At 58.2% G+C, this 56360-nt stretch carries 59 protein-coding genes (1 of these 59 running past the window's edge); 16 read left to right on the top strand and 43 right to left on the bottom strand.

Features of this window, described 5'->3' with window-relative positions:
* The 10 genes from OCV66_RS07605 to OCV66_RS07560 all read right to left on the bottom strand — a co-directional run.
* On the bottom strand, positions 1-116 hold the beginning of the coding sequence (locus OCV66_RS07605; protein WP_262564140.1) for a phage tail protein. It extends 304 nt beyond the left edge of the window; only the first 116 of its 420 coding nucleotides appear in the window; the start codon lies at positions 114-116; the stop codon falls past the left edge of the window.
* A 37-nt stretch (positions 117-153) separates the two neighbouring features.
* Positions 154-639: a phage tail protein gene (locus OCV66_RS07600; RefSeq protein ID WP_147574056.1), complete on the bottom strand. Its 486-nt coding sequence runs from the start codon at positions 637-639 to the stop codon at positions 154-156.
* 20 nt (positions 640-659) lie between these two features.
* Positions 660-839: a DUF6760 family protein gene (locus OCV66_RS07595; protein ID WP_054326475.1), complete on the bottom strand. Its 180-nt coding sequence runs from the start codon at positions 837-839 to the stop codon at positions 660-662.
* 5 nt (positions 840-844) lie between these two features.
* Positions 845-1204, bottom strand: coding sequence for a hypothetical protein (locus tag OCV66_RS07590; protein ID WP_107631780.1), 360 nt, complete (start codon positions 1202-1204; stop codon positions 845-847).
* Between the two features lie 125 nt (positions 1205-1329).
* Entirely contained in the window at positions 1330-1809 is a 480-nt protein-coding gene (locus tag OCV66_RS07585) for a phage tail protein (RefSeq protein WP_054326473.1), read from the bottom strand.
* Between the two features lie 35 nt (positions 1810-1844).
* Positions 1845-3617, bottom strand: a complete 1773-nt coding sequence (locus OCV66_RS07580; protein WP_147574055.1) for a phage tail sheath subtilisin-like domain-containing protein — start codon at positions 3615-3617, stop codon at positions 1845-1847.
* Positions 3618-3783: 166 nt separating this feature from the next.
* Complete coding sequence (locus tag OCV66_RS07575) at positions 3784-4179, bottom strand: hypothetical protein (protein WP_107631778.1); 396 nt, start codon at positions 4177-4179, stop codon at positions 3784-3786.
* A complete protein-coding gene (locus OCV66_RS07570) occupies positions 4166-4585 on the bottom strand; it encodes a hypothetical protein (protein WP_054326471.1) in 420 nt (139 codons plus the stop codon). The genes OCV66_RS07575 and OCV66_RS07570 overlap by 14 nt, the downstream gene beginning before the upstream one ends.
* Positions 4572-5618, bottom strand: a complete 1047-nt coding sequence (locus OCV66_RS07565) for a hypothetical protein (protein ID WP_054326470.1) — start codon at positions 5616-5618, stop codon at positions 4572-4574. Before OCV66_RS07565 ends, OCV66_RS07570 begins: the two co-directional genes overlap by 14 nt.
* A gap of 24 nt (positions 5619-5642) precedes the next feature.
* Positions 5643-6005 (bottom strand): response regulator, encoded by a 363-nt coding sequence (locus OCV66_RS07560; RefSeq protein ID WP_107631776.1) that lies wholly within the window; start codon positions 6003-6005, stop codon positions 5643-5645.
* Positions 6006-6291: 286 nt separating this feature from the next.
* Here OCV66_RS07560 and OCV66_RS07555 point away from each other — a divergent pair, with 286 nt between their 5' ends.
* Together OCV66_RS07555 and OCV66_RS07550 are read left to right on the top strand one after the other, a co-directional pair.
* Positions 6292-9324, top strand: coding sequence for an eCIS core domain-containing protein (locus OCV66_RS07555; protein ID WP_262564133.1), 3033 nt, complete (start codon positions 6292-6294; stop codon positions 9322-9324).
* A gap of 91 nt (positions 9325-9415) precedes the next feature.
* On the top strand, positions 9416-9901 hold the full coding sequence (locus OCV66_RS07550) for a hypothetical protein (RefSeq protein WP_054326464.1): 486 nt from the start codon (positions 9416-9418) through the stop codon (positions 9899-9901).
* Positions 9902-9967: 66 nt separating this feature from the next.
* Here OCV66_RS07550 and OCV66_RS07545 read toward each other — a convergent pair whose 3' ends face one another.
* A complete protein-coding gene (locus OCV66_RS07545) occupies positions 9968-10711 on the bottom strand; it encodes a LytR/AlgR family response regulator transcription factor (RefSeq protein ID WP_147574053.1) in 744 nt (247 codons plus the stop codon).
* 1 nt (position 10712) lies between these two features.
* Positions 10713-11426: a LytR/AlgR family response regulator transcription factor gene (locus OCV66_RS07540; RefSeq protein WP_186949874.1), complete on the bottom strand. Its 714-nt coding sequence runs from the start codon at positions 11424-11426 to the stop codon at positions 10713-10715.
* 151 nt (positions 11427-11577) lie between these two features.
* Between OCV66_RS07540 and OCV66_RS07535 the strand changes: the two genes are divergently transcribed.
* From OCV66_RS07535 to OCV66_RS07505, 7 genes are all read left to right on the top strand, one after another.
* Positions 11578-12360 (top strand): response regulator, encoded by a 783-nt coding sequence (locus OCV66_RS07535; RefSeq protein ID WP_054326461.1) that lies wholly within the window; start codon positions 11578-11580, stop codon positions 12358-12360.
* 66 nt (positions 12361-12426) lie between these two features.
* Positions 12427-12873: a LytR/AlgR family response regulator transcription factor gene (locus OCV66_RS07530; protein ID WP_054326460.1), complete on the top strand. Its 447-nt coding sequence runs from the start codon at positions 12427-12429 to the stop codon at positions 12871-12873.
* Between the two features lie 32 nt (positions 12874-12905).
* Positions 12906-13211 (top strand): STAS domain-containing protein, encoded by a 306-nt coding sequence (locus OCV66_RS07525; protein ID WP_054326459.1) that lies wholly within the window; start codon positions 12906-12908, stop codon positions 13209-13211.
* A gap of 94 nt (positions 13212-13305) precedes the next feature.
* A complete protein-coding gene (locus OCV66_RS07520; RefSeq protein ID WP_147574052.1) occupies positions 13306-17571 on the top strand; it encodes a non-ribosomal peptide synthetase in 4266 nt (1421 codons plus the stop codon).
* 29 nt (positions 17572-17600) lie between these two features.
* Positions 17601-19076: a PP2C family protein-serine/threonine phosphatase gene (locus OCV66_RS07515; protein WP_054326456.1), complete on the top strand. Its 1476-nt coding sequence runs from the start codon at positions 17601-17603 to the stop codon at positions 19074-19076.
* A complete protein-coding gene (locus tag OCV66_RS07510; RefSeq protein WP_107631769.1) occupies positions 19073-19483 on the top strand; it encodes an ATP-binding protein in 411 nt (136 codons plus the stop codon). Before OCV66_RS07515 ends, OCV66_RS07510 begins: the two co-directional genes overlap by 4 nt.
* Before the next feature lie 157 nt (positions 19484-19640).
* On the top strand, positions 19641-21560 hold the full coding sequence (locus OCV66_RS07505; RefSeq protein WP_262564128.1) for a sensor histidine kinase: 1920 nt from the start codon (positions 19641-19643) through the stop codon (positions 21558-21560).
* Positions 21561-21625: 65 nt separating this feature from the next.
* Here OCV66_RS07505 and rbsK read toward each other — a convergent pair whose 3' ends face one another.
* The 16 genes from rbsK to OCV66_RS07425 form a co-directional block, all read right to left on the bottom strand.
* Entirely contained in the window at positions 21626-22642 is a 1017-nt protein-coding gene (gene rbsK, locus OCV66_RS07500) for a ribokinase (RefSeq protein WP_147574050.1), read from the bottom strand.
* A gap of 24 nt (positions 22643-22666) precedes the next feature.
* On the bottom strand, positions 22667-23674 hold the full coding sequence (locus OCV66_RS07495) for a Gfo/Idh/MocA family protein (protein ID WP_242977940.1): 1008 nt from the start codon (positions 23672-23674) through the stop codon (positions 22667-22669).
* 43 nt (positions 23675-23717) lie between these two features.
* Complete coding sequence (locus tag OCV66_RS07490; RefSeq protein WP_262564125.1) at positions 23718-24599, bottom strand: sugar phosphate isomerase/epimerase family protein; 882 nt, start codon at positions 24597-24599, stop codon at positions 23718-23720.
* Positions 24600-24613: 14 nt separating this feature from the next.
* Entirely contained in the window at positions 24614-25561 is a 948-nt protein-coding gene (locus OCV66_RS07485; RefSeq protein ID WP_147574049.1) for a Gfo/Idh/MocA family protein, read from the bottom strand.
* Complete coding sequence (locus OCV66_RS07480; RefSeq protein WP_262564123.1) at positions 25554-26471, bottom strand: dihydrodipicolinate synthase family protein; 918 nt, start codon at positions 26469-26471, stop codon at positions 25554-25556. Before OCV66_RS07480 ends, OCV66_RS07485 begins: the two co-directional genes overlap by 8 nt.
* Positions 26472-26578: 107 nt before the next feature.
* The gene (locus OCV66_RS07475; protein WP_054326450.1) at positions 26579-27346 is read right to left on the bottom strand and encodes a sugar phosphate isomerase/epimerase family protein; all 768 of its coding nucleotides are present in this window, start codon (positions 27344-27346) and stop codon (positions 26579-26581) included.
* 190 nt (positions 27347-27536) lie between these two features.
* Positions 27537-28571 (bottom strand): TRAP transporter substrate-binding protein, encoded by a 1035-nt coding sequence (locus OCV66_RS07470; RefSeq protein WP_054326449.1) that lies wholly within the window; start codon positions 28569-28571, stop codon positions 27537-27539.
* Positions 28572-28657: 86 nt separating this feature from the next.
* A complete protein-coding gene (locus OCV66_RS07465) occupies positions 28658-29974 on the bottom strand; it encodes a TRAP transporter large permease (protein WP_054326448.1) in 1317 nt (438 codons plus the stop codon).
* A gap of 15 nt (positions 29975-29989) precedes the next feature.
* The gene (locus tag OCV66_RS07460; RefSeq protein ID WP_107631763.1) at positions 29990-30484 is read right to left on the bottom strand and encodes a TRAP transporter small permease; all 495 of its coding nucleotides are present in this window, start codon (positions 30482-30484) and stop codon (positions 29990-29992) included.
* 27 nt (positions 30485-30511) lie between these two features.
* A complete protein-coding gene (locus tag OCV66_RS07455; protein ID WP_054326446.1) occupies positions 30512-31477 on the bottom strand; it encodes a sugar phosphate isomerase/epimerase family protein in 966 nt (321 codons plus the stop codon).
* A 36-nt stretch (positions 31478-31513) separates the two neighbouring features.
* The gene (locus OCV66_RS07450) at positions 31514-32614 is read right to left on the bottom strand and encodes a Gfo/Idh/MocA family protein (RefSeq protein ID WP_147574048.1); all 1101 of its coding nucleotides are present in this window, start codon (positions 32612-32614) and stop codon (positions 31514-31516) included.
* Positions 32615-32638: 24 nt separating this feature from the next.
* Positions 32639-33577, bottom strand: coding sequence for an ROK family protein (locus OCV66_RS07445; RefSeq protein WP_147574047.1), 939 nt, complete (start codon positions 33575-33577; stop codon positions 32639-32641).
* Positions 33578-33581: 4 nt separating this feature from the next.
* A complete protein-coding gene (locus OCV66_RS07440; RefSeq protein ID WP_054326444.1) occupies positions 33582-34148 on the bottom strand; it encodes an SIS domain-containing protein in 567 nt (188 codons plus the stop codon).
* 16 nt (positions 34149-34164) lie between these two features.
* Positions 34165-34608: a cupin domain-containing protein gene (locus OCV66_RS07435; protein WP_054326443.1), complete on the bottom strand. Its 444-nt coding sequence runs from the start codon at positions 34606-34608 to the stop codon at positions 34165-34167.
* 14 nt (positions 34609-34622) lie between these two features.
* A complete protein-coding gene (locus OCV66_RS07430; RefSeq protein ID WP_054326442.1) occupies positions 34623-35657 on the bottom strand; it encodes a zinc-dependent alcohol dehydrogenase in 1035 nt (344 codons plus the stop codon).
* A 17-nt stretch (positions 35658-35674) separates the two neighbouring features.
* On the bottom strand, positions 35675-36508 hold the full coding sequence (locus OCV66_RS07425; protein WP_054326441.1) for a sugar phosphate isomerase/epimerase family protein: 834 nt from the start codon (positions 36506-36508) through the stop codon (positions 35675-35677).
* Positions 36509-36908: 400 nt separating this feature from the next.
* Between OCV66_RS07425 and OCV66_RS07420 the strand changes: the two genes are divergently transcribed.
* Positions 36909-37820 (top strand): LysR family transcriptional regulator, encoded by a 912-nt coding sequence (locus tag OCV66_RS07420; RefSeq protein WP_107631760.1) that lies wholly within the window; start codon positions 36909-36911, stop codon positions 37818-37820.
* A gap of 98 nt (positions 37821-37918) precedes the next feature.
* Here the strand turns inward: OCV66_RS07420 and OCV66_RS07415 are convergent, their stop codons facing one another.
* The 5 genes from OCV66_RS07415 to OCV66_RS07395 form a co-directional block, all read right to left on the bottom strand.
* Positions 37919-39133 carry an FprA family A-type flavoprotein gene (locus tag OCV66_RS07415; RefSeq protein ID WP_054326439.1) on the bottom strand — a complete coding sequence of 405 codons (1215 nt, stop codon included), beginning with the start codon at positions 39131-39133 and terminating at the stop codon, positions 37919-37921.
* A 24-nt stretch (positions 39134-39157) separates the two neighbouring features.
* Positions 39158-41068: an acyl-CoA dehydrogenase family protein gene (locus OCV66_RS07410; RefSeq protein ID WP_147574046.1), complete on the bottom strand. Its 1911-nt coding sequence runs from the start codon at positions 41066-41068 to the stop codon at positions 39158-39160.
* Between the two features lie 478 nt (positions 41069-41546).
* Positions 41547-43289 carry an ABC transporter ATP-binding protein gene (locus OCV66_RS07405; protein WP_054326438.1) on the bottom strand — a complete coding sequence of 581 codons (1743 nt, stop codon included), beginning with the start codon at positions 43287-43289 and terminating at the stop codon, positions 41547-41549.
* Between the two features lies 1 nt (position 43290).
* Positions 43291-45093 (bottom strand): ABC transporter ATP-binding protein, encoded by a 1803-nt coding sequence (locus tag OCV66_RS07400; RefSeq protein WP_107631757.1) that lies wholly within the window; start codon positions 45091-45093, stop codon positions 43291-43293.
* A gap of 81 nt (positions 45094-45174) precedes the next feature.
* Positions 45175-45801, bottom strand: a complete 627-nt coding sequence (locus tag OCV66_RS07395; RefSeq protein WP_054326437.1) for a TetR/AcrR family transcriptional regulator — start codon at positions 45799-45801, stop codon at positions 45175-45177.
* Positions 45802-46012: 211 nt separating this feature from the next.
* Here OCV66_RS07395 and OCV66_RS07390 point away from each other — a divergent pair, with 211 nt between their 5' ends.
* The gene (locus tag OCV66_RS07390; protein WP_107631755.1) at positions 46013-46258 is read left to right on the top strand and encodes a heavy-metal-associated domain-containing protein; all 246 of its coding nucleotides are present in this window, start codon (positions 46013-46015) and stop codon (positions 46256-46258) included.
* Positions 46259-46463: 205 nt separating this feature from the next.
* On the opposite strand, the gene OCV66_RS07385 is transcribed toward OCV66_RS07390, so the two are convergent.
* Positions 46464-46817, bottom strand: coding sequence for a branched-chain amino acid transporter permease (locus OCV66_RS07385; protein WP_082396847.1), 354 nt, complete (start codon positions 46815-46817; stop codon positions 46464-46466).
* 138 nt (positions 46818-46955) lie between these two features.
* Here OCV66_RS07385 and OCV66_RS07380 point away from each other — a divergent pair, with 138 nt between their 5' ends.
* The 5 genes from OCV66_RS07380 to OCV66_RS07360 all read left to right on the top strand — a co-directional run bounded on the left by OCV66_RS07380 (position 46956) and on the right by OCV66_RS07360 (position 50461).
* Entirely contained in the window at positions 46956-47576 is a 621-nt protein-coding gene (locus OCV66_RS07380) for a P-loop NTPase family protein (RefSeq protein WP_054326436.1), read from the top strand.
* Positions 47569-48909: an FtsK/SpoIIIE domain-containing protein gene (locus tag OCV66_RS07375; protein WP_054326435.1), complete on the top strand. Its 1341-nt coding sequence runs from the start codon at positions 47569-47571 to the stop codon at positions 48907-48909. Before OCV66_RS07380 ends, OCV66_RS07375 begins: the two co-directional genes overlap by 8 nt.
* Positions 48910-49128, top strand: a complete 219-nt coding sequence (locus tag OCV66_RS07370; protein ID WP_054326434.1) for a helix-turn-helix domain-containing protein — start codon at positions 48910-48912, stop codon at positions 49126-49128.
* Between the two features lie 155 nt (positions 49129-49283).
* On the top strand, positions 49284-49631 hold the full coding sequence (locus OCV66_RS07365) for a hypothetical protein (protein ID WP_147574044.1): 348 nt from the start codon (positions 49284-49286) through the stop codon (positions 49629-49631).
* A gap of 41 nt (positions 49632-49672) precedes the next feature.
* Entirely contained in the window at positions 49673-50461 is a 789-nt protein-coding gene (locus OCV66_RS07360) for a tyrosine-type recombinase/integrase (protein WP_147574043.1), read from the top strand.
* Positions 50462-51315: 854 nt separating this feature from the next.
* Here OCV66_RS07360 and OCV66_RS07355 read toward each other — a convergent pair.
* The 9 genes from OCV66_RS07355 to OCV66_RS07315 form a co-directional block, all read right to left on the bottom strand.
* Positions 51316-51837, bottom strand: a complete 522-nt coding sequence (locus OCV66_RS07355) for an ImmA/IrrE family metallo-endopeptidase (RefSeq protein WP_147574042.1) — start codon at positions 51835-51837, stop codon at positions 51316-51318.
* Between the two features lie 12 nt (positions 51838-51849).
* A complete protein-coding gene (locus tag OCV66_RS07350) occupies positions 51850-52206 on the bottom strand; it encodes a helix-turn-helix domain-containing protein (RefSeq protein WP_147574041.1) in 357 nt (118 codons plus the stop codon).
* Between the two features lie 295 nt (positions 52207-52501).
* The gene (locus OCV66_RS07345; RefSeq protein ID WP_147574040.1) at positions 52502-53230 is read right to left on the bottom strand and encodes an N-acetylmuramoyl-L-alanine amidase; all 729 of its coding nucleotides are present in this window, start codon (positions 53228-53230) and stop codon (positions 52502-52504) included.
* A 413-nt stretch (positions 53231-53643) separates the two neighbouring features.
* Positions 53644-53913, bottom strand: coding sequence for a phage holin (locus tag OCV66_RS07340; protein ID WP_147574039.1), 270 nt, complete (start codon positions 53911-53913; stop codon positions 53644-53646).
* Positions 53891-54133: a hypothetical protein gene (locus tag OCV66_RS07335; protein WP_147574038.1), complete on the bottom strand. Its 243-nt coding sequence runs from the start codon at positions 54131-54133 to the stop codon at positions 53891-53893. Before OCV66_RS07335 ends, OCV66_RS07340 begins: the two co-directional genes overlap by 23 nt.
* A 43-nt stretch (positions 54134-54176) precedes the next feature.
* Positions 54177-54401, bottom strand: coding sequence for a hypothetical protein (locus OCV66_RS07330; protein WP_147574037.1), 225 nt, complete (start codon positions 54399-54401; stop codon positions 54177-54179).
* Positions 54402-54448: 47 nt separating this feature from the next.
* The gene (locus OCV66_RS07325) at positions 54449-54883 is read right to left on the bottom strand and encodes a hypothetical protein (RefSeq protein ID WP_147574036.1); all 435 of its coding nucleotides are present in this window, start codon (positions 54881-54883) and stop codon (positions 54449-54451) included.
* On the bottom strand, positions 54880-55113 hold the full coding sequence (locus OCV66_RS07320; protein WP_147574035.1) for a hypothetical protein: 234 nt from the start codon (positions 55111-55113) through the stop codon (positions 54880-54882). Before OCV66_RS07320 ends, OCV66_RS07325 begins: the two co-directional genes overlap by 4 nt.
* A partial coding sequence (locus tag OCV66_RS07315; RefSeq protein WP_407933173.1) for a glycine-rich domain-containing protein occupies positions 55110-56360 on the bottom strand: 1251 nt, incomplete at its 5' end. The genes OCV66_RS07320 and OCV66_RS07315, both read right to left, overlap by 4 nt.

Below are 56360 nucleotides of genomic sequence, written 5' to 3'. Positions count from 1 at the left end.
AAAATCTCATACTCGACCTCCATATCCAGGCCGGATACCGAGGTGAACTTCCCTTCCAGCACAGCGCCTGTACCAATCAGCATCACCTCAAAATAAGCGCCCGACAAATACGCCATGCCGCAGTACACCTCCTTGCTGGGCGGTTTGGTCATATCATCCCGACTGGGGTGGCTCGTGCGTGATGCGCTCCATGCCGGTGATGGCAAAGGTAAGGCTTTCCGAAAGCACCTCGCTGCGCCCGCCGTCCATCGGCGTCAGCTCGTAGCCGATGGGCAGCGCGTCCCTGAGCGACCAGGTCACGCCGCGGTTGCCCTTGTCGTCCAGCGCCACGATGTTGAGCGTGCGCCGCAGCCCCGCGCCCTTCGGCCCTGCCTCCGGCCCTGCGGCCGCGGAGAAAAGCCAGTCCAGAAAGTCGTTATCCCCCACCACGCCCTTGGTCAGCGTGACCGGCTCAAAGCGCGTCAGCACAGGGATATAGTCCTGCACGCCACGGTTGTCGTTACCCGAGCGCGCCTGCACGGTGTCAACCGTCATTTTCACGCCGGAAAAATGCGTGAACGCCGCCACGGCCACGCCGCCGCTCTCCACCTCCACCAGGAAGCGGAAAGCCTTAAAGGGTTCTTGATAGGTGATGCCCATCTTGCTTTCCCTCCCTGCTTTCAGCGGAATTCAAAGGTATTCTGCTCGGTATTACTGAGCTTTTTGTTCACAGCCGAGACCTCCCTGCACCACCGGCGGCGTTCCAGATGGTTCAGGCGCATGACCTCGTCTCGGGACCAGTGCAGGTAGTACGACAGGAACGTCATCTCCTGATATATGCGCTCCTGCGGGTACAGCACCAGTCCTAGCTCAACAAAAAATCCAGCGGCACCTCAACCGCTTGGTTGCAGTGCGGGCAGGTCACCTTGTAAACCGGCAGCTCGGACATATTGATGCGCTGGTACAGATCCTGCAGATAGGCGAGATCCATGGTGAACAGGTTCTCGATCACCCGCGTGTTGATGCTGCTGAGCGTACCCAGCCGCGTGATGACGCGCGAGAGCAGGATGATGGTTAGGTAGCCGGAATTCTGCTGCACGCGTGGGTCGCGCAGGGGCAGGATCTCGTCCGCCGCAGTCGCCAGGCGCATGGTGCCGCGCCGGTGTACGTCGCCGTTCTGGTCCACATAGCCGCGCGGCAGTTCAAACTCAAATTCAGTCTCCATGTAGCTTCTCCTTTCGCTTCAAAGGGGTCGGAAGTGCACGGGCGCTTGACGGGAAGCGGCCTCCCGTGCGCTTCCGGCCGCCCCGGCGGAAAGCCGGGGCGCAGGCCGAAAACAGAGCGCTGCTATCAGATCGTGGAGGGCTCGCCCGCTACGCCGCCCGGCGTGTGCTCGAGGCCCTCATGGCACAACTCGAGCGACTGGATGGCGACCTCGCCGCCCATGCCGTTCAGGTCGGGCACGGTGTAGCCCACCGGCCACGCGTTGATCAGGTTCCAGGACGGGCCGGGGTTGCCCGCGTCGTCGATCAGAGTGATAGTCACGTTGTGGCGTATCATGCCGGTCGGGGGCGCGGTGTTGGTCGGCGCGACCGCGTATACCCAGTCGAGGAAGTCGGAATCGTCGGACACGCCCCAGCGCAGGGTGACGTTGCCGAACTTGGTCAGGCCCGCGAGCTTGCGCGGGGTGTTGCGCAGGTCGTCGCCCTCGCGGTATTCGACCGCATCGACCGAGGAGCTCATGCCCGAAACCTCGGAAAAGCCCGCGCGGCTGATGCCGTCGATCTCGACCTGGTATCGGAATACTCTATATGGATAGTTGATTGCCATTTATGTTCGTCCTTTCTGCCAACAGTGGGCTTTATTTATTCGCCGGTCGCGGTCTTCTGCGTGATGCGGAAGATCACGAATTCAGCGGGCTTGACCGGCGCGATACCGATCTGGCAGATCAGGCGGCCGTTGTCGATATCATCCTGCGTCATGGTTGTCGGGCCGCACTCTACGAAGAACGCCTGCTCCGGACTGGAGCCGGCCAGCGCGCCGTCGCGCCAGCAGGTCGCAAGGAAGGTCTCGATCGTGCGGGTCACGCGGCTCCACAGCGTTTCGCTGTTGGGCTCGAATACCACCCAGTTGGTGTTCGCCTTGATCGACTCCTCGATGAAGATGAACAGGCGGCGCACGTTGAGGTACTTCCACAGCCCGTTCGAGCTGATCGTGCGCGCCCCCCATACGCGGATGCCCTGGCCGGGCAGCGCGCGGATCAGGTTGACACCGATCGGATTGAGGATATCCTGCTCACCCACGTTGTAATTGCAGGACAGGCCAGTGCAGCCGCGGACGACCTCGTTCGCAGGGGCCTTATGCACGCCGCGGCTGTTGTCGCTGCGGGCGTAGACGCCTGCCATCGCGCCGGAGGGCGGGAAGTAATCCGCGCGTTTGGCGCCCGCGTCAAACATCTGCAGCCATGGATGGTACATCGCTGCGTAGGTCGAGTCGTACATATCGCGGAAGGTAGCCACGTCGTTCGTCTTTTTCAGGTCCATCGGCACGTCGAGGATGGCAAAGCAGCTCTTGCGGTTCTCGCAGAAGCTGATCAGCGCCGCCTGTACCTCGGGCGCGGTCACGCCGGGGATCGCCAGCACGGATACCACGCCGTTCTCCTGGAACGCCTGCAGGCCGGTGCGGCGGCCCGGGCCGTCGTCCGCACCGATGTACGCGTCCGGTGTGACGCTCTGTACCGATCCGTCGCTGCCGCCCTGTAGGGTCAGCACCATTTCGTCCCCCGCGCCGCCGCATAGCTCATACGGCGTGATGCCGGCCGCCTTGGCTGGCACTGCGGACGCTTCCTTTTTCTCCTTGCCCTCTTCCTTGGCCGCCGGCGCGGGCGCCGCCGCCTTGACCGGCACGATCTCCACGCGGATCAGGTCGCTCTTGGCGGTCTTGACCGGCGCATAGTTAAGCGCCTCGGGCTTGAGGGACAGGTTTTCAAAGACCTCCACCGTATCGTCCAGGCGGGCGGTGATGGTGATTTCGCAGGTACGGATGTACTTGTCCGTGCCGACCTTGGTATCCGCCACGGCCAGCGCGCAAGGCGCGTCCAGGGTGACGACCCTGTCGAGCACGCTCTTGATGGTCGCGTAGGCGGCGGTCTTGCCGTCGAACAGTTCGACCACGTCTCCGGTATTGAACCCGTCCGCGTTCTTGAGCGTCAGGTCCGCACCGCTCGCCGCGAGCACCTGGGTCTTGGCCTTGCTGGAGGCCGCGACAGTCACGCGCATCTTTTCCGCCCAGGCGCCCGGGTTAGCCGCAGTGATGCGCAGCGCGCCGGTCGTCAGGGCAGCAGCTTTTGCGTCGCCCGGCACGGCGCGCATGATGTAGGCGCGCGCGCCGCCGTTCATGAAGAACTGCTCGACCGCATAAGGCAGATAGCGTGCGTCGCCATAGCCCGCCTTGCTCAGATAGCCGCCGTATATGCGCGTGTAGTCGGCAAAGCTGGTAACCAGCTGCGGCTGGCCGATCGTAGGGCCGCGCTCCGCCAGGCCGACAAAACCCGCCGTGCTGGTGCTGACGCCCTGCATCGGGGTCGCACCCGAGTCATACTCCTCCACATACACACCTGGGGATAAATATTCTGCCATGTTTTTGCTTCACGCCATTGTAGTTGGCTGGGGGCCGGTCGTGAAGCTCCCCTCCTTTCTAAATTGTACTGGGTCTGCTTCTATTATTTTCGCGGACGTTTGAGAAATAAACCAGGCCTCGGGTCGCCCGGTTTATTTCTCAAACCCGATCCCGCACAAAAAACGGTCAGCCGCGGCAGGCGTTCTGGAACGCGCCCCAATAGCGCGCCATCACCGCCGCGCTGTATTCGAGCGCCTCTGCCAGCCGCTCGCGCGCGCTGTAAGGGTCGCCCAAGTCGGCGCGGATGCGGAAAACCGGTGTTTCACCCTGCAGGAACATCGCGCCGCGCGTCAGCGCGCCGTTCGCTTCGCCACAGGCTTCGAGCGCCGCCGCCCATTCGCGCGCGGCCATAGGATAACGGCTGTAGATCAACACCTCGCCCCGCCTGCACCGGCAGGCAAGCTCCCACACCATCACGCCCTCGCGAAAACGGAAGCGCGTCCATACGCCGCTCTGCTCCCACGGCACGCCGCTGTCGCGCAGCAGCGCTTCCAGCAGCCTGCGGCATTCATCCTCCTGCAAAGGAGACACCTCCCTGTCCGGCCAGCCCGTCGGGCGCGGCCGGTGCGGCCTGCACCGCGGGCAGCGCCGCCCAGTCGGGTGGAGCGGACGCCGCGGCGGGCGCCGTTTTGATATCCTTGGGCGCTGTCCGCACCGCGTCGGGCGGCGGTAGCGCCGTGACCGGCTCGATCCGTCTGTCCTGTCCCGCCAGCAGGGCGAGCAGAGCGCTGTTGCCCATCTGTGCGGAGAGCGCCAGCACCATCGCGGCGGGCAGGCGCGTCAGCGGCACGCCTGCCTGCACGGCCTCCAGCGCGATTCGCAGAGTCTGCTGTTCGCTTTGCGCCGCGCGGCGGCGCTGCTTGTCCTCCCGCACCTGCTGGGAATGGTGCGCCGACGTTCTGGCGGCGTTCTGTTCATTCTGCTGCATGGCCGTCCTCCCCGTCCTGCGGTGGCCTGGGCGCGCTGCCGTTCGGCTGATCCGGTGGCTCGGGCGGCGTTTCGGCCTGTTCGACCGCCTGTACCAACTCGTCGGTAAAGCTGGGGGCTTCAAATAAGGTAAGGGCTTCGGTCGCGCGGTCCGCGATCAGCCGCAGCTTGTTGATAAATTCGTTGCGCATCTGTGCTTTTTTGCCGATCATCGCCTGCACGCGCACATAGGCGTTTTGCAATAACTGCCGCTCCCCGTCGTCGCCGCTCTCGCGCAGGCGGGCGCTGTACTGCCCTGCCAGCGCGCGTTCGCGGCTGTCGTCCAGGAACGGGTACATCCTGCGCAGCGCCTGTGCGCCGCCGCCCGCGCCCATATCGCTTTTTCCGGCCGCGAGGTCGGCCATGGATTCCACCATCTGCCGTGCGTCCGCGAGCGTATCGACCACCAAGCCGACCGCGCTGTCCGCAAAGCCGCGGTTGAACACCACGCTGTCCGGCCCGTGTCCGGGGATGACGCGCTGCTGCGAGCCGCCCTCGAACAGGCGGCGCTGCTGCTCCCTGACCGGCTGGGACTGCCCGACCGTACGCTTCAGGCAGGAAACCAGCATCATCTTGCCCGTCCCCGCCATCACCGCGCCGGCCAGCGTGCCGCGCTGGAACGCCGTTTCGGAAAAACGTCGCACCATGTCCTGGTTATCCGACCAGCGCATCTGATACAGGTCTTTAGCGTTGGTCGGGTTGGGCTTCTGCGCGTCCCGCACTGGTCCGGTTTGCTGTTCCGCCCACTGCGGCGGCTGCGCGGCCTGCTCCGTGCGGGTAAAACCGCCGGCGCTCTCCCCAGCCAGCGCCGCCGCGTGGCGGCGGCCAATCTCGTCAAAGGTCTGCCGGAAGTCTTCGGTAATATGGTACAGCGGGTCGCGGTGGGAGAAAAACTCGCTGCCCGCCGCCCAGGCGAGCTGGCGGCGCGTGTCTTTCTCCGTAACCGGCGGCACGGCCGCCTGCGCCTGCCTGCGTTTTACCCAAGCGTGCTGCAAGACCAGCCCTCCCCGTACTTTTCCTCAAAACCGTTCCAGCGCCAGGCGCATGCTGCGCGCCACGTGGCGGAACTCCACCGGCCGCAGGATAAAATCCGCAAAATGCAGGTGCAGCCCCTGTATGGCATACTGCGTGGTATCGTCCATCAGGATGATACGGCAGGCGCGGTCGCGTTCCTGCAGCGCGCGGGCGGCCAAAAAGCCCGTACTGCTGCCGAAACCGATATAGGCGATCTGTATTGCCCCAGGCGCCTGTCGGGACAGCTCCTGCGGCGTGCTGATGCACACCACGGCCGCTGGCAGGCTGCGCAGCCTGCAATACTGTTCGATCCATTCGCACAGCCGGGCCTGTTCCTCCGCCTGTGCGGTGCATACCGCCAGCTTCATTGATGCACGCCCCCACCAGTTGTCGTCTGATATCCTGACCTGTTTTGCGCAGGCTCCCGCCTCCGCTGTTTTGATTGTACCTGAAAAGAAATCCGGTTTTAAGCGATTGCGCACAAACGGCCCGAAAGTGTAACAACATGCAAACCGCCCGTAGATTCCGCTATGCTATAATGACAATAGCATGATACGCCGTTCGGCACGTTTCGACCGTTCCCGCACCGTGCCATGCCACGCGGCGGGAGTACCGCCGCATGAGACCCCATCGACCGAGAAAAGGGTGACGTTTATGCAAACCTATCAGAAGAAAGCCAAGCCTTCCGCTTGCACCGTGCCGCGCAGCCGCCCCGCGGCCGCCCACGCGCCGCAGCAGTCCCCCCTGCGCGGGATGAGCGACCTGTCTCCGGTCGAGCATGCCGGACGGCCGGTTGACCTGCCCGCGGCGATCCAGTCCAAAATGGAGAGCGCTTTCGGCGCGGACCTGTCCGGCGTCAAGCTGTATGAGAGCCAGGCGGTCGCGGATGCGGGTGCGGACGCGCTGGCGCAGGGCAGCCACATCGCCTTTGCGCCCGGCCAGCTCGACCTGGTTTCCATGCGCGGGCAGGCGCTGCTCGGACATGAGCTGAGCCACGTTGTTAGCCAGGCGCGTGGCGAGGTGCGCGGCTCCGGCCTGCTGGAAAACCATGCGCTCGAAGCCCGCGCCGACCGCGAGGGCATGATGGCGGCCATGGGCCAGAGCATCTATCCTGGCGCCACAGCAAGCCCCGGTGCGTCAGCCGCAGTCGCTGCGGCAGGGGCCACAGGACCAGTGCAGGCGCGGCGCAGGCGCAAACGGCAGGATCCTGTCGTTTACGGCCCTGAAAACCGCCCCTCCGCGACCGACCGCCGGCTGGGCGCAAACGACATCGAGGGGGACTCTCTGGGTGGCAACGCGCTGGATGCCGGTCTCGCGGCGACTGACCAATTCAACGAATTCAGCTCGACCGTGGAAACCCTTGCCTCCCAGCGGGATAACGGCAGCTATGTGCTTGGCAGGTTCGGTGCAAAAGCGGGTGCTGTCAATGACAGCGATTTTATGGGGCATGCCGCAGCGATCGGCAGTATAATCGGCACGACGAAAAACACGGTCGATACGGCCAAGGATATCAAGGATACCATCACCGACCAGAATGCAGGGACAGCAGAAAAAGCAGCGTCGCTTACCAGCAGCGTCGCCTCCTGGGGTTCGGACGCGCTCGGCACAGCCAAAAACCTGACCGGTCAGATCATCCAGAACGAGGCGGTAAAAGAGGCCGTCGGCAGCCAGCTCGAAGCGCACGGCAGCTACTTCCAGATGATCGCCGGCACGGCGAATGCGGCAAAGGCCACAATCCACGGCCACGAGGCCACCGGCGACCGCCTGGCCGCCGAGCGGGCGGGCCGCATACTCGCCTCGGATTCCTCGCAGCGCGCCGCTTCCGGCGACGCGGAAAAGATCAAAAACGATAAGCTGCTGCGCAGCATGGCGACCAACGCCCGCAACGCCGCCAAGGTCCGCAAGGCGGAAAGCGTGCAGGAGGGCGTGAACGCCGGCATGGACATCGTCAACGGCGGGCTCGGCCTGATTCCCGGCGTCGGCAATCTTGCTGCGATGGGTGGCTCTGCCGTGAAGACGGTTGTCAACACTGGGATGGAGGCCCATGTGGATCAAAAGCGTAAGGAAGCACGCGAAAAGAACCTGGATAACCTGTCGCTGCGCGCATCGCTGGAGAAAAAGCTCGGCATGCGCGACGACCTGCCGGAAAAGAAAAAGAACGAGATCCGCCACCGCGCCAAGCATATCGCCAACCAGATCACCTCGGGAGAGCGCGGTGCGACGACCAACAAGGTTGCAGGCATGCACAAAACGCAAAATGATGTGACGGCCCTTAACCAGCTATCCTCCCAAGATAACGAGGAAGGTCAGCGCGCCCGCAAAATCGTTAACATCATGGGGATCGGCACCAATTCCAAGGGCGAGATGCTCGATACCGATGCGGCTTCCGCACAGGTCAACGCGGACTTTGCGCGGGGCGGCTCCGTGGAGGAGCAGATCGGCGCGGCCGACGCACACCAGTTTGAAAAGGAACATACCGTTCAGGCTGAACTCAAGCGGCAGCAGGCATCCGCCGAGGCAAAAAAGCAGAAAAAGGCGGCTAAACTGGCAAAAAAGGAGCAAAAAAAAGCCGCACTCGAACACTTTAACAGTCTGTCTGAGGAGAACCGGCAGAACATCCGCGCGGCCAACAAGCGCCGCAAGGAGGAGAAAAAGAATCTGATTAAGGACAAGGGCATCAAGTGGTATGAGTTTCAAAAGAAAAAAGAAGCCCGGCTGGAATACGACATCGCGCACCGCGTAGGCGATGAATACGGCGGACACGACACCTCCGAAAAGGAAGCCCAGCTCAATGAGCTGCGCGAGCAGCGCGCAGCCAGGCAGGCCGGCAAGGAAAATAAAAAACAGTTAAAAGCCGCCCGCAAGGAAGCCCGCAAGGAGGATAAGGCTTACCAGAACCAGCGCGACGAACAGCGCAAGCTGGCCGGTATCAAGTGGTACGAGTTCAAAAAGAAAAAGGAATTCAACAATGAATACGACTACGCCACGGGTACCAAGGAGCGTCCGGACGCCAACGCGCCCGAGGGCAGTGCAACCGCGAATGCCAATAAGCCCTGGTACAAGCGTGCAGGCGATCACATAAAGAACAAATGGTATTCCATGCGCCGTAAGCATCAGCGCGCCCGCGACAGCTTTGTCAATGAAGAGGAGGACTTCAAGCAGCTCAGCGGCTGGCGCAAGGCAAAGCTGATTGTGCAAAACCCGCTAGCCTTTCTGAAATCCAAAACTCAAAAGGGCCGCGCGGCAACCGCCAAACGCAACGCCGAGGCCGCGGCGGACAGTCAGATGCTGGAGCAGCTCATGAATAACCCTGATTCTGTCGGTGAGGACGGCTCGGTTTCGCTGCCGCACAATTCCAATGTATCTGCGGACGCGCTGCAAGCCGCCAAGGCCAACCTGAAGCCAGTGGACGCCTCCCAGCTCTCCACCAGCAACAAGCGCCGCCGCATCACCAGCGGAACGCACGCGATCGATGAGATCCGGCAGGCGCGGGAGCAGGCTGAAAGCAGCGCCGCCCCTGAACAGGCGCCGCCGGAGGCGGCTCCCTCCGACGCATCCGAGCAGTATGACCCGCATATGATGTCTGTTTCCGCTAAGGTGAAGCGGTACAACACACCGGACGGCGTGAAAGCGCCGGTCCGCGAGGAGGAACTTGCGCCCTGGTACCGCAAAAAGGCCAAAAAATAAGCAGGCGGGGCGCTTATCCCGTGATACCGCGCCCTCCTGCGTGCAAACCATGCTATAATAGCACCACCCTCATACCGAAAGGACCTGACTTATGGAACGATCCAAACAGATCATGGATGCGCTCGAAGCGCTGCTGCGCGAGCAGGGCTTTGATGTCCAGCCGGACGGCCGTCTGGACGAACATCCCGGCGTCAACATGCTGATCCCATTGCAGGAGGACGGCACCGAACTGGTATTTGCCGAGCTGCACTTCATCACAGGCCCGCAGGGCTTTGATGTGATTCAGCTCTACACCACGCTGGTGGGCGAGCTGCAGCCGCAGGCCGCGGCCGAGACCGCCAAAGCCATCGCCGTGTGGAATCAGGATCTTCTGCTCGGCGCTTTCGCTTTGCGGGATGACAGACAGCTCTACCACCGCTACTGCCTGACCGTGCCGCGTTCGCTCGCCCCCGGGCAGGCGGCGGCGCTGGCGCTGGACGCGTTTTCGTTCATCCTTGGCCAGATCGCCGAGTACCACGGGGACGCGCTGCTGCTCGCCTCCGGCACCACCTTTGAAGCGCTATGCGCGATGGACTGACCGCGCGCACGCAGGCATGAAAAAGGGAACGGCCCTGCCGGACCGTTCCCCCTCTATCTTTCCCATTCAGAACATACCGGCCGCGCCGCCGTTTTTCCAGTTGCGCAGGAACAGCCAGTCCATGAATTTCCGGCGCGTCGCCGCCGCGTCCGAGGAGCCGATCGGCACCAGGTCGCCGTTATCCATCACAAAATCTCGTTTTTCCATGCGCAAGATGTGTCGCTGGTTGACCAGAAAGCTCCTGTGGCAGCGCAGAAAGCTTTCGCTTGCGATCTCCTCCTCCAGCGCGTTCATGCCGCGCGGGGTCTGGACTACGCGCCCGGCGGTGTGGATAAACGAAGTGTGCCGCCTGATCTCTATGTATAAAATATCCCGCAGCAAAATTTCTATTTCGTCCCATTCCGAGCGCACGTTGATCGTACGGAAATATTCCCGCTTTTCCTGTAGGCACCAGTCCAGCGCCGCGTCCAGATCCCGCTGGGCCACCGGCTTGACCAGATAGTCCGAAGCCTGCAGCTCATAGCTGGCGATACCGTGCTCCACGCTGGTGGTGACGAACAGCAGGGCGCATTCGCTGTCCTGCGCGCGCAGACGGCGGGCGGCCTCCATCCCGTCCGGACCATCCATATAAATATCCATCAGGATGATGTCCCACCGGCCCGGCCGGAACAGGTCGAGGAATGCCGCGCCGCTTTCCAACAGCTCGATCTCCCACGCTACGCCCTTGCGGCGGCCGTAGTTTTTCAGCAGACGCGCCATCTGCAGGCGCTCTTCTTCCAGGTCGTCGCATATGGCGACCGATATCCGCATGTTATCCCTCCTCCGCGCCGCGCGCCCGCCGGTAAACGGCCAGCGCCTCCTGCACCTGCCGGAGCCTGCCGCGCGCGACCGATATCACCCTGTCGTTGCACATGATAAGCTCCCCGCCGGACACCCGTCGGACCGCCCCCAGATGCACCACAAAGCTTTTCTGCACCCGCAGGAAGGGCGGCTGTGGCAGCGACTCCTCCAGCGCGGACAGCGCGCAGTTCACCTGTAGCGCTCCGCCGGCACGGTAGAGGACGCTGCTGCGTCCGGCCGCCTCGGCATAGAACAACTGATACAGCGGGATATGCACGCGCCTGTGCTGCGCGGGAAGGTCGAGCCAGCCCAGCCCTTTCTGCCAAAAGCTGAAGCAGCGTTCCATCGCGGCGTCCAGTCCGCTGTAGGTAACCGGCTTAGGCACAAGCGCGTTCGGATGGCACTGGTATACGTCGATCGCCGTGCGGTCGTCCTCAGCCAGCAACACCAAGCCGCAGTCCGGATACGCCGCGCGCACCGCCTGCAGGCAGGCAATATCCTGCCGGGCAAGCCCTGCGCTGTCCACCAGGAGCAGCGCGCACCCGTCCGCATCCAAGGCGGCGGGCGCCCCGCTTTCCATCGCGAGCTGCAGCTCGACGCAGATTTCCTCCGCCCAGGCGCGCAGGAACGCGCTGACCCTTTGGGCGGTCTTCTCTTCATTCGTATAAACGGCAAATCGTACCATTTTCCCCATGCCGCATTCAACCCCGCTGTTTTTGGTTTTCCCCCTGTTGGGTTTATCTTACCACAGTTTGCACGCGAAGTGGCGATTTCTGTCGTGAACAGGAATTTTTTCTTGTTCCGCGCCCGCACGGCATGCCCAAGGAGAAACGCACATGAATTTTTTAGCGATCGACGACGACCCCCTGTGTCTGGACGACCTCCGTCTCACTTTGGCGGAAGCCGCCCCCGACTGCTGCTGCGCCTGCTTTTCTTCCCCTGCACAGGCGCTGGCGTATGCCCAAACCCATCCGATCGACGCCGCTTTTCTGGATATTGAGATGGGCGATGTGAGCGGGCTGGCGCTGGCCAAGCAGCTCAAGGACCTGCAGCCTGACCTGCACGTCATTTTCGTGACCGGCTATGAAAAATATGCGGTATCCGCCTTTGCCCTGCACGCCAGCGGCTATCTGCTCAAGCCGGTGGATACAGACGAGCTGAAGCGGGAACTGACCTTTTTATACGGCGATATCCCCGCCCCGCATGCCATACGGGTGCAGACCTTCGGCGGGTTTGAGGTATGGGTGAACGGCGCCCCCCTCGCATTCAGCCGCGCCAAGGCCAAGGAACTGTTCGCCTGCCTGATCGACCGCCGCGGCGCGGGGCTGACCACACGGGAGGCGTGCAGCCTGCTGTGGGAGGACGGCGTTTACAATATCGCGCGCAAAAACTATTTCCAGACCATTGTACACGACCTGCGCAGCACGCTCAGGCAGGCCGGCATCGAGCATATCCTGGTCAAAAGCCACAACAGCATCTCTGTCCGCGCCGACGAGTTCGACTGCGACAGCTACCGCTTTCTCGATGGGGAGCCGCAGGCGGTCAACAGCTACCGCCACAACTATCTGCCGAGCTATAGCTGGGCGGAATTTTCCGTAGGCAAAATGGAAGGCCTGTGATTGGCCCGTTGTCCTTTTGTTGTCCTTATCGGAGTATACTGTAAACTGACAAAGGAGGTAAACGCCATGGATATCCCCGCCGCGGTCCGCGGCTCGCCCGTTCCGTTGTGCATGCATGCCAACTCGCCTGTCCGGCAGCGCGGTGGGCGGCCATCCCCGCGGAAAGCAGCCCGCACCATCACGCTGCGCAGCTGCGGTGAAGCGCAGGTGCTTCCTGTCGAACAGATCGTGTACGCGGAGGTGTTCGACCACGAGCTGCATATCCATACCGCAGACGGCAGCACCTATTGCGGCAGGGGACATCTTTCCGCGCTGGAGCAGCGGCTTTCCAGCTGCGATTTTCTGCGCTGCCACCGGAGCTATCTGGTACACCTGCCCTATGTCGCCGGACTGCGCCGGTACCGGATCACCCTGTCCGGCGGCGCAGCGCTCCCCGTAAGCAAGCAAAATTACCTGCTGATCCAACGGGCGCTTGCCGCCTACCGGCTGCGGGCAGGCCGCCCCCATCCCTGACAGATACCATTTGGAAAAGGAGTTATATCATTATGAACATCAGCAAAAGCACCGAAAACGGCCAGACCGTCCTCAAGCTGAATGGGCGCCTGGACACCACCACCGCTCCGGATTTCCAGGATACCCTGCTCGGTGAGATCAAGACCGGCAAGAGCATCCTGCTGGACTTTTCCGAGCTGGCCTACGTCAGCAGCGCTGGACTGCGCTCCCTGCTCACCGGACAGAAGGCGGTCGCCGCGGGCGGCCAGACGATGACCCTGCGCCATGTTTCGGACGAGATCATGGAGGTGTTCGATATGACCGGCTTTTCCGATATCCTGACAATTGAATCCGCCTGACAGCACGCATGCTGTCGGGCTTACTGGCGGCTGTCTGCATCTACGGACAGCCGTTCCGCTATCCGAGTATCGAAAGATTGGAGATTTGGCATCTATGGACATCCACCACAACCGCATCCCATTGACCCGACCGCAGCATCAGATCTGGCTTGCAAGCGAAAGCTGTCCGGACAAGGCGCTGTATACCGAATCCGTACTGCTGACCTTTGACAACGCCCCCGCCCCCGCGCAGCTTGACCGCGCGCTCAACCGCCTGGTGCAGACGACCGAAACCCTCCGCCTCCGCGTGACGCGCGGCAAGGACGGGCCGCTACAGTACGACGCGGGCTACACGCCTTTCGCCTGCCGCGTGATCCCACTTTCCGGCGAGGAGGAGCTTACCGCCGTATTCAATGAGCAGTCGCGCTACTGCTTTGACCTGTACGACAGCGCGCTGTTCAACGCGGTCATCTACACCCTGCCCGGCAAAACCGCGCTGCTGCTGCGCGTACACCATATTGTGGCGGACAGTTACGCCATGGCGGCTGTGTACAGCCGCCTGCTGGCGATTTGCGCTGGCGAGGATCCCCAGCCGTTCGTCTCCTTCCTGTCCCGCGCGGCGGCGGCCGGCGCGGATGTGGAAGAGGAGCGCTTGGCAGACCGCGGCTTCTGGCAGGATTACCTCAGCGGGGCCGAGACCGGCCGACTGCCCCATCCCATGCCCGACCAGTCCGGCCACCGGCTCGTGTGGTCGTCGCACACGGTCGGGAAGGAACGCTCCGACCGGTTGCGCGCCTTTGCCGCGCAGCAGAACGTTACGCCATACTGCATATTTTTCGCCGCGTATGCGGTCTATCTGTCGCGCATGCTGGGTACGGAGGATGTCGTCATCATCACCCCCCGCCTCAACCGCGGCACGGATGAAGACCGTAATGCCGCGGGCATGTACACGCTCGCGGTTCCAGTGCGCCTGCATATCGCGCCGGACGCCAGCTTTGCCGCGCTGTGTCAGGAGGTGCAGGCGCAGAACCGGCTGGCGGCGGCACACAAGGGCTACGGCCTGTCCGAAATCATGGGCGACCTGTCCCGCACGGGCATGGCGGGCGCGCTGTCGCACTTTACTCTATCCTACCAAAACTTTACCCTGCCGCTGCACGGGCTTCCCGTGCGGTGCGCGATGCACTTCGGCGGCGCTATGACCAACCTGCTCACCCTGCACGTCCTTGACTGGAGCGGCATGGGCGATTACCAATTCCGGCTCGACTACCGCGCCTCTTATTACACACCGCATGAGATCACACAGATCGCGCAAATGCTGCGCGCCATTCTCGATCAAGGCATGGGGGACTGCACCCTGCCCTGCCGCTCCATCGAGCTGCTGACCGACGAGGACAAATTCTGCCAGCGCGCGCTGCTCTCCGGTCCAGTGCTGCCGGTTGACCCGAACGATACCATCATCACCCGCTTCCGCGCGCAGGCGGCGCTTCATCCGGACCGGCGCGCCCTGTCCGGCAAAGGCCCCAGCTACACCTTCCGCGAGCTGGACGAGGCCTCTGACCGTGTCGCGCGCAACCTGATCGCCGCCGGTGTGCAGCCGCAGTCCTATGTGGCGTTCCTGCTGCCGCGCACCACTGCGCTGCCCGTGATGCTGCTGGGTATTCTCAAGGCGGGCGCGGCCTATGTGCCGATCGACTGCTCCTATCCCGAAGAACGCATCCGCTTTATCCTGTCGGACAGTAAGGCCGGCCTGCTGGTCACGGAGGCGGACATCACGGGCGCCGGCTGTCCGGTTATTGCGCCCAGCCCGCTGTTTGACCCGCCGCAGCAGCCGGACGCACCGCTGCCCGCGGTCGGCCAAGACTGGCTGTGCTATATCATCTATACCTCGGGTACGACCGGCAAGCCCAAGGGCGTCATGATCGAGCACCGCGGCATCGTCAACTTCATGCAGCCGGACAACAATGAATTCAACCGCGATATCTGCGCGAACGGCAAAGGCATCGTGGCGGTCGGCTCGGTCTGCTTTGATATTTCCATGTTCGAGCTGTTCTCCACCCTGCTCAACGGCATACCCGTCGTATTCGCGGACGAGGAGGGGATGAACAATCCGGATGCGCTCGCGCAGTACATAACGGAGAACGGCGCCAACATCCTGCACTGCACGCCCTCCCGCCTGCTCGCCTATCTGGAGGAGCCCTCGTTCCGCGAGGCCATGCGCAGCGTGGATATCGTGCTCGCGGCCGGCGAGGCCTTTACCCAGCCCCTGCTGGACGCGCTGCACAGGGCCACCCCCGCGCGCCTGTATAACGGCTACGGCCCGACCGAAATCACCATCGGCGCGACGGTCGGCCGCATTCGGGAGCGTATCACCATCGGCTCGACCATCGCCGGGGCGCGCATCTACCTGCTGGATAAGGACCGCCGCATCGTACCGCCCGGCGCAACCGGCGAGATCGCCGTGGCGGGCTACGGCGTGGCGCGCGGCTATCTCGGCCGTCCCGACCTGACCGCGGAACGCTTCATCGAGCTGCGCGACGGTCCGATCAACGATCGGGTATACCTCACCGGCGACTATGGCTATGCCCTGCCCAACGGCAGCCTCGCCTACTGCGGCCGCAACGACGAACAGGTCAAGCTGCGCGGGCTGCGCATCGAGCTGAAGGAGGTCGAGCGCTGCATCGAGTCCTTCCCCTGCATCCGCCAGTGCGCCGCGCTCGTCCGCACGATCGACGGGCGGGAGCACCTCTGCTGCTTCTACTCCGCCGCCGAACCCTGCGATGTGGACGAGCTGAAGCAATACGCCGGCGGCTTCCTGACACGCTACATGGTACCCGACCTGTTCGTGTATCTGCCCGATCTGCCGCATACCTCAAACGGCAAGATCGACAAGCGTGCGCTGGCCAATCAGGCGATCCATGTGGAGCGCACCTACATCCCGCCGCGCAACGCGCGTGAGCGGACCATGTGCCGCATCTTTTCGCAGGTGCTGAACCTGCCCGAAGAAGAGATCGGCGCGACCGACAGCTTCTTCGATTTGGGCGGCACCTCGCTGCAGGCGGCACAGATCGTGCTGCTGGCCAAGCATGAGGGCTTCGAGCTGGAATACGGCCGGGTGTTTGACCATCCCACCGTGCGCGATCTGGTACAGTGCTGCGATCTAGACGGCGGCGACCTGCCCGAGCCTGTCCTTTCGGAAGCGGGCAGCCTGCCCTGCACCCAGCAGGAAGCAGCTCTCCTGCGCGACGCGCTTTGCCGCAACCGCAATTACCGCAAAGGCCTGCACCCGCTCGGCACCGTGCTGCTCACCGGCGCGACCGGCTTTCTCGGCATCCATGTGCTGTACGAGCTGCTCACTACAGGCTATAACAAGATCTACTGTATGGTGCGCCCCAAAAACAACCTGACGCCGGAAAAGCGTCTCAAGGGCTCGCTTTTCTACTATTTCGAAAACAACTTTGCCGAAGCCTTTGGCCACCGTCTGTTCGCGGTGGACGGCGACCTGATGCGCGAGAATATCGCCAGCCTGCCGGACGGCGTCAAGATCGACACGGTCATCCACTGCGCGGCGGACGTCAGCCACTTCGGCGTCGGCAACCGCATCCGCCAGACCAATGTGGACGGCGTGCGCAACGTGATCGCGTTCTGCAAACAGCATGACGCCGCGCTCATCCACATCTCCACGCTCAGCGTGGGCGGCTTTATCGAGCGTGAAATGGCCGAGATCGGCGTATCCCTCAGCGAGCAACGCCTGTGGGTGCGGCAAGACCTGTCCAACGACTACCTGGAAAGCAAATTCACGGCCGAAAAGCTCATCCTGCTCGAAACCGCGAACGGCCTGCGCGCCAAGATCATGCGCGTGGGCAACCTGCAGGGGCGCATCACGGACGGCGAGTTCCAAATGAACCGCGCCACCAACGGCTTTACCAAGCTGCTGCAGTCCATCGTCCGCACCGGACTCTGCCCGCAGTCCATGGCGTGCAGCTGGATCAATTTCTCTCCGGTGGACGCGGTCGCCCGCGCAATCTGCCGTCTGGCGGGCAGCGCGGAGGAATACACCGTGTTCCATATCTTCGACAGCAATGACCTGCCGGTCAGCAAACTGCTCACGCACATTTCCGCGCTTGGCTATCCGGTTCGCGCGGTGGACGACAGGGAGTTCGACGAATTCATGCTGCACGCCGCCGAGGACCCTGCGTTCAACGGCGCGCTGGACGGCTTCCTGACCCGCGTGACCGGCGGTCGCCATCTGATCGAAACGCCCTGCGAAAGCGGCTTCTCCATCCGCGCGCTCGAGCAGGAGGGGTTCCTCTGGCCCGAGATCTCGGACGAATACCTATCCGCATATCTGACCGGACTAGATACACTGGGCGCGTTCCAGTAAAAATCCCCCCATGACAGGAGGAATCATCCATGCAAGTTGAATTTTCCGTGACGCTGCTGTGGTCGCTGGCGAACAATCTGTCCTTTTGGGCGGCGGCTCTGCTCACCAACAGCACGCTGACCCGCCGCCGGAACGCGGGACAGACCTTCCTCGGCTGGGTCCTGTTCGCGGCGCTGCACCTTGTCACATGCGTCGCCAGCTACTCCATCAATATTACGGACGACAACATCAATTTTTTGAGCATGCTGGTGCTCATGCCGGCAGCGGCGGTGGTGCTGTATGCCGACGAACGCGCGGCACGCGTGTTCACCTCGGTCATGGGTGCACTGATCGCCAACGTGACCACGTTCTTCTTCTGCGGCACCACGCTTAGCTTTATCGACAATACCCCCAATCCGTACAATATGCGCACGGTCGGCATTTTCCTCTGCATCAAGGCGTTCTGGTTCACGGTGATGTTCTTTGCCTACCGCCGCTTTGTCAGCAAGATCGTGCAGCAGGTCATCTCGGTGCTGGGAAAGCAGCTGAAAAACTATGTACCCATTCCAGTCTACTGCTTTGTCGCGTTTGCGATCGTCAACCGGCTGACCAACACCCTCGGCATCCTGCCCGGCCTACCGGATACCCGTGTATATTTTATCATTTTTTATTTGATTATTTGCTCGGTATTCGTTATCCTGTATTATGAGATCTTTTCCACCGCGCTGTGGTCCTCCCGCGCGCTCAAGACCGAGGCGGAGCTGAACGTTGCCAGCAACATCCAGCGCGATATGCTGCCCAATATCTTCCCCGCCTTTCCGGACCGGAACGAGTTTGACGTTTACGCCACTATGGATCCTGCCAAGGAGGTCGGCGGCGACTTTTACGACTTTTTTATGATCGACCAGACCCATCTTGCCATCGTCATTGCGGATGTGTCGGGCAAGGGCGTGCCGGCCGCGCTGTTCATGGTGATCGCCAAGACCATCATCCGCAACCAGGCGCAGTCCAGCCTGTCGCCGGCGGAGATCTTCACCCGCGCCAACGAGCAGCTTTGCGAAAACAACGGCGAGGGGCTGTTCGTCACCGCCTATCTCGGCATCCTCGACCTGCGCACCGGCGTGCTGACCTATGCTAACGCGGGCCACAACCCGCCCTTGATCCAGCAGGAGGGCGGCCGCTTTGAATGGCTCAGGTTGCGCCCTGGCTTCGTACTCGCCGGCATGGAGGGCATGCGCTATAAGGAATTCCAGGTCACCCTGAAGCCGGGCGACTGCCTGTTCCTGTATACGGACGGTGTGACCGAGGCGACCAACGCCGCGCTTGAGCTGTACGGCGAAAAACGGCTGGAGGCCGCGCTCAACGCCGACGCCGCGAAAGGGCTCGTCCCCGACCAGCTGCTGCCTTACGCCAAATCCCAGGTGGATCTGTTCGTCTCCGGCGCGCCGCAGGCGGATGACATCACCATGCTGGGGCTGCGGTTCTGTGAGTACATGCCGTCCAATTCCAAGGAGGAGACACTATGAAAACGATTACCGTACCAGCACTGACCGAACAGCTCGATACGGTGCTGGAATTTGTACAGGGCGAGCTTGACCAGATCAATTGTTCGACCAAAATCTGCAACCAGATTGCGATCGCGGTAGAGGAAATTTTCGTCAACATCGCCCACTACGCCTACCGGCCCGACGTGGGCGACGCAACCATCCGCTGCCAGGTCAGCACACAGGGCCAGCCGCAGATCACAATTGAATTTCTGGATTCCGGCAAACCCTATGACCCGCTGAAAAACGACGAGCCGGACACCACCCTCCCCGCGGAGGAGCGCCGCATCGGCGGCCTGGGCATCTTCATGGTCAAACGGCTGATGGATACCGTCCAATATGAATACAGGGACGGAAAAAACATCCTGACCCTGCAAAAACTCGTATAGCACTACCGCGAAGCCTCCGCCGGTTTACCGTGCGGAGGCCTCGCCATGTGGGGATGGACCGCATATGCCGCTGCATTCCGCTATTCCCAGCCGAACGCATACGGCGCGCCTGTCCCCCGCGTATTCCTTTATCCTGCTTTTCCGGAGGTATCCCGTCTTGAAAAGAATCGTATTCGCCGTATTGACAACGCTGATTATCCTGACCGCCTTTTCCCCCGTGCTGCTCACCTATGTCTCCCCCATGGAGGACGCCTCCTATAATCTTTCGATCATCGGGGAGGACGGCCAGCCGTGGCAGGGCAACAAGGGCTGGACAGTGTACACCTGTACGGAGGGGGCGGTGAAGGAGCTGACGCCCACTGGCTACGGCGCCTATTATGGGCTGGACTATCCGGGGCAGACGTTCTATTTTTCCCGCCGGCTGACCGAGGAACTCGACAGCCCGACCCTGCGCATCGGCGCAGCAAACCGCACCTTCAGCGTGTTCCTGGACGACGAGCTGATCTACACCGACTGTCCGGAACTGGACAACCGCATCGGCTATCTTACGCTCCCCATGCTGGAGGCGGACCGCTTTGAACCGCTGGTTGTGTCCCTTCCCGCGGGCTATGCGGAAAAAACGCTCACCATCGCGCAGTCCACCTATGCCGTGGGCAGCGACGCCCCCGGCTCGGACGCCGATGTGTTCCCCGCAGATATCACACTCTATTGCGGCTACGCCTATGAAAGCGGGCTGATCGCCCAGACCGCCCGCCATATAATCCCCGCGGCCCTGCTCTTCTCAGCAGGGGTTTTCATGCTGATTATCTTCATTTGGAACGCCTCCTCCGGCCGACTGGACGCCAGCCTGCCGCTGCTTGCACAGCTTTCCTTTGCCCTGATGCTCCGCGAGATCGTGCAGGCGCCGTTCTTTTTCTACTATTTCGGCGTCCTGCCGATCGACCTGACCGCGCTTTGTCTGTATGTGTCGGCCTCCCTGCTGCTCGGCCTGCTCGTCTGCCCGCTTTCCGGCTGGCTGCGCTGGACGATGCTGACCGTCGCGCTGCTGCAGTTCGGCGTCGTCTGCTATAATACGGTCTGCGAATATCAGGGGACGGTGCATGCGCTGCTTTGCGCCAAAGCGACGGTATTCGCCCTTTTGCTGGCCTTTCTTCTGGCGCTGCTGGCCTGGCGGCGCGGCTCGGCTTTCCACCGGCAGTTTTGCCTGCTCGTACTGACCGGCGGCGCAATCGCCGCCCTGTTCCTGCTGCTCGGCCCGCGTTTTTTTCCAGAACTACAGCGGGCCGACGGCGCGCAGGCCACCGCGCTTTCCCTGCTGCTCGTCCTGATGCCGCTGTGTTTTGTTGCAGCCCTGATCGCTCTGGCCGTCCAGACTGTCAAAGGCCTGGTGCGCCGCCGGTCGGAGACCTCCATCCTGCTCGCCAAGGAGCAGTTCGCCCGCGCCAGCTACGACACCCTGCGCGCACAGACCGAGCAGACCATGGAGCTGCGCCACGACATGCGCCACCATCTGACCGTGCTGCGCGCCTTGTTGCGAAAGCAGGATTATACGCAGGCGCAGGAATATGTGGACGGCCTCATTTCCCAGAGCAGATCGATTACACCGGTCGTCCGCTGCGGCAATCAAATGCTGGATATCATCCTCAACGGAACGCTGGCGGCGGCCTTGCGCGACAAGGTTCGGGTGGAAGTCGTTCACGCGGCGGCGCCCGCCTCGCTCCCTCTGTCCGACCCCGACCTTGCTTCGCTGGTGATGAACGTGATGGAGAACGCCGTGCATGCCGCGTGCAGCTCGCCGGTCGGCGAGCGCTTCATCCGGCTCGATATCCGCACCAAGGATAATTTCCTCGTTTTCTGCTGCTGCAACAGCGCGCCGCTGTCCGAACCCGCCGCGGGATCGAAAAAGAGCGGTCCGCTCTCTTCCCACGGCTATGGCCTGAAGATTATCGACCGCATTCTCAAGCAGGCTGGCGGTTTCTGCCGGATTGAGACCGGCCGCGGCCAATTCCAGCTCACCTTTGGTCTTCCCTTGCGCTGCCCTGAAAAAACGGCGGCGCATAAAATGCAGCAAGGCTAACGGATAAGGCCGGCAGCTTTTCGCGCGGATGCGTGAAAAACTGCCGGCCTTTCCACTTTCCTCCCCTATTTCGTCGAGGTTCCTGACCGTTCCAGCATGTCCAGTATATTCGTATCGATCCCACGGCAGCCCTTTTCCACGATCAGCGCTTTCACCTCTGTGATTGTCGGCAGGCTTGGCATCGCGCCCATGCGGGATACCGTGATCGCCGCCGTATGGCTGGCAAACGCCAGCGCCTGCCGCTCATCCAGCCCCGCAGTGAGCCCCGTGCAGAACGCGGCGACAAACGAATCCCCCGCCGCGGTCGTGTCGATGATCTTATCCATATGGACGGACGGGGTATAAACCGTGCCGTTTTGGTTGACGCAGACCGAGCCGTTCGCGCCCAGCGTAACGATCAGGTTTTTCACCCCGCGCTGCATAAAATAGCGTGCGGCCCTGTGCATATCCTCCCGATTGATGCCATTGCCAACAGCGATCTGCTGTCCGGACATCAGCGTCGCCTCATGCTCATTGGGGGATAGATAGGTCACATGGCCAAGCAGCGTATCCGACAGCGCCGCAGCGGGCGCTGGGTTGAGCATAACGGGTACGCCGGCCTCATAGGCCCATGCGGCCACGGACTCTACCACCTCCATGGGCAGTTCAAGCTGCAGCATCACAAGGTCATAGTCCGCAACGCGGGCTTTCAGCCAGGCGATCTCCTCCACAGTCAAGGTAAAGTTCGCCCCGGGGCAGACAGTGATCCGGTTTTTTGCGTCGTTTTCGCTCACTTCAAGCGTAATGTGCGCAACCCCCGTCGCCTCGGCCGGATCGGTCAGCACCCTGGAAACATCCACACCCGCAGCAGATGCCGTTTCGAGCAGCGTTTTGCCGAAGCCGTCCCGACCGACCTTGCCGACCATAGCGACCTCCGCCCCCAATCGGGCGCACTGGACCGCCTGATTGCTGCCCTTGCCGCCCGGGGCGGTGGTGAATTTCATGCCGATGATGGTTTCCCCCTCACGCGGCGCACGTTTCGTAGACGCCACCAGATCCATCATGATGCTGCCTACCACCAGAATATGAGGAATTTTTCCCATGTCTTTCTCCTTGTCTCCCGCTTTTCAGAATCGTCCGCCCAGCGTTTCCTTTGCGCCGCTGTATGCCGCCTTGGCATTCATTTCGTCCAGAATCGTCCGTGCCGCGAGCATCTCTTTCAGCGAGGCCCGCGGACGTGCGCTATTTGCATAGTCCGCAAGCGTAGTACGGGCGAAGATCGCGTAATAGGGATCGCTGTCCGTGTTCAACGCGATATGCGCCGGCACCGCACCGAAGGTACGCAGCTCCAAATCGTTGTCCGCAAGGATGTAGTAACCATTTTCAGTCACGATCGTCCAGCGGTTTTCACGCTTGGCACCGTCCGACATGGGATAGGCATAGCCGCTCTCGATCAGCAGGGACGCGCCCGTATCCAGCCGCAGCATGGAGGAGGCATAGGTCTCGATAGCATATTCCGAGGTGTATTGGTAGACCGAGGACAACATCTCCGCGCCTTGGCTGCCAGTCAGGTAGAGCGCCATGTCGATGAAATGCACGCCGAGATTGGTCATACAGCCGCCTCCCGCAGTCTCCTGTGACAGCATCCAGCGCGAGGTCGCAAGGTAGCGCGACGGTGGTCCCGCCACGAATTTGTAGGACATATGCACAATTTTACCGGAAAGATACCGGTTTTTCAAGTCGTTTACCGTGTCGCTGTACCGCCAGACGAATGGAATCGCGCAGAACGCATTTTTGCGCTCGGCGGCATTGTACAGTGTCTCCACCTCGCGGCGGTCAAGCCCTGCGGGCTTCTCCATTGTAAACGGGATTCCCGCCTCGATCAGCTCGGAGGCGACCGCATGCATCCGGTAGTGCGGGGCAAAGGCAAAGACGAAGTCCGGCTTCACTTCATGTAGCATCTGCCGGTGATCGGTGTAGGCTGGACAACCGTAGGGCGCGGCAATGCGGGCGGCAATGCCCGCGTCACCATCGCTCACACCCACGACCGAGTTCTCCGGCAAGCCGGGCAGATAGAGCGGTACATGCCAGTGGCTCACGCCCAAGAGGGCGATCTTCATGGTTTGATTAATCATAGCACATTCCCTCCAATGCTGTTGGGCATTTTGGAATAAATTTTCACAGCTCGATGCCGCGCAGGTATTCCAGCGACCGCTTCATACCGATGGATGCGTCCGGAATATCATCCGGATGCCACCGGCGCTCATATTCGAGGGACAGCCAGCCGTCATAACCGCGCGCTTTGACCGCGCGCAGGATCTCCGGCCACGGTATAACCCCCTCGCCCACGATGCGCGTATACACATTGCGTTCGGATTCGTCCGGTCGCGCTACATTGGAAGAGGAAAACGCCACACCTTCTTTGAATACCAGATCCTTCACATGCATGTATGCCACATACTGCTGCTGTAGGGGAAGCGCTTCTTCATATCCTTCGTTTCCGGTAAAGGTCAGGTTTGCCTGATCGTACAGGATGCGGACTGCCGGATGGTCAATTTCCCTGATAAGCGACGCGCTTTCTTTCGCCGAAACCGCCATTGTATTAAAATGGTTCTCAATCACCAGCGTCACGCCTTTTTCTGCTGCTGCATCGCCCAGCTCGCGCATGGATTCGATCAGTCTGGCGCGGCGCTCCGCTAATTTCTCCGTATCCCCAGCGGCCAGATTACCGCCGTAAATGCGGATGTACTTTGTACCCAACTGATCGCAATAACCCATCACCTTTTTGATAGCGGCGATTTCGCGCTGGCGGACCGGTTCGTCCAGCGAATTGAAATAGGAGTTATATGGCGTCAGGCAGATGATCTGGATGTTGTTCTGCTCTGCACACCGCCTGACCTCGGCCAAAGTATTTTCATTGCAGTCACATGGTAGCCCAGAGCGGTAATCATTCTGTACAACAATCTCGACACCGTCTGCGCCGATGCGATGCAGCAGTTCGATCGCCTCGCAAACAGTGTATTCCGGTGTACCCATGGTATGTCCGGCAATTTTGAACATAGCGGCTCCCTCCTTTAATCCATCGCCGGCAGCCCGGCGGCACGCAGGATGCGGTCGAGCAATTCGTGGGTCTTGTAGGCGTCCGCCGCATCGGTAAGCGGGGTTTTGCCGTCGCGCACACAATCGAGGAAATGACGGATTGCATTCGTAAAGCCCAGTTTATCCTCGGACTTGGCCCAGCCCATAGCGAGCGGGGTCATTGCAGTCTTATGCTGTTCCTCCGCATCCGTCACTGTCACACTGTCCGGCATTTTAATAAACGCCGAGCGGTTATTCCCATGCAGTTCAATGGTTTCCTCCCACTGGCCCGAGCAGCGGGCCGCGATCAGCATACCCGAAGCGCCGTTCTCGAATTCCAGTTGAGCGGTCGTAAACGTCTCATAATACGGATCCGTGAACTTGGTCAGCGCATTGACGTCCTTGACCTCACCGCCGTAGTAGCGCATCAGATCGACCATGTGGATCGCGTTTTCCAATGTGGCGCGGTACTCGGTCGCCGGACGGTTTTTCTGTGCGATGATCACCTCCGGAGACCCTTCCCCATAAACCGCCTTGGCTTTTTGGCAGACCGGCGCGTAACGGCGGTTAAAGCCGATCATTAGTTTATTGCCCGTTTTAGCCGCCGCCTCTGCAATGCGTGCCGCATCCTTTAATGTGGTTGCCATGGGTTTTTCACTGTATACATCGATGCCCTGCTCGAGCAGGAAAGAGATCTGCTCCGCATGGCACTGTTTGGGCGTCAACACGAAGGCGCAGTCCAGGCCGAGCGACACGAACGCTTCCAGAGTAGCGACCGCCTGCTGCGCACCGCAGAGACGTTGCGCCTGCTGCGCGTTTTCCAGCTTGCCTGCCATCAGCCCGACAAACTCCACATCGTCAAACCGCGGCAGTACGGGAAGAAAGTTGTTCTTTGAAACATAGCCGACGCCGATTACACCAACTCGCAGCTTTTTCTCAGCCATTGATACCCTCCTCCTTATAGTACTCTTCCAGCACGCGCTCGAGCAACGCGTATTCTCCGTCCGTCAGTTTGCGCAGCGGCCCGCGGCAGGTGTCATTTTCAATGATGCCGCGCAGCTTGAGCAGCGCTTTAAGCGCCGGAATGCCCGGGACTGCCGCCAGTTCGCGGTCGGTCCTGACAATCTGCTGCTGCGTCCTGCGCGCGCCTTCCATATCGCCCTCACGGTACTGGCGGTACAGGCGATTGAACCGTTCGTGGAAGATCGCCCCCGGGCCGGTCACCGTGCCAACACCGCCTGTCATCAGGCACGGGAGGAACAGGCTGTCGCAGCCGATCAGCAGGTCTGGGATGCGCTCGCTGCACAGCAGATAATCCTCAATGCGCATCAGGTCAGGGCAACTGTATTTGATGCCCGCAACATTTTCGTATTTTTCCATCAGCCTGCCCAGCAGTTCGGGTTTGACGTCGCTCGTTGTGCAGCCGGGAATGTTATAGATATAAACCGGATAATCCGGCGGTACGCTCTCGACCACCGCGCTGTAATAGCCAAGCAGGGATGCCTCGTCCATAGGAAAGAATGCCGGCGACATCACGCCCACGCCATCCGCGCCGATTCTGACCGCGTGCCGCACATGAGAGATAGTCTCCGCAGTCGTCATGCTACCGCACTGGATGAATACCGGAATGCGCTTTGCCACGGTTTCCACCATAATTTCCGCTGCCGTTTCGCGCTCCTCCCCGCTGAGCAGAAGGCTCTCCCCGTTGGTGCCGTTCGGATACAGGCAGTCCACCCCCGCCTGCACCAGATATTCCGTAAAGCCCGCCAGTGAGCGCTCATCCATTGATCCATCTTCGTGCATCGGCGTAATAGTCGGAATAACCACGCCGGATAATCTTTTTTCGTACATCATACTCTCCTTTTCCGTTATCTGCACCGCTTCAGCCCATAGCTCCGCTACGTCCCGCCGCCTGCTTCCAGGCCTTTCCCAGTGCGCTGGCCGCCTTTTGTCAAGTCCTGCTATTTTTCCAGCACCTCCATGACCTGCCGGCATGCCTTATGCCAGTTTTCGGGGATATCGGCTTCAATGGTCAGCGTGCCGTCATAGCCCGCCCGCTCCAGGCTGTCAAGAAACACACGGTAATCATAACCGTCCCTCACAGAAGGATAGTTTCTTTCCGGATAGGAAAGCGGATAATCCATGTGGATATGATGAATATACGGCAAATAGGTTTGCAAATCCTGAAACGGCTCTCCGGCCGCTACCATATGCCGAAGATCCGCCATGGTAAAAAGGTTGTTTATTTTTACTTTTTCTATCAGCTGCACCGCTTGTACAACTGTATTGATATAGTTTGAATATTTCGGTCCCAGCGGCTCCAGAATCAGTTCCTGATGATTTTCCTCCGCTTTACGCGCCATCAGGCGCAGCGCTTCTATGAACGCCTCTTCTTTCGGGCGTTCTGACGCCGTCCGTATCCAGCGCGCCTTGCCGTTCCCCAGGATAAGGGTACGGATACCAAGCCTCGCCGTTTTTCCACAAGCCTCTTCCAGATATGGCTCCAGCGATTCGGGTTTAAATCCCTCCTCGAAAAACAGCGGCTCTGCCACCGGCAGCAGGCGGGAACCAATCTGTATCGGCACGCCGGTTTTTATGCTCTTTTGCAATTCATCCAGTGCTTCCCCGCTTAGATCCGCGATCTCGGGGACATCCAATTCTGCGAAATCATATCCCGCCTCTGCAATCGGCAGATAGTCTTTTATTTTGCCAAACCCACCTATTTTCATAGCAGCACCTATCCTTTCCGCATCCTGGAAACTCCAAGCCGGACGTTCCGGCCATTTCCCAGGCATAAAGATCATTTTTATTCAAACGGCCCTCATTCCTTCTCTTTTCTCAGCTTTTAAGATGAGTACAGAGCCGAAACGAGGGCCGCTATTCAGTTAACCGCTACCACATTCCATCCAGCGGCACGAATTAGTATTTTTCGCGGGTCGCAACGAGCAGCTCGTACAGTGCTTTCTGGCCATCGCTCGCCTTGGATAAAAACGCATCGACAACAGGCTGCGTCTTTGCCTGGAACGCTTCCTTGTCTGCTTCCAGGATCTCAACGCCATTTTCCTCCATGACCTTCAGGCCTTCCTCGGTGGCTGCCGGCCAGATCTCGTTATTCCACTGATCGGCAAACTTCTCGCCGGCTTCGAGGAGCGCTTCCTGATTTTCTGCCGAAAGGTTGTCGAACCATACCTTGCTGACGAAAACCGGATCCGGAATGGTAAAGTGCTCGGTCAGCGTGAAGTACTTGCACAGCTCATACCAGCTATTGGCGGCGATGACGGAGGGTGTGTGATCCAGACCGTCGATGGTACCCTGCTGCAGGGCGGTGTAGATCTCGCTGGAAGCCATGGGGGTGCCAATCGCGCCCATCGCGTTTACGGTATCCGCCAGAACAGCATCCTCCATGCAGCGCAGCTTCAGGCCTTTGAGGTCGTCAACCGTGTTCACGGCATGTTTCTGGTTCAGCACGCTGCGGCTGCCGATGTCCGTCCATGCGATGATCTTGAAGCCGTTTTCCTCCGCATTGGCCTCCAGCACCGCTTTTACCTCGTCATCCATAACGGTGTTCACGGCCTGGCTTCCGTCCTCCCACAGATACGGCAGGGAGAACACCGACCACATATCGTTGAAAGCGGACAGATCGGTGGCGGCGCATTCGGTCATCTCTATGGTGCCTGCCTTCAGCCCCTCAAAAGTCGCGGCCTTGTCGCCCAACTGGGAGGAGGGATAGAACTCCATTTTCAGCCGGCCCTCCGAGCACTCCTCGATCAGCTCAGCCAACACATTGGCACCATCCGCCTGCGTGCCGGTAGCGGGAAAGGTGACGGAATATTTTACCGTAATTGCACTGCTGGAACCATCGGAGGCAGGGGTTTGGCCGGAGCCGCCGCAGGCGGTGAGCATTGTCGTCATTGCCAGAACGCAGGCCAGGGCCAGAGTGAACTTCTTTTTCATGGTAAATCTCCTTTTCAATCAATAGTATGGTTGGTTTGGTAAGCATACAGATATTTCCCGGCGTTTACGTCCGCCAGAGAGCAGGATTAAATCGCCATGCCGAGGAAGGAGGGGAGCCCAAGAACCAGAAACGGGATATATGTAATCAGAAGCAGGCAGAGCACTTCGGCTATCATATAGGGAATGGTACCCTTAATTGCTTTTTCAACCGGAATACCGGCAATCTTGGAGGTGATGAACAGGCAATAACCCAAGGGCGGCGTGATGTTGCCGATGGTCAGGTTAAAGGCCATGATAATGCCGAAGTGAATCAGGCTGATGCCCATGGACGCCGCTACCGGCGCCAGGATGGGAGCCAGGATGATAACCGAAGCGCCGCCATCCATAAACATGCCCATGATGAGCAGCAGGATGTTGACCAGAAGCAGGAACATGTACTTGTTATCGATAATTGAGAGGATCAGGTCGTTCACAATCACAGGCATCTGCAGCGCGGTAAGGCCGTAGCTGAAAACCTTGGCGCAGGCGATGATCAGCAGCAGCGGGGCCGCGCTGTTGACACCCTGCAACAGGATCGGTCCAATCTCACGAATCTTGAGCGTTTTGGTGATGAACAGGCTAACCAGAAGCGCGTATACAACCGAAATCGCGCCGGCCTCGGTAGGGGTCATGATACCGCCCATAATGCCTCCAACAACGATCAGCGGCATACCCAGCGGCAACAGTCCGTCAATGATAGTCCGCTTGATCTCGCCCGCGGACAGGTGTTCCGTGCGCTTCGGGAAATGGACCACACGGTCGCGCAGCAGCACCACAAGCATCAGGATCAGGCCGCACAGGATGCCTGGCACGACGCCGCCCATAAACATCGAGCCGACCGAGACGCCGACCGCGGTCGCGTAGACCACCATGATAATGCTCGGCGGGATGATCGGTCCGCAGGTGGAGGCACTGGCAATTACGCCCGCGGCCTCCTGGGCCGAGTACCCCTCCTTGACCATGGCAGGGATCAGGATACCTCCCATGCAGGACGAGCATGCCTGCGCGGAGCCGGTAATGCCGCCGAAAAACATGCTGGATACGATGCCTGCGTGGGCAAGGCTGCCGGGCAGCCGGCCGATCAGCAGCATGGCAAAGCGGATGAGCTTTTCCGTGATGCCGCCTCGGTTCATGATCTCGCCAGCAAGCATAAAGAACGGGATTGCCAGCAGAGGCAGACTGCCAATGCCATTAAATATGGAGTTTGAAACGGCAAGGGTTGCGATGGGGGTATTGGTCGTCACGCCAAGCGCAACCAGGCTGAGCGTGCCGGTAAACAGCAGGGAAACATACACCGGAATGCCTGCCAGAATAAAGACAAAAGTCAGGATGACCAGCAGGGCGATAATTAAGCCTACACTCACAGGGGTTCGCCTCCTTTATTCTTGTTCAGTCGCGGGGTCATCGACGGTGCGGCTCTTGATCGTGCGCAGATACTCGTAGATCATCAGAGCAAAGCCTATCGGGATCGATACATAATAGTACATTCTGGGAATGCGCAGCGTGGTACTCAGCATGGTACCGGCGGCGGTATACTGTGCGGTCCAGATGAGCAAGAGCACCAGGAAAACAATGGTAATCGCCAGGAAGACCGACCGCAGCGCAATGCGCACCGCCTTGCTTTTTGGTTTGTTGACCAGCATTGTGAATTCGGTATGTCCGTTGGTGCGAACCGCTCGGGCGCTGCCGAACATGCCCATGGCCACCAGCAGGGCCTGATTGACCTCATCCGCCCACAGGAAGCCGGTTTGGAAAATATAACGCGCAATAACAGTGGCCGTTGCAATGCAGACGATAGCGGTCAGCGTTGCACCGCAGACGATGTTCTCAAGCCATCGGATAATCGTATCGATGCTGTTAAATAACTTTTTCATACTTTCTCTCCTATAGGCACTGTTTTGTTATGCCCACCACATTCCGGATGTTTCCGCAAAGATCGCGCAGCTTTTCACCATGTCCACCGCGTGCTGCAAACCTTCCAGCCGGTTGATCAGGCTGTCCTCATGCTCAATGCTGATCGTTCCGTCATATCCGGTCTTCCGCAGCTCGGAAAAAATATCTTTCCAGTACTTCGCGTCATTCCCGTAGCCTATCGTTCGGAAGATCCAGGAGCGGTGCGTCTCGTCGCTATAATGCTTTGTGTCCAGAACGCCGTTGCGCGCGGTGTTGTACCGGTCGATACACACATCCTTCGCGTGTACATGGTAGATCATTCCCGCAAAGGCCCGAATCACGGCCACCGGCTCCATCCCCTGCCAGAGCAGGTGGCTGGGGTCGAAGTTGACGCCGATCTCCGGCCCGACCGCTTCCCGCAGACGTTTCAGCGTATCCACGTTGTAGACACTGAAGCCGGGATGCAGCTCCAGCGCGATTTTGCTTACGCCGCAGTCCTTTGCACTCTGAGCGAAGCTTTTCCAATACGGGATCAGGACCTTGTCCCACTGATATTTGAGAATATCCAGATTATCGTCCGGCCACGCACAGGTCACCCAGTTGGGATATCGGGACGCTTCGCAGTCCCCGGGGCAGCCGGAAAAGCAGGTGATGGTATCGACCCCCAGCTTTTCTGCCAGGCGGACGGTGTTGCACATATCCTCATGATACTCTTCCGCCTTCGCCGGATCGGGATGCACCGGATTGCCGTGACAGGAAAGCGCGCTGATCGTCAGACCGGAGGCTTGGAGGGTCTGCTGAAATTCCTCCAGCGCCTCGGGAGAGGCAAGCAGGCGTTCCGGCGCGACATGCGCCTTGCCGGCGAATCCGCCACAGCCGGGTTCTATCTGCTCAATCCCCATTTCCCGAAATATTTTTAACGCATCTTCCAGCGGCCTGTCCTGCAGTACATTTGCCACAACGCCTATTTTCAATCCATATTCCTCCTTCCCTTGTTCATCAAATGCTTATCAGACAGCAACCCACTTGCCGCTGTGGGCGCTCTCATACAATGCGTCGCAGATCTTCATCATATGAAGACCGTCCTCAAAGGTCGCAAAGGGGTTTTCCGGTGCTTCGCCGCGAATAGCCCCATAAATCGCTGTGAAATTCTGCTTGAAAGCATCGGGGAAGCCCTCCGCGTGGCCGCCCGGATATCCGATGACAGCGGCCGTCGCACGGTCTACCAGGGAGGGGTCCTTGGTCAACAGCCCGTTGGGACCGTCCCGATGGCCGATCAGCAGATCGTTGACCCGCTCGTTATCCCATTCCAGCGACTGCCTGGTGCCGGCCACCTGTAGCACGGTCTGATTCTTCTTGCCAGAGAATACTGCAGAAAACGTGGCGGTGCCGACAGCCCCGCCGTCGAACCGGAGCAGGACGCAGGAGAAATCCTCCGTATCAATGTCCACATCTTTTGGGCCCTGCTCCGTCATTTGCGTGCGCTGTGGATAAACGGTTTTAAATTCCGCGAAAACCTCGGTCACCTGCTGGCCGGTGACGTATTCGGCCAGATCAATCCAGTGGGAGCCTAGGTCTGCGGTGGCCCGTGTCTTGCCGCACTGGTCGGACAGCAGCTTCCAGCTGAAATCCGTCTTGTACTGCAGCCAGTCCTGCAGATAGCCGCCCTGGATATGATAAATTTCACCGAGCTCTCCGTCCAGCGCCATGCGCCGCATCCGGTAGGGGATGGGGTAATAGCGGTTGTGGAAGTTCAATGCGCCGATCACGCCGCTCTTGCGGACCGCATCGACCATTTTCTGCGCCTCTTCCGCGTTTCGCGCCATGGGCTTCTCGCAGACGACATGAATACCCCGCTCTATGGCTGCCATGGCAATCGCCATGTGGGTGCTGTTGGGCGTGCAGATGTGAATACAGTCAGGCTTGCAGGCATCCATCATTTCCACATAATCCGCGTAGCCCGCGGGAACGCCCAGCCGTTCGGCCTTTTCCTTTGCGCCAAACGAATCCGCAATGGCCACAACGTCCACATGGGGGATTCGCCTGAGCGCTTCCACATGGGCAAACCCGATAAAGCCCATGCCGACTACCGCTGCTTTTAAGCGTTTCATATGCTTCCTCCCTGTTTATCGTACTTATACTGCGATTGCAACCGCGCCCATCAGAGCGGCTTCATAGCCAAGGGCGGTCGGCAGGATCGGCACGTCTTTCATCTGTGCAAAGGTATACCGTTCCATAGACTGGCGAATGCCCGGCATGAGCAGGTCCAGCGAAGCCGATACCCCGCCGCCGATAATGACCGCTTCCGGATCAAGAATATTCGTGTAATAGGAAATGCCCTTGCCGAGATACTCGCCGACCTGCTGGAAAATCGCTGCGGCGGTCTCATTACCGTTTTTCGCCAGCTTCGCACAGGAAGCGCCCGAAGGGCTCTCTCCCAGCCGGTCGAAAGCCGCCCGGAAAGCCGCGTCCTGCCGCGTCCGCTCCTCGATCAGCCGGTTCAGGGCCGTTCCGGAACCATGCGCTTCCAGACAGCCCTGCTCTCCGCAGGGGCAGCCGCAGGGCTTTTGGTATTCCACCTTGAGATGGCCGAACTCACCGGCATAGCCATGTGCGCCGCGAATCAGCCGTCCATCGCTGACGACCGCACCGCCTACGCCAGTGGAAACGGTCATCCACCCGAAGCTGGAAAACCGCTTCCCCAGCCCGAAGCGCACCTCTCCCACGGCGCAGGCGTTTACGTCATTTTCGCACACAACCCTGGCAATCCGGAGCTTTTTGGAAAGATACGCCCTCACGGGTATCTGGCTCCAGCCCGCGTAAACCGCCCGAAGCAGAACCCCTTCCCCGCGCTCCACAATGCCGGGAAGGTTGACCCCGATGCCGGCAATCTGTTCCATACGCAGGCCGCGTTTTTCTGCAAACCGGCAGAGGATTTCGCAGCATACATCCAGATGCCGCAGGCAGTCTCCGGTTTCGGTGGGAAACTGCTGTTTTTCATAAATTTTTCCGGCGTCGTCCGCAAGGGCGACAATGGTTTTGGTACCGCCGATATCAAAAGCCCCAATGTACATAGGCTTATCCCTGTGCGTTCTGGATGGCACGCTTCATATCCTGCGAGATGGCGTGTTCCAAAATCAGGTGGATGTCCTCCACCACGCCGTAGTTCTTTGAGGGGAGCACAATGGAAAGGTCGGACAGCCCGATCAGACTGCCGTTGTAATCGCCTACAATGCAAATCGTTTTAGCGCCGGCCGCCTTTGCATACTTTTGCGCCTCCACCAGATTGCCGGAGCTGCCGGAGACGGACAGAGAAATCACCAGGTCGCCTTCTTCCAGAAAATTTTTCAACTGCTCTACCATGGTCTGGTCATAGGCGTTGTCGTTGCCATAGGCGGTGAAAATAGAGGAGTGGTCAGAGGGGGCAAAGATCTTCAGCCGCTTGGAGTCCCCAATGTTGATGCCCTTGCCAAAGTCACAGACCCAGTGAGAGGCCGCGGCCGCGCTGCCGCCGTTGCCCAGCACGAACACACGTCTGCCGTTCTCGCGCGCCTCCTCCAGACAGGCCTCCAGCTTTTCAATGTCAGACCGGTCGATCGCTCCCAGCGTGCGCTGGAGCTCATCGCTGTAATTATCAAAAAACATGTTGCTATACCCCCGCTTATTCGGCATGTTCGCCGTCATATGCGCTCTTGTCGTCATCCAGAACGTCATAGCCCGCCCGCATGTACAGGTCGAGCTGCGGCGGCGTCGCGATACCGAGCGTTACGAAAGGCTCTGTGTTTCCTGCGGGGTTGCGGGTGCCGTGCAGTACGCCGGGAGGCGCGAACACAATATCGCCGGCCTTGCAGGGGATCCACTTGTCATAGAGATAGCACTCGCCCTCGCCGGAATGAATAATCAAAATTTCTTCCGAAATAGGATGCTTATGCGGTGCGAACTCTTTGCCGGGCTCATGGAAACCGACCGCGATATTGGTGTTTTTGCATCCCATCTTGGGGTTCAGCGCGAAGTGAACCACATGGCCGTTGGGCATGGTCCAGGTTTCGCCGCCGCTGATGCTGAACTTGCCGCCATACTTCTGAACATATTCTTTCTTTGTCATCTCCGATATCTCCTTTATGAAAACTGAATCACTGCTTTGATGGCCGCGCCGCTTCTGGCGTCGGCAAAGGCCTGAAGGGCATCCTTATACTCGTAAACCGAAATGAGCTTCCGCAGATCGTCTTTCATCTGGACCACCTTTTCCACCACAGCCGAGGTTCCATCCGTTTTCAGCTGCGGCGCGGGACCCTTGGAGCCGATAATGGTCAATTCTTTTCGCATAATAGGCAGCGGCTCAAATCCATCAATGCCGCCGAAATACACACTGGGAACAACAATCTTACCACCGGTGCGGGCAGCTGCCATGGCGTCTTTCAGAACAGGAGGCGCTCCAGTCGCTTCGATGACGATATCGACGCCATCCTTCGCGGTCATCTCTTTAACCTGCTCCATCCAGGCGGGTTCGGATGTGTCTATCACATCCAGCAGGCCGGTCTTGCGCACCTGCTCCAGGCGCAACTTGCTGCGGTCCGCGCCGATCACCGTACCCGCGCCCATGGTCTTGAGGATCATGGCGGCCACCAGGCCGATGGCGCCCAGACCGATCACCAACACGCTGTCGCCGGGCTGGATATTTGCTTTCATTGCCACATGGTAAGCACAGTTGGCCGGCTCCAGAATGGAAGCGGTGATATCGTCCAGTTCGTCAGGGATGGGGCTGAGGAAGCTGTACGCATCCGTGTTGGTCACCAGCGTTTGCTCCGTGAAGCCGCCGGGCAGAAGGGCGTCATTCAGGCTCTTACAGTAGTTCTGCATGCCGTTGCGGCAGAACCAGCACCGGCCGCAGCCCTTGACCAGCTCGCTGGCGACGCGCATCCCTTTTTTCAGGCCGTTGGCGCCGTTGCCCACCTCCGTGATAACGCCGGAAAACTCATGTCCAAAATAGTGCTCACCGGAGAGGTCCCGCCTGCCGTTATACAGTGCCAAGTCGCTTCCACAGATGCCGCAGGCCTTTATGTCTACCCGAACGGTGCTGTCCGTGATTGCCGGGCGTTCATCGGTTTCCCGCATTTCCAACCGGCTGGGAGCCAGTAATCTGATTGTTCGCATTGCTATCGTACCTTTCTTCATCGATTAAACGCAGCCCGAGCCGTTTCGATGCCAATCTGCATCTGTCGGTCCGCTTCTTCCACGGTGTCGAACCATAGCTTCCATGGGTACAGGCCGAACACCTCGAACGAGCAGTACTTGTCAAAGCCCGCTTCCTGCAGAGCGCCCGCGACAGCCTTGAAATCAAAGTGTCCGGTGCCGGGCGCGTGGCGGTTGGAGTCTGCCAAGTGCAAATTCTGCAGCGCATATCCGTATTTCCGCACAGACTCGACAGGGTCGGCTTCCTCAATGTTCAGATGATAGGTGTCCGCCATGGTGCGCACATGAGGATGATCGACCTGCTGCACAAATTCGGTCGCCTGCTGCATCGTGTTCAGGAAGTTGGTCTCGTAGCGGTTGATCGCCTCGACCGCAAGGTAAACCTCCTTGCTTGCGGCGTATTCGCCCGCCTGGCGGATCACCTCCGCCATACATTTGACGGCTTCCTCGCGGTCGGTATCATCGTCCAGATGGCGGGTAGCGCCGCCGCTGCCGATGATGACGGTCGCGGCCTCCATATCAGCGGCGACATCAACCACCTTGCACAGATAATCCGCGCATTTGGCGTTGAGCGTCCGGTCCGCTGTGGCCAGCTTGACGCTTCCATCAAAAATGTAGTGGAGGGCGCTGCATGCAAGGCCCGCGTCACGGATCCAGCCCTTAACCTCGCGGCGGCGTTCCGGTGTGCTCTCTACGGGCAGATGCAGCGCTGCGGTCAGCTCCACTGCATCAAACCCAATCTTTGCGGCTCTGTTGATGGTATCATGCAGGTCATGCATGCCATAGACCGCCGTACACATGCTAAACTTCATAAATAGGCTCCTTTGGGATCTCATCAGTATCGTCTGTATGGGTCTGTGCTTCGATAGAAAAAAACTATTAAAAATTGTTGATCGTTTGAATCCAAATACATGCGAAGAATGGATTGGATTTTTTCACAGTACATTCGTGATTTTTAACAAAAGCTTTTGTTTATCTTCACCAATAGTGTAGCATGGTGATAGCGGACAAGTAAAATACTAACAAATTATTTTTTAATAGTTTGCGCTTATAACAGAGGAAAGCGCGCAATTCCCCATCGTTCGCTTTGTTGATTTTCAACATTTTATCAGTGTCTCATCCATTGACATTACAGCACAGTGCATGTATAATAAGAAAAAACTAACAAAAAGCCCTGCGTAAGTTTTACTTTTATGATAGGGAGGATGCTCTATGACGCTGAACCAACTGCTGTATTTTCAGAAAATTGCCGCAATGGGCAATATGGGAAAAGCCGCAAAAGCGCTTCACATTTCCCAGCCCAGTTTGAGCGTCTCCATCTCCAACCTGGAAAAAGAGCTGAATCTCTCCCTGTTTCATCGAAACGGACACAATTTAGAGCTTTCCGCCGAAGGAGAGCAGCTTCTGGCGCATGCGGAAGCCATTTTAGCGGATTTACAGGCCGCGCAGCTACATATGCAGTCGCTCTCCGCCAATCGGGATATCCTGATCCGCATCGGCTGCATTTCACCGGTTTTATGGGAACACCTGCCGCGGATGGTCCGCGCGTTCCTGTCCAGGCCGGAAAACAGAAAAATGAAAGTCGAATTCATCACGGACAACACAGTTCCTCTGATTGCAAAGCTGCGGGATGGGTATTGCGATTTTCTCATTTGCTCGGCTTCCGACGAGGACGGTCTGTGTCAGACCGAGTTGATTGCGGAGCCCTTTGTGCTGCTCTGTCCGCCTGACGCCTATGTGCCGCAAAGCTGGGAAGACCTGTTTGCCTGCAGTGTGATCGGCTTTCAGAAACAGACCGCTGCGTATTATGAAATTTACGATATGCTCAAGCCCTATGGAATCGAGCCGGTTTATGGCCATATCGCCCCCGATGAGGCAAGCATCGCCAGTCTGGTCGCCCACGGCTTCGGTTATGGCATTTGTCCCCACGTGTCCCTTCTAAAGAATTACAACGTGCAAATCGCGCCCTTACCCCTCCCTAATAAGGGAATGGTGCGCCGGATTTACGTCACCCAACTGGCCAGCCGCCCACCGGTGGGCGCGGCCCAACGCTTCCTGAAATATCTGATGGCGTCGGCCGGACCAGACAAACAGGAAGCTCCGTTTACCGGAGCCCTGCTGTGAAAAAAGCGCCGTCCCATCGGTCATAACCGATGGGACGGCGCTTTTTAGGGGGATGTGCTGATATTTTTCTGTATGCTGGGCCGCGGCACACGTCCCGTTTACTGATTGACGGATTCCACGATGGCATCCGCAAGGGCACCCAGCTCCGCCGCTTTATCCGGCAGCAGCGCGGAGGCCATGGACAGCCGCTCGTTGAGCACGGTCATATTCTTGAGTTCCTCATCGATGAATTTCTGCATCAGGTCGCCCGACTTGACCGCCCACGAACCGTTTTCGATGATCGCAAAGGTGCGGTTCTGCAGGTTAAGCGCCTTCATATCCATCAGGTAGTTGTGCATGACCGGATAGATACCAAGATTATAGGTCACAGAGGCCAGCACGATATGGCTCAGCCGGAAGGTTTCGGAAATCAGCTGTGAAACATGGGTGTTGGATACATCGTACAGCCAGACGTTGCTCACGCCCTTTTCACACAGCTTGCCTGCCAGCGCCTGCGCCGCGGCTTCCGTATTGCCGTACATCGAGGCGTAAGCGATCATGACGCCCTTTTCCTCCGGCTCGTAGCGGCTCCAGTGGTCGTACTTGTCGATAAAGTACATCAGGTCCTTGCGCCAGACCGGACCGTGCAGCGGGCAGATGAATTTGATCTGATCCAGGATGCCCGCCGCCTTTTTGAGCAGCATCTGGACATGCGGGCCGTATTTTCCCACGATGTTGGTCAGGTAGCGGCGGGCGTCGTCGATCCAGTCGCGGTCGAAGTTGACCTCGTCCGCGAACAGCTTGCCGTCCAGTGCGCCGAACGAGCCGAACGCATCCGCCGAGAACAGCACGCCGTTTGTGGTGTCAAAGGTGACCATGGCCTCGGGCCAATGCACCATGGGCGCCGCGACAAAGGTCACAACATGCCTGCCGAAGCTCTGGGTGTCACCTTCCTTGACCTCGATCAGCTCATGGCCGTCGATGTCAAAGCCGAACTGGCGCATGAACATGAACGCCTTTTCGGTCGAGATCACCTTGACCGACGGATAGCGGAGCAGGATCTCCTCGACAGAAGCGCCGTGGTCTGGTTCCATGTGGTTGACGACCAGGTAATCCAGTGTCCGCCCGTCCAGCAGATGCTCCACGTTTTCAAGGAGCTGGCGGCAGGCCGACCAGTCTACCGTGTCGAACAGCACGGTCTTCTCATCCAGCAGCAGGTAGGCGTTGTAGGACACGCCGCGCGGGATGGGAAAGATGTTTTCAAACAGGGCGAGACGATGATCGTTCGCACCGACCCAGTAGAGATCGTCCGTTACATTGCGCACGCAGTACATATATTCTCCTCCTTATTCTTCCAGTCAGGCTTCAATGAACATATCCTTGCCTTCGCCGCACTCCGGACACACCCATTCCTCGGGCAGCTTTTCGAACAGCGTACCGGGGGCGACCTCCGCGTCCTCGTCGCCCAGTTCGGGGACGTATTCGTAGCCGCAGCCGCCGCAGACATAGCGCTTGCCAATCGGCTCGGGCTTGGGTACAGGCGGGCGTTTCATTTTGACCATGGGCGGGGCGGGTTGCTTTTCGCCGGTATCGAGCGCAGCGGTCAGCAGCGGCAGGATCTCGTTGACATCGCCCACGATACCGTAGTCGCAGTTTTTGAAGATCGGCGCATTGCCGTTCTTGTTGATTGCTACAATGGTCGAGGCATCCTTGATACCCTTAAGGTGCTGGATCGCGCCCGAGATACCGCAGGCAATATACAGGTTGCCCTTGAATTTCTGGCCGGACATGCCGACATAGCGGTCCAGCGGTACATATTTGAGCGTCTCCGCCACTGGGCGTGAGGAGCCGACCGCCGCGCCCGCGGCGCGCGCCAGATCCTCGACCAGCTTCATGTTCTCCCTGCTGCCAATGCCCTGTCCGGCGGAGACCACACGCTCCGCCTGCGTGATCGGAGTATCGATTGAAATGCCGACGGTGAAGTCGTGTCCGTCCTTCTGCAGCGCCGCCACCAGCGCCGCCACCTTCTCTTCCGGCGAGCCTTCCTTGAGTATGTTGTGCTTGCGCACGCCCGTGACCGGCGCGGGCTTCTTGGGCCGGCTGGAGGTGCCGCCCTCGCTCTTGGGCGGCCTGCCCAGGATGTTGGACGCGATCACGACGCGCTGGATCTCGTTGGTGCCTTCATAGATGGTGGTGATCTTGGCGTCGCGGTACATGCGTTCCACATCCATGCCCTTGAGGAAGCCCGTGCCGCCGAAGATCTGCAGCGCGTCGTTGGTGACCTCGAGCGAGATGTCGGACGCATACATCTTGGCCATCGCTGCCTCCATCGCATACGGCTCGTGCGCTTCCTTCAGTTCAGCCGCGGAGTAGACCAGCATCCGCGCGCAGCGCAGCTTGGTCGCCATATCCGCGATCTTGAACGAGATCGCCTGCTGGAAGCCGATCGGCTTGCCGAACTGCACGCGCTCCTTGGCGTAATCCACCGCCGCTTCATACGCGCCCTGCGCGATGCCAAGCGCCTGCGATGCGATGCCGATGCGCCCACCATCCAGCGTCGCCATCGCAATCTTGAAGCCCTGCCCCTCCTTGCCGAGCAGGTTCTCCTTGGGTACTTTCACATCGTTGAAGATCAGCTCTGCGGTGGACGAGGAGCGGATGCCCATTTTGTCATAATGGTCGCCAAAGCTAAAGCCTTCCCACCCCTTTTCGACGATAAAGGCCGAAATGCCGCGGGTACCGATATCCGGCGTGGTGACCGCGAACACCACATAGGTATCCGCCTTGGGCGCGTTAGTGATGAAGATCTTGCCGCCGTTGAGCAGATAATGGTCGCCCTTATCGATCGCGGTCGTCTCGGTGCCGCCTGCGTCAGAACCGGCATTCGGTTCGGTCAGGCCGAACGCGGCGATCTTTTCGCCCTTTGCCAGCGGAACCAGATATTTCTGCTTCTGCTCCTCGGTGCCGAATGCGAAGATCGGCCACGAGCCGAGCGACACATGGGCGGACAGGATAACGCCCGTGCCGCCGTCCACGCGCGACAGTTCCTCAACCGCGATTGCGTAGCTCAGCACATCCTGTCCGGCGCCGCCGTATTCCTTGGGATAAGGCAACCCCATATATCCGAGCTTGCCCATTTTCCGGACGGCTTCTGCCGGAAATTCATTCTCCTTGTCCATGAGGAAGGCCTGCGGCTTGACCTCTTTTTCCGCGAAAGCGCGGATCTCAGCGCGCAGCTTTTCATGCGCGTCAGTGGTATGGAACAACATGGGGAAACCTCCTTATTTGATCCTTCTTGTGTTGCAAATGTTTTGTTATGCATATAGTATACCATTTTCATATTTTTTCTTGCAATGCCACTTTTGTACGAATCAAATGCCTTCTTTTTGCGTTTCTATCCAATCATATGCGCAATATATCCAAACAAAATATACTTTTTATGTGTGTTTTAGCATTTGTGGCTCCCGCCCGCAGTCCCATTCGTTTTACGGGCAAAAACTTGCTCCCCACTGCCGTTCCAGAAGCTGGGAGCCTTATCGACCGTTTGCCCTCTTACATTTCCGGTTTTTTTCTCCGGTCGTGTTTTTCGTAATATTCTTTTTTTCGACATACCTTTTCCGCTCCGCGCCTTTTATCAGCAGCGGCATGGATGAGACGTCCCGCTCGCACTGGATTCCCACCGAGAAATGGTAAGCGTCTTTCGACTGGTCCTGCGCCAGCGCCTAGTGCCGGAAAAAGCCGGTCGGCTCAGGCGAGCCGCCACTGTGCGCTTTCCTGCTGCAGCTCCACCATGCGCCGGTACAGGCCTCCCTCGGCCATCAGCTGCGCGGGCGAGCCCTGCTGCGCCACGCGGCCGTTTTCCAGCACCACGATATGGTCGGCTCCGGCCACGGTGCGCATCCGGTGGGCGATGACCAGCACGGTCTTGCCGGCCAGCAGGCGGGAGAGCGCCCCCTGCACCCTGGTTTCGTTTTCCACGTCCAGGCTGGCGGTCGCCTCGTCCAGCAGCACGATGGGCGCGTCCTTGAGCAGCGCCCGGGCGATCGAGATGCGCTGCCGCTCGCCGCCCGATAGACGGGCGCCGTTCTCCCCGATGGGGGTATGGTATCCGTTCGGCATTTTGCGGACGAATTCATCGCAGTTGGCGGCTCTGGCTGCGGCCAGCACCTCCTTATCGGTCGCACCGCGCCGGCCGAGACGGATATTTTCCAGCACCGTATCGTCGAACAGCACCACGTCCTGAAACACCATCGAGTAATCCGTTAGCAGCACCTCCGGCTCCACGGTGGCGATATCCACGCCGCCCACCTTGACTGCGCCCTCGGCAGCGTCCCACAAACGGGCAGCCAGCCGTGCGCAGGTGCTCTTGCCCGAGCCGGAGGGACCCACCAGCGCGGTCACCTCGCCCTCTTTTGCTGTAAAGCACACGTCGTGCAGCACCTTTTTCTCGTCGTAGGCAAACTCCACATGCTCGAATACAATGTCGTGTCCGTTGGGCTGAAACGCCGCCGCACCTTCTGCCACGGGCATGTCCTGAATCTCCATCATGCGGTCGGCGGAGACCTGGGAAACGAACATCTCCGCGATCAGCGCCAAGCTCTGGTCGAACGGCGCATAGATGCGGGTGATGACCAGCAGGAACAGGAACAGCAGCATAAAGTCGATGCGGCCGGAGAGAATCAGCTCCGCGCCCACGAGGATGGTCGTCGCCACACCAAGGCGCATAATCACGCTGGCCGCGTTCACCAAAAGGCCGGTGGATAATTCGCCGCGGATCGTGACCCGCTCATGTTCGTCGATCTTCTGCCCCAATTCTGCGAGGTAACGCGCCTGCTGGTTGGCGGCGCGGATCTCGCGGATGTTCTCCAGCGCCTCCTGCATCCCATCCGCCACGCGGACGGCGGCTTTTTTCGTCCGCTCGGCGCTGCGTCCCGCGAGCCTGCGGCTGCCGAACAGCAGGCCAAACGCCGCCGGCACCCCCCACAGGCAGGCGGCCGCCAGCCGCCAGTCATATACAAACAGGCATACGGCCGCGACCCCTGTGGAGATGTACGCGCCGTACAGATACCCCAGCACATGCGACCAGACGTGCTCCATGCGGTTCACGTCCCCCATAAGGGTCTCGGTCAGGTCGGCCAGATCCCGCTTGCCGAAATAGCCCAACGGAAGCTTGCGCAGGCGCTCCGCCAGACTGAGGCGGGTGGCCTTGACCTCGTTGTACACTAGGCCGTAGGTGGCGCGATACTGCTGCAAATGGGTCGCAAAGGACAGTAGGAGGAACAGCAGCACCCCCGTGATGAAAAGCGCCGCGTTGGGCAGCGGCTCCCCCTCGGTCAGCGCCCCCATAAAGCCGTCCATCAGCAGGTACAAGATGCTGATGCCTCCCAGAACGATCAGGTTGACGATGACCGTCCAGAAGGTGCCTTTTTTGACAGTTTGCACACCTTGAGCGGTCAGGGCGTATTTGCGCTGAAACTTTTTGCCAAACATGTTACTCTGCCTCCCTTTCGCTGGTGATCTTCCACTGGACCGCCGTGTTATAGTCCGCCCACATTCTGGCGTACAGCCCCGTGGCGGCGACCAGCTCCTCATGCGTGCCTTGCTCCGCGATGCGCCCTTCCTCCAGCACAATGATCTTATCCGCCCCCACGACGGTGGACAGGCGATGGGCGATCATGATGACGGTCCGGTCCCTGGTCAGCGCGGTGAGGGCCTTCTGGATCCGCACCTCGTTTTCGGGATCGGCAAAGGCGGTGGCCTCATCCAGCACCACGATGGGCGCATCCTTCAGGATCGCCCTTGCCAGCGCAATGCGCTGGGCCTCGCCGCCCGAAAGATAGGTCCCGTCCGAACCGATTCGGGTATCCAGCCCGTTCGGCAGCTTTTGCAGAATATCTCCGCATTGCGCTGCCGCAAGCGCGGCTTCCACCTGTTCCCGCGCGGCTTCCGGACGGGCGGCGCGGACATTTTCCAGAATGGAGGTCTTAAACAGGCGGCTGTTCTGGAAAACGAACGCGACCTGCTCCATCAACGTGTGCGGGTCAATCTGCCGCACGTCCACACCGCCGACCTCCACCACGCCCGACGACGCATCCCAGAAGCGGGGGATCAGGCTGGCGGCTGTGGTCTTGCCCCCGCCCGAAGGACCAACCAGCGCGACCGTCTGCCCTGGCTCCACTGTGAAGGAAACATGGGACAGCGCGGGCGTTTCCGCACCATCATAGGTAAAGCTGACGTCCCGAAACGCCACCCGACTGCCGCAGGGCGTCCGCGGATGCTGTGGCGACTGCAGGCTGGGGGCGCACATGACCTTATCGATACGGCTCAGCGCAGCGCTCGCCAGCATCATCCCCGAGGCGGCAAACATGATCTTGGCCAGCGCGGTGGAGATGATAGCCGAAAACACCGCGTAAAAGGCAAAATTGGTGATAAAACCGGCCAGACTGCCTGCGGCCAGCGCGCTGGGCGCGAGGAACAGCGCCGCGGGTACCAAAAACACGAACGCGCCCTCGGTGAAGGTCAGGTTTACGGACTGGGGTACTCGGCACACATCCGCCTGGTAGTACTCGGCCTTGGTGCTGTAATCCTCGATCGCCTGCTGGAAAGCCTTGAACGAATAGACCGTCTGCTGGAATATCTTGACCACCGGAATGCCGCGCACATACTCAGTACCCGCCTTGCTGATACGGTCCAGCGCGGCCTGATACTCCGCCATAATTTTGGCGTTTTTGCCGCCCATCATGGAAAACATGGCGATCACTGAGATCACCGCGGCCAGCAGGCAGGCGGCTCCCATCCGCCAATCAAAGGCGACCATCAGCGCCAGCATGCTCACAAACAGGACGATCGTTCCGATGATATCCGCCAGGTTGTGCGCCAGCAGCGTTTCGGTATCGGCCGCCGCCGCATCCAGCCGGCCGCGGATCAGACCGGACGCATTGGCGTCGAAAAAGCCCAGCGGCGCTTTCATCATATGGGCCATGCCCCGCTTGCGGATGTTGGCCGCGGTGCGAAACGCCGCCAGGTGGGTACACATCAGCCCCGCAAAATACAGGACGATGCCGCCCACCGCAAAGGCAAACGCCAGCCAGCCCCAGCGGGTAACGTTTTGCGCCCGCGTCCAGTCCGGTGCGGCGGCGATCAGATCGCGGGCGGCCAGCCAGATGCAGATGTACGGCGCCATGCTCAGTAGCATGGATACAGCCGACAGTGCCAGCCCCAGAAAGGTCAGCCCCTTTCGGCTGCCCGCATAGTCTAGCAGGATGGCCAGATCGCTCTTCTTTTTGTTTTTCATCTAAATAACCTCCTTTTGGTTAGCTTTTGCTAACTTTATGTCAAAACAACAGGGAATACGATGCCGCATTCCCTACTGTGTTCAACCAAACGAAAGCTCAAACAGACGCTCCCATCCGCCGGTGTAAAACGCCCGCAGCTGCTGCACATCCCGCAGCGCCTGGTCGTGCGGCATATCGTGGACCACTACCTCAAAAATGCTGTTGAACATGCCGCTGGCAATGATATGGCACAGGGAGCGATCCAACGGCGGAACCTCCTGCCCCGCGCGGCGCAGAACCTCGATATACTCGAGGGTTGCCTCGACCTCCACCTCCACCATGTTATGGACAAAGTTCTCATAGCTGGTGCCTTCCGCCCCGCACAGCAGCAGCTTTACCGGCTCCCGATGCTGGCAGATGTAGTCCACCATCCAGGTGAGATAGGCGCCGGATTCCTTCCCCACATGCGCCGGCTGCTCGGTCTCAGGCAACTCGGCAAAGGAAAGCTGCGCCTCCATGAACCGGCCCATCAGGGCGGCAGCGTGCGGCTCCACGATCGAAGCGAACAGTGCCTCCTTGCTGGAAAAGTAACCGTAAAAGGCGCCGGTGGTCACGCCGGCGTTCTTGACAATCTGCCGCAGCGAAGCGCCCTGAAACCCCTTGTCCAGAAATTCAGCCAGCGCGGCCTGTTCGATGTTCTCCAATGTGGTGGTGGCTCCCTCTTCCATTTAGCTGCACCTCACAATAACACTGTTATATAACATCGTTATTGTACTACGCGGCTTTGCATTTGTCAACCGGAAAACCATATTTTTGGCGCACCGGCCAAAAAGTCGACGGGAAGCGATATGCGACTCAACTGGTGCTTGCATTCCGGACAAATTTATAGTATCCTTTGGTTAGTTGACGCTAACCAATTATAAAGAGGAGGACATCCATATGTGGAAATACACGGTACAGGTCAGTGGGATGATGTGCGGGATGTGCGAGGCCCATGTCAACGATGCGGTCCGCAAAGCCTGCCCCGTAAAAAAAGTGCGTTCCTCTCACAGCAAGGGAGAAACGGAAATCCTCACCCCGGAAGAACTGGACGAGCAAGCCCTGCGGAACGCTATCTGCTCTACGGGTTATGAGGCGGGCGAAATCCGCAAAGAGCCCTACAAAAAACGGGGCCTGTTCGGCTAAACGCAATATATGAGGATTATGCCAGGCCGTGGAATATCCCCTATACCAATTAAAATACGTACGTTCTCTTCCATCGTGTCTCACCTTTTTGGGTCAGGTCCCTTTCAAGCGCCTTGCGGAAAAACCACAAAAACAAGCGGACAGACGACTACACAGCCCATCCAGGCGTTAGAATCAACCGCTATCGGTATGTTTTACTCGAAAATCACTTAAAAACCATCTGCACAAGCAGCATATAGCAGACGGTCCCGCCCGTGAGGGAGAGAAGCATCTGCTTTTTCCAAAGGTGCAATCCCACAACCACAGCCGCCGCAATCAGCTCCGGCAAACCGTGGTTCCCGCCAAAGACAGAGACATCTCTAAGGCAGTAAACCACCACAAGCTCTACCGATCCGGCAAAAACCAGCAGGCTCATGACCATCGGATATACAAAGCTGAACCCCGAAACGTTCATGTAGATGCCGTAGGCCAATCCCCAAAACCAAAATCCCGCAAAAATCGGGATGGTATATGGGAATACACATTTTAGCGCGTTTAAAACGATATTGCGTTCCCTCATGGCACCCCTCTTGAAATTATATAATAAACATACGGAAGCGCGCAGGAAAACCGCGATTATATTCAAAAAGGCGGCAAATGGTCGGATACCGAAAAAGCCGAAACGGTTGTGCCAGATAGCTTTGAAGAGTTTGGGCACATGCCGCTGCCGCAGAGCGAGAAAGCCCCCGAGATGACCACTCTGCTTGAAGACATTGCCGCCGGAAAGACAACTTCGCAGATCATCCGTGAAAATCCCAAGCTGGCGTTCCGGGTGAAGGAAATCGACATGCTACGGCAGACGCTGCTGTCCGAGAAATATGCCGAGCAGAACCGCATCGTGGAAACGCAATATCTTTATGGTGCGACCGGTACCGGCAAAACAAGCGGCATTTATCGGCGGCACGATCCGCGCGACATCTACCGCGTGACCAACTACCGGAACGGACGCGGCGTTTCTTTCGACGATTACCACGGACAGGACGTGATCGTATTTGAGGAATTTGCGTCGCAAATCCCCATCGAAGAAATGCTCAACCTGCTGGACATTTACCCGCTCATGCTGCCCGCCCGGTACAGCGACAAAGTCGCGTGCTACACCAAGGTATATATCACCTCGAACCTGCCGCTCGGCCGCCAATATCAAGCGGTGCAGCAGTATCACCCTGAAACATGGAAAGCCTTTCTGCGCCGCATCCGCACCTTCACCGAGTACCGCGAGAACGGCGCACCAATCACCCGACCCATCAGCGAATGGAGGTGGATGCTGGAAGATGGATAACCGAAAACGCAATCTGCTGGAACAGGAAACGCAGCGCAGGTATCTGCTGCTTCTGTTTCAAACTGGCCTCAAGGAGATCTGGACAGACCAGTACCGTCTGAAGGTATTGGTGCTCTATCTGCTCACCGTGCTTCTGTTCAGCATCATCCGCCCGTGGGATCTTGCGTACAGCGGACCAGATATTTTCGATGCAGTCAGCCGGATCGCGTTCAGCCTTTGCTTTCCGTTTCTCGTGTTCGGCGGTCTGGCTGTGCTCATTCTGTGGGCGGGTACGCCTTCCAAGGCGAAAAGCATCCAGAACAATTTGCAGCGTATCGGACTGGTCAACCACGCAGGTGAAACACCGTTGCTGGTTGCCGTCCGAACAGAGGAATCGGACGATATGCACAGCCGCATGACCGTTCTCGAGTTTCTGGCCTGCGGCGTTCCCAAGTCCGTATGGGAGGACAAGCGCGCCGATATTGAAACCGCGCTGAACATCCACATTGCAGACATCCGCGAAAGCGACGGCAAGCGTCGCATCCAGCTGTACACCGTTCCCGCCACGGACGAGCTGCCCAAGCTGCTGCCGTGGAAAGACGCCTATCTACGAGATGCGTTTCCCGCCTGCAAGTTAGTGCTCGGCGAAAGTCTGCTCGGGCCGGTGACGCTCGACCTCAACCTCATCCCGCATGTGCTGCTGGGCGGCGGCACGGGTTCGGGTAAGTCTGTGCTACTCAAGCTGATGCTGATGCAATGCCTCAAGCAGCCCAATATACAGGTTACGATCGCGGACTTCAAGGGCGGTGTGGACTTTGGCAGCCCATGGCGCAAGCATCCAAACTGCAAACTGATTCTCGACCGCGAGACGCTGCTTTGCTATCTGGATGACGTGACCGAAAAGCTGGAACAGCGCAAGGATATACTTGGCAAAGTCGAGCGCCGAGACATCTACGACTACAACCGGCATGAGCCGATTCCAATGGATCGGATCGTATTCGCAGTAGACGAGGTCGCCGAAATTCTGGACAAGACCGGCCTGACCAAAGAGGAAAAGGAACAGGTCGCCCGCATAGAAAACCGGCTGTCTACCATCGCCCGACAAGGGCGTGCGTTCGGCATTCACCTGTTCCTCTCCACCCAGCGACCGGATGCCAATATCCTTTCCGGCCAAATCAAGAACAACATCGGTTACCGCATCTGCGGACGCGCAGATCATGTGCTTTCCTCGATCATTCTGGACAACACGGATGCCAGCGACAAGATTCTGCACGACGCCCAAGGCCGTTTCCTCACAGGTGACGGCACAGTATTTCAAGCCTACTGGTTCGACGACACAAAGAAGATGTTTTGAATGGATAAACTGACCTATAACGCGCCGGAGCTGGCGCTGCTGCTCGGCATTAGCCGCAGCGCGGCCTATAACCTGATGCACCGCGCAGATTTCCCGTCCTTCCGCATCGGCAAACTACTGCTCGTCAAACAGGACAAACTCACCGAATGGCTGGACGCGCAGGGCAAAACCACCCACGGCTACCAGCCGCCGTACCTGTTCCCAGAAAGCGGCTGTTAAGCCTACACACAAACCCACATTGGCACACGATAAGGCGGGGCTGCCCTGCAATGGGCAGCCCCATTTTTGTACCGCAAGCAGCGCCCAATCCTCGCAGCCTGTGATATAATAGAAGCACCTAAATTGTATGTGCCGGAAAGGAGCATCCAGCAACTATGGCACGCAAAAGTAAAAAACGCGAAGCCGGCAGCGGCACGATATACAAGCGGAAAGACGGCCGCTGGCAGGGACAATATGTGTCCGGCCGCGATCCCATTACGGGCAAGCTGCTCCGTCATTCCGTCTACGGCAAAACACAGAAAGAGGTTGCCACCAAGCTGCGTGACGCAACCGCAAACATTGACCGCGGCACCTATCAGGAACCGAACCAGATCACCATTGCGACTTACGCGCAGGAATACTTCTCAATCTGTGCAGTCAATCTGGCGCATAGCACGCAGGTGACCTATCAGAAGATTCTGGGGAAAACCATATTCTTCCCGCGCTCGGCAAGGTCAAGCTAACCGATCTGACCCACCGGCAGGTAGAGCAGTTCGTCACATCCTTGTCGGTCAAAAAGAAGCAGTCCGCCAAAACCGTCCGCAACATCCACGGCATCCTGCACAACATGCTGGAATCCGCCATCCGCGACGAGCTGTTACTCCGTAATGTATCCGAGCGCTGCTCACTGCCGCGTGTGACTCAGCATCAGGTACGCGCGATCACGACCGCTAAGCTCAACCAGTTCCTGCGGGCAATCGACGGCAAGCAGTTCCGCAACATTTTCTTTATCGACATTTTCTCCGGCCTGCGCCTGTCCGAGATTCTTGGCCTGCGCTGGGAGGATGTTGATTTCGACCACGATTGCATCTATGTCCGCCAGCAGCTGCATCAGAAGCAGGTCAAGGGCGATTTCGGCTACTTCCTCGCGCCGCCCAAGGAAGGCAAGCAGCGCAAGGTGATCCTCGCGCAGAACGCCATGCGGGTCTTGTGGCATCAACGGGCAAAGCAGAATGAGCAGCAGCTGGCAGCTGGCGCACTTTGGGACAACAGCTTCCATCTGGTGTTCACGAACGATTTTGGACAACCGCTTAATCGGCGCACCGTGTACAAGCACCTCAAACGCATCCTGCTGGACTGCGGCATGGGCAATTATACCTTCCATTCCCTGCGGCATTCATTTGCGACGATCTCGCTGGAAAATGGGGACGACATCAAGACAATGCAGACGAATCTGGGGCATTACGCCGCCTCGTTCACACTGAAGACCTATGCCCATGTAAGTGACCAGATGCAGCGGAACAGCGCGGCACGGATGGATGCGCTGATTGCTTCCCTGCCAAAAGCAAAATAATCCTGATGCACTCAGGATTACACTCAAAATTTTCATTCCTCTAAAAATATTCGTGTTTTCCGTTAAAAAACAGCAAAAACCGCACTTTATCTTTCGATAAAGTGCGGTAATCTGGCGGAGAGTCAGGGATTTGAACCCTGGAGACGCTCATCACGCCTACACGATTTCCAATAGCAAAAGAAAGCATCCAAATACATTTATACGCTAATTATTTTGCATTTTTTCGCAAATTATTAAACAATAAATAACATTTGCCACTTTCTCATATTAAAGTTTTTAAAATTTCGGGTCACTTTTGGGCCAATAGCTAACCCCTCCAGCTTTTCAGCCGGAGGGGAGTTGTGCATTAACTTTAAATACTTACATCATCGTATGTACTGAGCATTATTATATCTTAATTGGGTGTAGAACGACGATGCGCATGGACTTTTGTTCCATCTTTTTTCGTATACGATTTGACCGGAACAATTTTCTTGTTTTGCTTTCCGCGAATGCTAGATATTGTTTTTGCCATATTATCCATTAAGCATTATGCAGTAGGGTTCGCAGGGGAGATGTTTCTCCCCTGCTCCCCGAGGCCTATCGATCAATCATCGACTGGGATGCGAAACGCTTTCAGCCCATAGTACTTTGCCCAATAGGTAACCCCATTGCGCGTGATGTACGGACGAAAGATATACTTCTCGCCATCGTTGCCTCGACCTTTGGTCGTATGCATATGCAATTCCTTCCTTTCCGGCCCGGAATTGCCTCTTGCATTCCACCACAATATATGATATTATAGTCTTGTCATTTAATCGCAAGAGTCGGGTGTAACCGGACCTGTGATCCCTAAGGAGTAACGTCGGCAAACGTTACTTCTTTTTTTGTTTATATGCAATTTCCGCTGCGCTTAATGATGTGCCACAGATCTTCGCGATCTGGTCAGGTCGCATATCTTTTATGATATGATCTGGCATTAGCAGTGCAGATGCAAATGTGTTGGCCTGCCACTCTGAATTACAATAAGCTGGAACTGAACGTCTATCGATTATTCTACTCAGGGCAAGGTCAACATCTCGATGCATAAAATAGTGTCCAAGCTCATGTGCAAGCGTAAAGCGATCCCGACCATTGCAGTTATAAGCGCCATCATATACACTTTGTCGAATCCTCATCAGGTTATGTCTTGGATCGTAGTTTGCCTCATCCAATCCACATTCACAATCTTCAACTATCTCAAAGTTAAATTGTGGATCGAACACAGGTAAAACGACCTCAATCATTTCAACAACCGGAAATAAAGCATTGTGCTCCAATCCAAATTTCTTCCGAATCGTTAATGCCAACCGCTTTATATCCCGTTTGCTTGCAGGCGGCACTAAAAACTCGCTCAATGGCAATCCCCCCTAGGGCTTTTTGTGCAAAATTTTCAAAATATCATCCATCTGCTTGCTTGACAACTCATCAAACTGTCGAGCAAATGCTAATCCAACATCACGCCGTTTATCTGTCGCATTTTCCAACGACAGGCTAACTTCCTCTCGAGTAATTGCATAGGCGTCCCATAATTCATCTTGCTCTTCATCGTTCAAACAATAATGATGAATGATGTCTTGTATCATCTTGTACTGCGGCTTGCGTTTTCCATTTTCCACCGCAGACAGGTTTGCCGAAGAGATACCTAAGATGTCCGCCATGTCTTTCAAAAGCTGTCCATTGTCAATTCGCAGTTTGCGCAGATATTTCCCCAACTCTGTCAACATGGCCAACGCCACCTCCTCCCCTGTGATGATATCATCATACACCCTATCCTGCGAACTGTCAATACCTATTTGTAAATTTATTTTACATTTTTGTAAATTGCAAAATCCCCCTCCGGATGCCGGCACAATACCGGCTCGCGAAGGGGATTTCGTTTGCTTACTTCTGCGCTGCAGGGCTTACTTCTCCCGTTAAAACTTACCGTAAGATTGCCGCCTACCTGCAGCGCCAGCAGCCGTCCCATATTGCAGGAACGGCGGTGCTCTCACCTTATCTTTTATTGTTCTGCCCTGATGATTACTTCACGATCTGATCGAGCAGCGCGAGCGCCTCACCGCGGGTAATCGGGTCGTCGAACCTCGTCTCGTTGATCTCTACACCCTTGGCAATCAGGCTGTCGTAGTGCTTCTGCGCCCAGTGCTCCTTTGCCGGTTCCTCTGCGGGCTGCTCCGGCTCTTCGGGATCCTCTTCCGGTTCGTCGTACGGGATGCCGAGCGTATCTAGGATGCCCTTTGCGTACGCCACACCGAACGCCTGCTGCTCTGTCAGCGTATCCGCCTGCGCCGCATCCGCCTTGGCATCGACAAACACGCCCTCGCAAATGACCGCTGGTGCGACCGTTTCGCGGATGAACGCATAGTAATCGCCGCTCTTTCCCGCGCGCGTCTTGACTCCGCGGCTGTTCTGGCCGATCGCCTTAACGTGCTTTTCAATGTTCTGCGCGAGTACCTTGCCCGTGCCGCCGTAGATCGTGTGGTAGACCTCGAAGCCGTCACCGCCGCCCGAGTTGTTGTGGACATCGATCGCCAAATCCGGATTATAGGCGTTGCACTCGCGGACCTCCTCATTGATGTCGTCATCCTCGTCCTTGGTGCGGCTCATGCGCACATCCACGCCGTACGCGGTCAGGAAATCGCGGCAGGTCAGCGCCATCTGCAGGTTGACGTCCTTCTCAACAATGTAGCCGACCGCACCGGAATCGCTGCCACCGTGGCCGACACCGATAAATACCTTCTTCTTGCTCATAGGGTCATTCTCCTCCTTACATCTAAAGCATACTACGCTACACACCGGTCTGCTGTCCGTGTCCTCCTTTTCAGGGGCAAACAAAACGCCCCGCCTTGACACAGGCGGGGCTTGTGGTATAATATCTATACAAAGGGGCGCTGCCGGCAGACGGTTTAGCCCTTAAAGTTAAGTGATCAAGAAATGACCGCATACTTTGTCAGGGTAGGGCGGTCATTTCGCATATATGGTCAGTATGTAAAGCAAACATGCCGTGCATACAGTGAAACGAAACAGTTTCCACCACACAAGCTATCACCCCCTTTCGCAAGGGAGTGGCTATAACCGCCCGCCGCTGGGAACGACAGCACCCGACATATTATACCATCGCATGCCGCCCTTTGTCTATATTTGCCGCCATCAGGCGGCTTTTTTTATTTCTGCAAAGGCGCTGTATAGGTTTTCGCCCGATCGCTGTCGGTCACGCCGCTGGTGGTCGGGTCGTTGAGCGCGCTCCAGACATTGCACGCGACCAGGAACAGGCAGTAGGGATTGCTCACCGTGCCTTTGATGATCTCCCACACGCCCGCCCAGGTCGTCATGTCGGCGGCGGTCAGGCCAGCATAGGCCAGCGCCGTCGCAAACGCGCCGAGGATGATCTGCACCCAAAACACGGGATTCTTAATTCTTACTTTCAAGTTCATAGACAAAACTCCCTTTCATGTCGCGGATATCATGCTCCGCCTCCAGCATGCGCCCCTCCAGTTTATAGGTGCGCTCGACGATTTTGTTGTGTTCGGCCACCTTTTTCTCCAGCTGCTCGATACGGTAGCCCGTCAGGTTGGAGGATATCAGGATACCGCCGAACGTACCCGCCAGCGTCCCGATCAGGCTCATGCCCGCCACGATTACCTCTATTGGCATAGATGGTGGGGCGGTTTGACCCGCCCCGTCACCTCCTTCCTGGTCAGCCCTGCAGGAACCCGTTTTCAATCAGCAGGTTCTTGTACGGCATGCTCAGCAGCTCCGGTACACCGGTCACGGTTGCACGCCAGTGGCAATACTGCGCACGCGCAAGGTCGTTGTGCTTAAGGCCGTGCTTGTAGTCGTACTTGTCCAGGCACACGCCAATGTCGCCGCCCATCGCCGCGACCTCCTCATAGTTTTCGATGTAGATGTTGTTCTTGTACATAATACTTTCCTTTCCGGCTTTCGCCTGTGTTTTATATTGTCACGCCATCAGGCGGTGACTTCTTCCCATGCCTGCGGGTAATCTTCCGGCGAGAAGTTCGTATCCTGCAGGCATTTATATGCTGCACCATCCGTCCAGATCATGTACTCGCCCGCGCGGTACATATCATGGCTTCCCTGTACCGGTACAAACGGCCGCGCGGTTTCCGGCGTCTTACCATGCAGCGGCCGCCAGAACGTGAACCACGCGGCGCTGTCCGGCGTGATATCCGGATAGGTGGCATTGTCGTGCGCCTGAAAGCACTCCCATGTCTGGCCGCCCGTGTTGCGGATATCTCCCACCGCATACTTTCCCAAGGTCCAGTCATCATACAGGCCGGATACCCTGATCTTTTGATCGTCGTCGGTCAAATCCGCTGTGTTTACCTGCCTGCGTGCAAGAAATATCGCGCTGGCGAGCGCTTTCAATGCCCTTTCTGTCACAGGTTAAGCCCCCTTTCTATTGCGGATGATATGTCATATACCTCGGTTTCGAGCATGGACACACGCTCCTCTATCGTGGATGGTTTATCATGGCACCACTCGCCATTATTGTAGAAATCCCCAATCCCGTATTGTTCCGGAAGCTCAACAAATCCTTTCATTTTCGCATACCACGCTTCCGCCTGCACGATATTTACACATCTTCCGTCCTCTATTACAGCAAATGTCATGTTTTATACCTCCACCGCAAGATTACCAGACCAGACGCACCTGCTCCGGACGTTGCATTCATGCTATACGCATCTGATGAACTGTCGTCTTCCATCGTTGAAAAGCATAGTGCCGCACCACCGCCACCACCATATGTACCTCCCGCACTTGCAGTGCAATTCAAATATCCGGTCGCTCCTGTTTTTACATTTCCATTCCCTGAATAATTGGAAACGCTACTCGTCGAAGAATTTGTGGCAGCTACAGCAGAACCTCCTCCAGGCGAATACCCTGTGCCTGTATTCTCCTCAAATGCAGTTGTTGCCCTTTGCTGGCCGCTGTTTTCCATTTCCTCATATTGCTTGGAACTCCAATTATATTTTCCTCCCCCTCCTCCATTTGTACCACCGTTGCCTGGACGCGCTCCATAAGAGGGATTAGAACTGCTGCTTGGCCGTGCAACCGCAGCGCCTCCACCACTGCCGCCGGATGCGCAATCCCCTTGCACCCCAGAGGCACTTGTGCTATGTCTTGGCGCGCCGGCCCCGTCGCCTCCCTCTGCAGTCAATATCACGCTGCTTCCCTTTTTTACAATGGTAGTTCCACCTTTATTCCCTGCCGCTGTTTCATATAATTCACCGCCATTAAAATCATCGCCCTGAAGGCTTGCCTTGGCAGCCGTTCCACCAGCGCCAATGGTTATCTCGATATCTTCTCCCGAATTGGTTTGATTCAAAAGTGTTTGCGTATATCCGCCCGCGCCCCCATCTGTCCCTGCAGAATCCACATATTTCGTGTTTCCGATATAGCACATCGCAGCGCCGCTACCGCCCCCACCTACTGCAAATACGTCAAAATCCTGTACGCTTTCTGAAAAGACGTAAGTACCCGATGTCGTTATTGTTCTCTGGTTTCCGGAATATGTATTTGCCTGTACGGTATATTTTGATATTTGTCCCCGTACTGCCTGCACAGCAAGCGTTGAAGTCGGGAATGATATATCAAGCGCACCTGTAAATCGGGCCGTATGCGCACCAGGCGGTAAGTCTATAAATGCTGTACCATTTATATCGGTAACCAGGCTATTGGTATCAATCATGAATGTAACGCCTGGGATAGGATCACTTTCACTATTTACAACCGTGATAGAGATGCGTCCATATATATCCGCGTTAATCAGCCCCAAAATAGAAAACGCATCTTTGGGTTCTGCCTGGTCATGCTCCAATTCAAGAAGGCTACACACATCATCCGGCAGCACATTCCC

Source organism: Agathobaculum ammoniilyticum, from assembly GCF_025567315.1.
Taxonomy (GTDB): domain Bacteria; phylum Bacillota; class Clostridia; order Oscillospirales; family Butyricicoccaceae; genus Agathobaculum; species Agathobaculum ammoniilyticum.
Note: the sequence above shows the minus strand (reverse complement) of the source record. Positions and strands in the feature narration are given on the sequence as shown.

What these genes read in the sequence shown, in the direction of transcription:
- OCV66_RS07600 (WP_147574056.1), bottom strand. Translation starts at nt 639, where the DNA reads ATGGGCATCACCTATCAAGAACCCTTTAAGGCTTTCCGCTTCCTGGTG.
- OCV66_RS07590 (WP_107631780.1), bottom strand. Translation starts at nt 1,204, where the DNA reads ATGGAGACTGAATTTGAGTTTGAACTGCCGCGCGGCTATGTGGACCAG.
- OCV66_RS07585 (WP_054326473.1), bottom strand. Translation starts at nt 1,809, where the DNA reads ATGGCAATCAACTATCCATATAGAGTATTCCGATACCAGGTCGAGATC.
- OCV66_RS07580 (WP_147574055.1), bottom strand. Translation starts at nt 3,617, where the DNA reads ATGGCAGAATATTTATCCCCAGGTGTGTATGTGGAGGAGTATGACTCG.
- OCV66_RS07570 (WP_054326471.1), bottom strand. Translation starts at nt 4,585, where the DNA reads ATGCAGCAGAATGAACAGAACGCCGCCAGAACGTCGGCGCACCATTCC.
- OCV66_RS07560 (WP_107631776.1), bottom strand. Translation starts at nt 6,005, where the DNA reads ATGAAGCTGGCGGTATGCACCGCACAGGCGGAGGAACAGGCCCGGCTG.
- OCV66_RS07555 (WP_262564133.1), top strand. Translation starts at nt 6,292, where the DNA reads ATGCAAACCTATCAGAAGAAAGCCAAGCCTTCCGCTTGCACCGTGCCG.
- OCV66_RS07550 (WP_054326464.1), top strand. Translation starts at nt 9,416, where the DNA reads ATGGAACGATCCAAACAGATCATGGATGCGCTCGAAGCGCTGCTGCGC.
- OCV66_RS07545 (WP_147574053.1), bottom strand. Translation starts at nt 10,711, where the DNA reads ATGCGGATATCGGTCGCCATATGCGACGACCTGGAAGAAGAGCGCCTG.
- OCV66_RS07540 (WP_186949874.1), bottom strand. Translation starts at nt 11,426, where the DNA reads ATGGTACGATTTGCCGTTTATACGAATGAAGAGAAGACCGCCCAAAGG.
- OCV66_RS07535 (WP_054326461.1), top strand. Translation starts at nt 11,578, where the DNA reads ATGAATTTTTTAGCGATCGACGACGACCCCCTGTGTCTGGACGACCTC.
- OCV66_RS07530 (WP_054326460.1), top strand. Translation starts at nt 12,427, where the DNA reads ATGGATATCCCCGCCGCGGTCCGCGGCTCGCCCGTTCCGTTGTGCATG.
- OCV66_RS07525 (WP_054326459.1), top strand. Translation starts at nt 12,906, where the DNA reads ATGAACATCAGCAAAAGCACCGAAAACGGCCAGACCGTCCTCAAGCTG.
- OCV66_RS07520 (WP_147574052.1), top strand. Translation starts at nt 13,306, where the DNA reads ATGGACATCCACCACAACCGCATCCCATTGACCCGACCGCAGCATCAG.
- OCV66_RS07515 (WP_054326456.1), top strand. Translation starts at nt 17,601, where the DNA reads ATGCAAGTTGAATTTTCCGTGACGCTGCTGTGGTCGCTGGCGAACAAT.
- OCV66_RS07510 (WP_107631769.1), top strand. Translation starts at nt 19,073, where the DNA reads ATGAAAACGATTACCGTACCAGCACTGACCGAACAGCTCGATACGGTG.
- rbsK (WP_147574050.1), bottom strand. Translation starts at nt 22,642, where the DNA reads ATGGGAAAAATTCCTCATATTCTGGTGGTAGGCAGCATCATGATGGAT.
- OCV66_RS07495 (WP_242977940.1), bottom strand. Translation starts at nt 23,674, where the DNA reads ATGATTAATCAAACCATGAAGATCGCCCTCTTGGGCGTGAGCCACTGG.
- OCV66_RS07490 (WP_262564125.1), bottom strand. Translation starts at nt 24,599, where the DNA reads ATGTTCAAAATTGCCGGACATACCATGGGTACACCGGAATACACTGTT.
- OCV66_RS07485 (WP_147574049.1), bottom strand. Translation starts at nt 25,561, where the DNA reads ATGGCTGAGAAAAAGCTGCGAGTTGGTGTAATCGGCGTCGGCTATGTT.
- OCV66_RS07480 (WP_262564123.1), bottom strand. Translation starts at nt 26,471, where the DNA reads ATGATGTACGAAAAAAGATTATCCGGCGTGGTTATTCCGACTATTACG.
- OCV66_RS07475 (WP_054326450.1), bottom strand. Translation starts at nt 27,346, where the DNA reads ATGAAAATAGGTGGGTTTGGCAAAATAAAAGACTATCTGCCGATTGCA.
- OCV66_RS07470 (WP_054326449.1), bottom strand. Translation starts at nt 28,571, where the DNA reads ATGAAAAAGAAGTTCACTCTGGCCCTGGCCTGCGTTCTGGCAATGACG.
- OCV66_RS07460 (WP_107631763.1), bottom strand. Translation starts at nt 30,484, where the DNA reads ATGAAAAAGTTATTTAACAGCATCGATACGATTATCCGATGGCTTGAG.
- OCV66_RS07450 (WP_147574048.1), bottom strand. Translation starts at nt 32,614, where the DNA reads ATGAAACGCTTAAAAGCAGCGGTAGTCGGCATGGGCTTTATCGGGTTT.
- OCV66_RS07445 (WP_147574047.1), bottom strand. Translation starts at nt 33,577, where the DNA reads ATGTACATTGGGGCTTTTGATATCGGCGGTACCAAAACCATTGTCGCC.
- OCV66_RS07440 (WP_054326444.1), bottom strand. Translation starts at nt 34,148, where the DNA reads ATGTTTTTTGATAATTACAGCGATGAGCTCCAGCGCACGCTGGGAGCG.
- OCV66_RS07435 (WP_054326443.1), bottom strand. Translation starts at nt 34,608, where the DNA reads ATGACAAAGAAAGAATATGTTCAGAAGTATGGCGGCAAGTTCAGCATC.
- OCV66_RS07430 (WP_054326442.1), bottom strand. Translation starts at nt 35,657, where the DNA reads ATGCGAACAATCAGATTACTGGCTCCCAGCCGGTTGGAAATGCGGGAA.
- OCV66_RS07425 (WP_054326441.1), bottom strand. Translation starts at nt 36,508, where the DNA reads ATGAAGTTTAGCATGTGTACGGCGGTCTATGGCATGCATGACCTGCAT.
- OCV66_RS07420 (WP_107631760.1), top strand. Translation starts at nt 36,909, where the DNA reads ATGACGCTGAACCAACTGCTGTATTTTCAGAAAATTGCCGCAATGGGC.
- OCV66_RS07415 (WP_054326439.1), bottom strand. Translation starts at nt 39,133, where the DNA reads ATGTACTGCGTGCGCAATGTAACGGACGATCTCTACTGGGTCGGTGCG.
- OCV66_RS07410 (WP_147574046.1), bottom strand. Translation starts at nt 41,068, where the DNA reads ATGTTGTTCCATACCACTGACGCGCATGAAAAGCTGCGCGCTGAGATC.
- OCV66_RS07405 (WP_054326438.1), bottom strand. Translation starts at nt 43,289, where the DNA reads ATGTTTGGCAAAAAGTTTCAGCGCAAATACGCCCTGACCGCTCAAGGT.
- OCV66_RS07400 (WP_107631757.1), bottom strand. Translation starts at nt 45,093, where the DNA reads ATGAAAAACAAAAAGAAGAGCGATCTGGCCATCCTGCTAGACTATGCG.
- OCV66_RS07395 (WP_054326437.1), bottom strand. Translation starts at nt 45,801, where the DNA reads ATGGAAGAGGGAGCCACCACCACATTGGAGAACATCGAACAGGCCGCG.
- OCV66_RS07390 (WP_107631755.1), top strand. Translation starts at nt 46,013, where the DNA reads ATGTGGAAATACACGGTACAGGTCAGTGGGATGATGTGCGGGATGTGC.
- OCV66_RS07385 (WP_082396847.1), bottom strand. Translation starts at nt 46,817, where the DNA reads ATGAGGGAACGCAATATCGTTTTAAACGCGCTAAAATGTGTATTCCCA.
- OCV66_RS07380 (WP_054326436.1), top strand. Translation starts at nt 46,956, where the DNA reads ATGCCGCTGCCGCAGAGCGAGAAAGCCCCCGAGATGACCACTCTGCTT.
- OCV66_RS07375 (WP_054326435.1), top strand. Translation starts at nt 47,569, where the DNA reads ATGGATAACCGAAAACGCAATCTGCTGGAACAGGAAACGCAGCGCAGG.
- OCV66_RS07370 (WP_054326434.1), top strand. Translation starts at nt 48,910, where the DNA reads ATGGATAAACTGACCTATAACGCGCCGGAGCTGGCGCTGCTGCTCGGC.
- OCV66_RS07365 (WP_147574044.1), top strand. Translation starts at nt 49,284, where the DNA reads ATGGCACGCAAAAGTAAAAAACGCGAAGCCGGCAGCGGCACGATATAC.
- OCV66_RS07350 (WP_147574041.1), bottom strand. Translation starts at nt 52,206, where the DNA reads ATGTTGACAGAGTTGGGGAAATATCTGCGCAAACTGCGAATTGACAAT.
- OCV66_RS07345 (WP_147574040.1), bottom strand. Translation starts at nt 53,230, where the DNA reads ATGAGCAAGAAGAAGGTATTTATCGGTGTCGGCCACGGTGGCAGCGAT.
- OCV66_RS07340 (WP_147574039.1), bottom strand. Translation starts at nt 53,913, where the DNA reads ATGAACTTGAAAGTAAGAATTAAGAATCCCGTGTTTTGGGTGCAGATC.
- OCV66_RS07335 (WP_147574038.1), bottom strand. Translation starts at nt 54,133, where the DNA reads ATGCCAATAGAGGTAATCGTGGCGGGCATGAGCCTGATCGGGACGCTG.
- OCV66_RS07330 (WP_147574037.1), bottom strand. Translation starts at nt 54,401, where the DNA reads ATGTACAAGAACAACATCTACATCGAAAACTATGAGGAGGTCGCGGCG.
- OCV66_RS07320 (WP_147574035.1), bottom strand. Translation starts at nt 55,113, where the DNA reads ATGACATTTGCTGTAATAGAGGACGGAAGATGTGTAAATATCGTGCAG.